Below are 54,030 nucleotides of genomic sequence, written 5' to 3'. Positions count from 1 at the left end.
CTTGGGCCGCGGCAACGCCGTCGCGTTCATCGACGTTGCCAGCCACAAGGTTACGCGGATCGTTCCCGTCGGCCTCCGCGTCTGGCACCTCGCGATCAGCCCCGACGGCAGGCGCGCCTTCGCCGCCAATGGCCTCAGCGACACCGTGTCGGTGATCGACATCGCGACCGCCAAGGTGACCGCGACGATCCCCGCCGGCCGCGCACCCTGGGGAGTCGCGATCGCACCCTGACGTCAATCGCACGCCGGACCCAAAGTCTAATTTTCGCGACCGCCTGTATCCGCCAGCCTTTGCAACAAGGCGCAGATCACATCGCGTCGCAAAGGGAGGTTTCGATGATCGGACTAGGCAATCTGCTGGCAACGGCGGCAGGCGGGACTTTACTGTGCTGTGCGGCAACGCCCGCTTTCGCACAGGCCGATGACACGACCAGTCAGTTGCTCTTGCGCTTGAAGGAAAAGGGCATCCTCACCAATGACGAATACAACGCGCTCGTTGCCCGCAAGACCGCCGAAGTCGCACCGTCTCAGCCTACCGCCGTCGCCACCAGTGCGCCCCAGGCGCCGCAACAGGCCGCGCAGGCTCAGCTTGACGACAAGCGCTCCGTCCGCATGACCGAAGCCGGCGTCGGCATGGAGTTCGGCGGCGTGACCGTGAAATTCTCCGGATCGGTCAACGGCTTCTACGTCCACGACAATGGCGACCGCGCGATTGCCAGCAATACCGTCGTCGGCGGCCTCGCCGCCGTTGGCAAAAGCAGCTCGTCGATCCGCAACGGCCTGTTGCCCGGCATCTTCGGCATCGACGTATCGACCAACCAGGGCGGTTGGGACGTCGCCGCGCATATTGGCCTGTATCCCGGCATCAACAGCGTCTCCAACGTGGGCGGGGCCAATTCAGCCGGTACGCCGCAAGCGCTCGCCACATCGGGCATCGACGCCCGCCAGACCTACCTTACCTTCGGAAAGCCCAATTTCGGCACGATCAAGGTCGGTCGCGACATCGGCCTGTTCGGCTCGGACGCGATCCTCAACGATATTACACTGCTCGGCGTCGGCTCGACCGGCGGCAACGTCGCGCCGTCGAACACCTCGCTCGGGCGGATCGGCATCGGCTATATCTACACCGACTTCCAGCCCCAGATCACCTATTCCAGCCCCAAATTCGGTGGGCTCCAGGTAAGCGCCGGCATCTTCCAGCCGCTCCAGACGATCGGCAATTCGGAGGTCAATGGTTCGCCCGGCTTCCAAGCTAAAGTCACCTATGACTTCAAGTCGGATCAGCTCGGTGGACACTTTTGGGCTGGCGGCATCACCCAGAAGCATGACGGGGTCGATGGATCTCCCAGCTACACCGGCAGCGGCTTCGATGTCGGCGCGAAGCTGACCTATGCCGGCTTTGGTTTGCTTGGTTACTATTACAATGGCTCGGGCATCGGTACGACCGGCTTGTTCATCCTCTCCACAGACGCCGCCGGGCGCAAGCGCGACAGTAGCGGCTATTATGCCCAGGGCACGTACACGATCGGCAAGCTCACGCTCGGCGGAAGCTACGGCGCGAGCTTCCTCGATCTTGCCCGCAACGAGGTCAACCCGACGCTGCTTGACAAGAACAGCAGTTGGGTCGGTCAGGCGCGCTACGGCCTGACCAGCTGGGTCACGCTGATCGGCGAATACACGCGGACCAAGGCCGAGGCCCATAACGGCAACGATGCCAAGTCCGATACTTTGGCAGCGGGTGCGATCCTGTTCTTCTGATCCGACGCCCGGCCGCGGGACATCATCGCCCCGCGGCCTCTTCTTTCCGGGACACCTATGACCGAACAGACCATCTTCCCCGTAACCAGTGGCTGGGCCGACCACGCCCGCATCGACGGGGACGGCTACGACACGCTGTATGAAGCGGCGTCGAGCAATCCGGGCGCGTTCTGGCTGGAACAGGCGAAGCGGCTGGACTGGACGAAGGTACCCGAGATCGCAGGCGACTGGTCGTTCGCGAAAGATGATTTCCACATCAAATGGTTCGAGGACGGCGAACTGAACGTCGCCGCGAACTGTCTAGACCGGCATCTCGATACACGCGGCGATCAGGTCGCGATCATCTGGGAGCCGGACTGCCCCACCGATGCGCCTCGTCACATCACCTACCGCGAACTCCATGCCGGAGTGTGCCGCTTCGCCAACGTGCTGACCGCGCAGGGCGTTGCGAAGGGCGATCGCGTCACGATCTACCTGCCGATGATCCCCGAAGCGGCATTCGCGGTACTCGCCTGCGCGCGGCTCGGTGCGGTGCATTCGGTGGTGTTCGGCGGCTTCTCCCCCGAGGCGATTGCCGGGCGGATCGAGGATTGTGGATCGACGATCGTCGTCACCGCCGACGAAGGCTGTCGTGGCGGCAAGCGCATTCCATTGAAGGCCAATGTCGATGCCGCCGCCGAAAAGGCTCCAGGCCTCAAGCGCGTCATCGTCGTCAAGGCGACCGGCGGCGACGTGACGATGCACACCCGCGACGTCTGGTATCACGAAGCAGCCGAGGGAGTCGGCACCGACTGCCCCGCGGTGCCGGTCGCCGCCGAAGATCCGCTGTTCGTGCTCTACACCAGCGGATCGACCGGCAAGCCCAAGGGCGTGCTGCACACTAGTGGCGGCTATCTGCTCTGGGCGGCCTACACCCATGAGATGGCGTTCGATTACCAGCCCGGCGACATCTACTGGTGTGCCGCCGATATCGGTTGGGTCACCGGCCACACGTACATCCTCTACGGCCCGCTAGCCAATGGTGCGACGACCTTGATGTACGAGGGGCTTCCGAACTGGCCGAACGCCAGCCGGATCTGGGAGATCGTCGATCGCCACAAGGTCCACACACTGTTTACCGCACCGACCGTGCTGCGCGCGCTGATGAAAGAAGGCGACGATTTCGTCACGCGCACCGATCGCTCGTCGCTCAAGCTGCTCGGCAGTGTCGGCGAACCGATCAATCCCGAGGCATGGCGCTGGTATCACGATGTCGTCGGCGGCGGACGAGCGCCGATCATCGACGCGTGGTGGCAGACCGAGACCGGCGGTATCATGATCTGCCCACTGCCCGGCGCGACCGCATTGAAGCCGGGTTCGGCAACCAAGCCCCTGCCCGGCGTGACGCTGGAACTGGTCGACGAGAAGGGCAACGTGCTGGTCGGTCCGGCGGAAGGCAACCTCGTCATCACGCAGAGCTGGCCAGGCCAGATGCGGACCGTCTGGGGCGATCACGAACGCTTCTTTCAGACCTATTTCTCGACCTACCAGGGCAAGTATTTCACCGGCGATGGATGTCGCCGCGATGAGGACGGTTATTACTGGATCACCGGCCGCGTCGACGACGTGATCAACGTTAGCGGGCACCGGATGGGCACGGCCGAAGTCGAAAGCGCGCTGGTGCTGCACAAACACGTCGCCGAGGCGGCAGTGGTCGGCATGCCGCACGACGTGAAGGGCCAGGGCATCTACGCCTATGTCACACTCAACGACGGCATCGACCATAGCCACGACCTGCGCGACGAGCTGTGCCGCTGGGTACGCACCGAGATCGGCCCGATCGCAACCCCCGACAAACTCCAATTCGCTCCGGCTTTGCCCAAGACGCGCTCGGGAAAGATCATGCGCCGCATCCTGCGCAAGATCGCGGAAGGCGACACCTCGAGCCTCGGCGACACCAGCACGCTGGGCGATCCAAGCGTCGTCGATCACCTGATCGCCAACCGGGTCGGATGATCAAGCAGCTAGTCCGGCGCGATTTGGCCAAGTCGTACTTAAGGCCAATTCCCTCGCATCGACCGATCGCTAGGGTCCAGCAGGCGCATATCCGCGCACAGGAGACAGTGAATGGCCTGGAAGAAGCCCCGGATCGTCGAGATCGCCCTCGGTGCCGAAATCAACTGCTATGCGTGCGCCGAACTCGTCTGATAGCAGATGGACGTCATCGTCCTGGGGGCGGCGGCCGGCGGCGGCTTCCCCCAATGGAACTGCCATTCGCCCGCCTCCCGCCGCGCCCGCGCCGGTGACACTGCAGCACGTCCGCGGACGCAAGCCAGCATCGTGGTCAGCGGCGATGGTCAGCGCTGGCACCTTTTCAACGCCTCGCCCGACCTACGTCGCCAGCTTGAACTCACGTCGGCGCTGCATCCCACCCATGGCCGACGCTCGACCCCGATTGCTAGCGTCGTGCTCACCGGCGGCGACGTCGACGTGATTGCCGGACTGTTGACCTTGCGCGAACGCGAGCCCTTCGCACTGCATGCGACCACAGCCGTGCACGCCATCCTCACCGCCAATCCGATCTTCGACGTGCTGGCGGATGGCATCGTCGACCGTCACACGGTCATGCTCGGCCAGCCCATAGCGCTGGACGACACGCTAACCGCGACGCTCTTCGCGGTGCCGGGCAAGGTCCCGCTTTACATGGAGGATGGCGACCGCATGCAGCCGATCCTGGTCGACGACACCACGGTCGGCGCAGAGATTTCCGACGGCACGCACCGCGTCCTCTTCATTCCCGGCTGCGCGGCGATGACGGACGACCTGCGTGCGCGGATCGACGGCGCCGACCTGCTCTTCTTCGATGCGACTTTGTGGGACGACGACGAGATGATCCATGCCGGGCTCGGCGCCAAGACGGGCCGCCGTATGGGCCATATGAGCATGGCCGGTGCAGGAGGCTCGATAGCATCGCTTGCCGACCTGACGATCGGACGACGCATCGCGCTCCACATCAACAATTCCAACCCCGTGCTGCTAGACGACAGCCCCGAGCGCACCGAGGCCGAAGCCGCGAAGTGGATCATCGCCGAGGACGGTTTGCGGTTCACATTATGACCGAATTGATGGACGACGATGGCTTGGAAACAGCGCTTCGCGCGATCGGCGCCGAGCGTTATCATATCCTCCATCCGTTCCACCGCCTCCTCCACGACGGTAAGCTCACCCGCGGCCAGGTTCAGGCCTGGGCACTGAACCGTTATTACTACCAGAATCAGATCCCGGTGAAGGACGCGCATCTGCTCGCGCGCCTGCCGACTTCGGAGCTGCGCCGCGAGTGGCGCCGAAGGATCGAGGATCACGACGGCGATGGCAGCAAGCCCGGCGGTATCGAACGCTGGATCAAGCTGGCCGAGGGCGTCGGCCTGGACCGTGCGCTGGTCAAGAGTACCGACGCGATCCTGCCGACCACCCGTTTCGCGGTCGACGCCTACGTCCATTTCGTCCGCGACCGCACGTTGCTGGAGGCGGTGGCATCGTCGCTGACCGAACTCTTCTCGCCGACCATCATCGCCGAGCGCGTGTCCGGCATGCTCGCGCATTACGACTTCATAACGCCCGATACGCTGTCCTACTTCACCCCGCGCCTCACCCAGGCGCCGCAGGACAGCGACTTCGCGCTCGCCTATGTGAAGGCGCATGCCGATACGGCGGAGAAGCAGCAGGCGGTGCTGTCGGCGTTGCGCTTCAAGTGCGACGTGCTCTGGTCGCAGCTCGATGGGCTGTACCTCGCCTATGTCGCGCCCGGACTGATCCCGCCCGGCGCGTTCGTGCCGCAGGACGTACGATGACTGCAGTGCCTCGTTTCAAGCGCGGCGTGAAGTTCCGCTTCGACACCGTCCGCAACGTCTGGATCATCCTCGCGCCCGAAAAGCTGTTCATGCCCGACGACATTGCGGTGGAAATCCTGAGGCTCGTCGACGGAGCGCGCACGACCGACCATATCGTCGACGACCTTGCCCGCCGGTTCGATGCCCCGCGCGAGACGATCGCGGACGACGTCGTGGCGGCCCTCGACGACCTTTCCCTCCGCGGAGCGATACAGCTATGACCCCACCCCCGATGGGACTCATCATTGAACTCACCCACCGCTGCCCCCTCCAATGCGCCTATTGCTCGAATCCGCTGAAGCTCGATCCGCCGTCCAGCGAACTGGCGACCGACGAATGGCTCCGCGTGCTCGACGAGGCGGCCGCGCTCGGCGTGCTGCAGGTTCATTTCTCGGGTGGCGAACCGATGGCGCGGCGCGATCTGGAACAGCTCGTAGCCCATGCGAACGCCGCTGGGCTTTATACCAACATCATCACCTCCGGGGTGCTGCTCGACGCCGAGCGGATGCGCGCGCTGATCACGGCGGGGGTGGATCATGTACAGCTGAGCTTCCAGGACAGCGAGGCTCTGCGCGCGGACGTCGCGGGCGGTTATCGTGGCGGCCATGCGAAGAAACTGCTCGCCGCTGCGCTGATCCGCAACTCTGGCCTGCCTCTGACGAGCAACTTCGTCGTTCACCGCCAGAATATCGATCGGGTCGAGGAGATGATCGCGCTTGGCGAAGCGCTCGGTTCCGAACGCATGGAGATCGCTCACGTCCAGTATTACGGGTGGGCGCTGCGCAATCGCAACGCGCTGCTGCCGACGATCGACCAGCTTGAGAGCACCACCGCGATCGTCGAGGCTGCGCGCGCTCGACTGCACGGCCGGATCGCGATCGATTACGTCGTCCCCGATTATTATGCGGCGCGGCCCAAGGCCTGTATGGGCGGCTGGGGCCAGCGTTTCATCAACATCTCGCCCTCCGGCAAGGCACTGCCCTGCCATGCCGCCGAGACGATCCCCGACATGGAATTCCCCTCGGTCCGCGAATGGTCGCTCTTCGATCTTTGGCATGACGCCGAAGCATTTGCGCGGTTCCGCGGCACCGACTGGATGCCGGCACCATGCCAAGGCTGCGACCGCCGCGAGATCGATTGGGGCGGATGTCGCTGCCAGGCGCTAGCACTTGCCGGCAACGCCGCCGCGACCGATCCCGCCTGCACGCGCGCGCCGATGCACCACGTGATGGCAACCGCGATCTCAGAGGCTGGCGAAACCGACTTCACCATTCCTCGCCGACTGGCCCGCGCGCCCGCCTAATCGGCGGCGTAGCGGTCCGTCGCGCGGATCAATTGGTTGAGGATACCCGGCTCGTTCCAGGCATGACCGGCGCCCTCCACCAGATGAAAGTCCGCTTCGGGCCAGGCGTGATGCAGATCGTACGCGGTGCGTGCCGGGCAGACCATGTCGTAACGGCCCTGGACGATCGTGCCGGGAATGCCCGCGAGCATGCCCGCATTGCGGATCAACTGTCCCTCGTCGAGCCAGCCGTTATTGACGAAATAATGGTTCTCGATCCGTGCGAACGCCAGCGCGAAATGCGCGTCCTCGAACCCCGCGCTGGTCGCCGGATCGGGCAGCAAGGTGATTGTCTCGCCCTCCCACAACGCCCAGGCCTTGGCCGCCTCGATCTGTGCCGCGGGATCGTAGCCGGTCAGACGCTTGCGGTACGCGCCGCGCATGTCGTCACGCTCAGTAATCGGGATCGGCGCCTCGAATGCTGCCCATTTGTCGGGGAACACCTCCGACGCGCCAAACTGATAATACCAGTCGAGCTCCGACGTCCGCAAGGTGAAGATGCCGCGCAGGACCAGCTCGCTGACTCGTTCGGGATGCGTCTGTGCATAAGCTAGCGCCAGCGTCGATCCCCAGGATCCACCGAACACTAGCCAGCGTTCGACACCGATCATCGTGCGCAGTTGCTCCATGTCAGCGACCAGATCCCAGGTGGTGTTCGCGTCGAGCCCGGCATGCGGCGTCGACCGCCCACATCCTCGCTGATCGAACAGCAGCACATCGTATCTCGCAGGATCGAACAGCTGGCGATGTTTTGCCGAGATGCCCCCGCCTGGCCCGCCATGGAGGAACACTGCGGGCTTGCCCCCAGGCGTGCCGCAGCGCTCGAAATACACCGAATGCCCGTCACCGACGTCGAGCATGCCGGAATGATAGGGCTCGATCGTTTCGTATAGCGTGTGCAAATCCAAGTCCTCTTACAGTTCACCGACGCTATCAGCCTGGGTCTAGGTTTGCCTGCTCGGTATTTTAAGGCGTACTCATGGTTATCACTACCCACGGGGATTTAACGCCCTTGTCCCGCTGCATCAACGATAGTCAGGTTACGGCACATCGTCACCCGTAACAGGCCGAGCTGCTAAACGGGCGACCAGCGGCTTACCCCGTGACAGATCAAGTGAACTAACGAATGCTTGATGCAACTGCACGCCGAAAGCGGCCCGTCCGGTCTACCAGAACCCGGCCAATTAGGCCCCTGCCCTATCAAATGAACGAACGGCTGCTTACAGCGACCGCTGCCCGAAAGCGGCCGGGCCGCTTTCCACCAGTTTTACCGCAAATGCGGGCAGTCCGCATGCACCGCGATGGCGCCGTTCGCTCTTTGAAGCTGTGCGTTCCTGCAGCTTTGGGATCTGCTGCCAGAACGCGGTGCGGTTCTCCGTCAAAGAAGCTTCTTCCGCCTGCAGATAGCAGGCATTTTTGGCCGATTTATCTCAGCCAACCGGCCGTAAATGCCCCTGCCGCCCCCGCGACGTTTATGATAAAAGGCGGCATGCTCAAGACAAGAATGAAGCGGGTCGCCGATCGCGGCGATCACGCCGTGCGGCGCCTTGCCGAGATCGAAGCCTCGTTCGCGGACCTTTCCAACGAGGATCTGCTCGATTTGGCTGACATCTTTAAAGCCGAGCCCCGCTCACCAATCGGGGATATGGCATTCGTTGAAATGGCGCGGCGGAATATCAGTCTTTAGAGACCGGTCAGGAATGAATTAGCAGGATCATGGGACTACCAAGGAGCATCGGCTGCCCCAAGGATCGCCCACAATTTTGCATGATCATCAACGGAGCGACGACATAGCGATGATAGCGATTGGTACCCGGATCAACGAGATAGGCACGTTGGTCCGCGATGGCGGAGCCTTCTATCTTCGCCGCGATGTCGGTGGCCGCTACGAGCTGGAATTGCATCGTACCCCCGTAGATCTGGTAGAAAAGCGCGTCCGGCTCATCGGCACACTGGTTGGCCGAAATCTGGTGAACGCTGACGGCGTTGCGCCAGCTTAGTTGGCTGGACATTCCCGTTCAGTCGTCAGCCACTGGCCGCGATTCTGATTCAACCTGACTCATTGGCGTTGCGCACAAACCACGAACGGACATCATCCATGCCATGGAACAGCGGATCATTCATGCCTGCGGTCATGAGCAGGCTCATCATCTTACCGGCTTTGAAAGCCAGCAGGAACGTAAGGCCAAGTGGCTGAAGACGACTACCTGTCGAGACTGCTTCGTTGCGGAAAAGCAGGCTGAGGAGGTCGCTGCGGCAGCGTTGAGCAGCGCCGCTGTCTCACACCTTGTTCTTCCGCCGCTAGCGGGGACCGATCGGCAAATCGGATGGGCGTCGACGATCAGGACCAAGCGGCTCGCAGCGCTAACCAACTTAAACAGCGACGCCGACTGTAGCGCATGCCTTCGGGTCACTGACGCCAAATGGTGGATCGATCACCGCGATCTGACGGACGTCGATCTGATGGCGGCAGTTACGAAGGCATCGGACATCCAGGACGTCAGGGCAGTGACGGCGTCGATAACCGACATGCCTCGGACGGCATGATCACCTAGCTGACGCCGTCGCACGACCAGCCTTGCAGAAACGGTGTCATTGATAGCACGAACTATAACGGGATACCGCGCGCTCCCCCCCCTGCCCGAGATCCAAGCCGGTGCGAAACGTCCGTCTGCAGTACAGTGCTTTTAGGGTATACCCTGTGCGTTGCTACTCTGGCCGGTCCGATTTGCGCCAAAAAGGAACATCAAAAATTTGGCTCGGATTGGCCCTTTGGTCCGCCTGGAGTCCTAACAAAGGAAGACCAAACGGCACCCTACCAAACGGCACTGCAGAAGCTCCATTGAGGGTTGAAGCTATGTCTTATGTGCGCTCGCACGGCCGTGTCGGCGCGTTGCAGCTCACAGCTGGCGACTGTCCCACAAACGATGGTATTTCGGGACAAAAAATAAGCAATACCGTACGGTGATGTACGCTTATTGACTGCCCAGCTACTGAACGCTAGGCAACCATCGTCGAGAATAGAGCAGCAGGGTGGTGGTTCCTGCACCTGCGCAGCGGGTTCTTCTCAGCCCCGACGTCGACGTCTGCGGACGCACGAAGTGGGGGATGAAGTGGGAAATGTTGCTGTTGCGTCAGCGTGGCTCCTCGGAGCCATCTTCATCGTTTTCGCTATCAGCCACGTAGCGTCCGTCAGAAGCGTCGGGCTTCTCTACGGCTTCGCCCCGAATTGGTTGGTACGGTGGATTAGTGGATTGATATGCGCCTGCGCGGGCGTCACGCTACTTATGCCCGGCACTCGGCTAATCGGTGCCACGATCGGCGTCGTGATTATGGGCACCGCGCTGACTACCTCACTTCTGGATCAGAGGTTTACATCAGCGTGCTGCTGTATGCTCATCTCAGTCTGGCTAACGGTCGCTGTTGCTTACGGCGGCTAACCTGAACAGGCGCTCCTCGGGGAAGGCTTAAACTCAATCCGCCTAAGCGATCGCGCCTGATCGTTTCGGATGGTGGCACTCGGCAAGTCGCCATGTTTCTCAGGCAGATCCTCCCAAGCCAGCGCTGCGCAGATTGGCTTCGCCAAGCGGCGCCTCAACCACCGGACCCGCCACCGGCAGCCCCGCTGGTACCGCCCTGTCCACTGGATCCGCTCTGGGCGCCGGTGTCACCCTGCCCGCCGGGGGCAGTTTGAAGGCCCGCCGGTGGGACCGAACCACCCGTGCTGGCGCCGCCACCAGCACCACCTTGAGATGCTAACCCGGCGCCTTGCGCCTGCATCTGAGCACCCTGCGACATGGACTGCTGATCACCACTGGCTGCGCCGTTGGCCGAAGGCGTGCCTCCACCCATCGATGCATTCATGCCGCCACCCGCAGGACCAGCTCCGGCCGCGTAGCGGGTCGTCAGATCCGCATGGGTTGGGATCGTCTGCCCCTTGGGCTCATCGTCGAGCGGATCCGAGCATCCCGCAAGCAAGGCCAGGAGCCCCGCGACAGGCAGCAGGCGTCTGATCATATCCCATTCTCCTTAGTAGTTACGGAAGCAGGGTTCCAACCGCCGCCCAGCGCTTTTTGCAGCCCGATCCAGTCGACCGTCACCTGTGCACGAGCGTTGGCGGCGAGCGACTGAGCGTCAGCATGGTCCCGCTGCGCCGTGAGCAGATCGAGCAGGCCGACCAGGCCAGCGCGATATTGTTCGTCGAGGACTGCACGCGCTTGGTTTCGACGCTCGACGGTAAGATCAGCCAGCCTCAGTCGTTCACGGTTTCGCGCGATCGCAGCGAGTCCATCTTCGACTTCACGAAACGCGGTGAAGATCGTCTGTCGATAACGCGCGGCTGCCTCATCGACCCGCCCTCGTTCCAGCTCCACCTGCGCCCTGCGCCGACCACCGTCGAAGATCGGTGCGGTAAGGTTAGCTGCGAGCCGGTAGAACTTGCTTGCCCAGTCGAATAGCCCGCCGACCGTATCAGCCTGAGTTCCTGCCGAGGCATTAAGCGACAGCCTGGGATAAAGATCTCGTACCGCACCAGCCTCGCTGTTTGTCGCGGCTGCCAGCTGACGTTCCGCAATGCGTATGTCCGGACGCCGCAACAACAATTCCGACGGCAAGCCTGCTGCGATCGGACGCGCGACGGCAGGGATGCTGCGTACTGGGGCGAGCGTTAGCCGCAATGCCGAGGGTTGACGAGCGGCCATAACGGCCAGGCGCTGCGCCGCCTGCAGCTCGAGGAGCTCCAGCTGCGGCACGGCGGTTTCGACCGCCAGCACCTGCGCGTCGGTTCGGGCGGTATCTGCTTCGGTGACTAGTCCGGCTCTCTCCTGCTCACGAGCGAGCGCCTGTGTTCGCCGGGCAATTGCAAGAGTGGCGCGAGAAACTGCGAGGCGGGCCTGCACCTCACGTACGACCAGATAATCGCGTGCCACTTCTGCGGCGATGCTCGTGCGCGTGTCCTCGATGCGCAGAGCTGCGGCGGATACCTGCGCATCCGCCGCTCGACGCTTGGACCGGTTCGCGCCAAATAGGTCTACTTCCCAGGCGGCATCGAAGCTGCCTTGGAAGAAGTTGATTGCGGCACCGCCAGCGCCAAGTTGGCTCGGGTCGAGGCTTCCGCCTTGCCCGCCTCCTTGCTGCCCGCCGCCCGGTTGGCCACCTCCTTGCTGGCCCCCACCCTGCTGCCCACCGCCACTCTGCTGGCCGCCTTGCCCAAGGCCGAAGTCGATGTTCTCGCTGAACGTCTGCCGCTGCGCGATGCCGGCCGCGTTGAGGGTCGGGAGGCCATCCGCGTTCACGATCCTGCGCTGTGCGCGAGCCTGACGGAGCCTTGCACGAGCGACGTCTATGTCCGGGTTGCGGGCCAGCGTATCAGCAATCAAGGCATCGAGTGTCGGATCCCTGAGTTGCGTCCACCACGTCTCGAGCGCCGGCGTTGTCGCAACAGCGGTCGGTGCATTGGCGAACGGCTTCGCCAGTGCTGGCTCGATAGCGGGTCGGTCATAGCGTGGTCCGGTCGCGCAGCCGGACATCCCGGCGAGCATCAGCATTGTCAGTGAACGCCTCATCCCTGATCCTCCGGTCCTGGCTTGCCCTTCAGGAAGAACAGCAGCGGCAAGCAGCAAAAGGCGATCACCGCCAGCGTGAAGAAGACCGCTTGGAAGGCCAGGATCGATGCCTGGCTTTGCAGCGCCTGATCGAAGGCCTCCAGCGATCCGTACTGACGAAGCGCTTGTTGATACTCGTCGCTCCACGGTGATGCGTAGGGCACCAGACCCTCACGGAACGACTGCCGTCCTCGCTCCAGCATCGTCACCGCCAAAGCAGTGCCAACTGAACCGCCAAGGTTCACGGCCATGGCGTTGAATGCGCCTACCTGCTCACGCAGATGGCCGGGCACGCCAATGAACGAGTGGCTCTGGAGAGGCGAATAGATCACGGCGATGCCGATAGACTGGGCAACGCTGAACATCGCGACCTGACCGAAGCTCAGGTCCGGGTAGATCCGGGCACTGAGAAACATACCGACGACCACGGTCGCGAACCCTATACCGACGAGGTGCCGCGTCGCGACCTTGCCCGTTAGCCCGCCGACGAACATCAACAACGCCAGCACCGACGCACCGCCGGCAGCATTGGCGAAGCCAGCCCAAGTGGCAGTGTAGCCGAACTCCTGCTGCAGCATGAGCGGGAAGATGGTCGGCGCTCCGAACAGCACCGCGCCGGTCACGAACAGGAGGATCATCGCGATGGCGGGATTGCGGTTGTTGAACAGTCGGAAGTCGAGCACCGGATCACGGGCAAGCAGCTCCCACAACGGCAGGCTTGCCAGCATGACGCTGCCGATGATCGTGGCCCAAAGTATTGAGGAGGATGCAAACCAGTCATTGGTCTGGCCGCGATCGAGCACATAGGACACCAGCGCCAATCCGCCCGCCGCGAGCACGAACCCGAACCAGTCCAGACGCATGCCCTTGGCTCGGCGCTTCCTGGTCACTTCGCGAACCGCAGGCGGGTCTTGAAGCAGCAATGTGCAGGCGATGACCGCCGCGATCCCCGCGGGCACGTTGGCGAAGAATATCCAGTTCCAGCTGTAATTTTCTGTGACCCACCCGCCATAGACCGGTCCGATCGTCGGCCCGACAACCACGGCCATCCCGTATATGGCGAAGCCGAGGCCGCGTTTCTCAGGTGGCAAGGAGTCGGCGATCAGCGAGCTTTCGCTGGCCGCGTTGCCAGCGGCCGCAGCCCCCTGAAGGATGCGGAAAAAGATCAGGCTCTCGATGTTCCACGCCAGGCCGCACAGCGCCGACGCCAGCGTGAACATGGCGATGCAGAAGATGTAGAAGCGCTTGCGTCCGAACCAGACCGCCGCCCATCCTGACAGCGGCAGGATCGCCGCCTGCGCGACCAGATAGGCGGTGAGGATCGTGTCGGCCTGCTCAGGCGCCGATGCGAGATCGCCCGCGATGGTGCGCAGGCCTACCGATATGCCGGTGGTGTTCGCCACCTCGAACAGCGTGCCGAAACTGACGAGGCCGGCGACGACGAGCGGAGGAACGCCAGGCTTGTTCGCCGCCCGAGGCAATCCTTGCGTCACGGCATGACCCGGACGCTTGCCGTCACCGAAAGGCCGGGAACCACGTCGGCCTTGGCCGGGAACTCGCGGAACGCGTTCTCGCGAAAGCGGACCTTCACCGGTACACGCTGAACGGTCTTGACCCAGTTACCGGTCGCGTTCTGGGGCGGAAGCGCCGAGAATTGCGCGCCGGAGCCTGCCTGGAAGCTGTCGATGTACCCTGCCAGCTTGAAGTCGCTCCATGCTGCAATCGTGATCTCAACCGCCTGTCCGCGCCGCATAAGTCGAAGCTGGTCTTCCTTGAAGTTGGCCTCCACCCAGCGCGCAGGCCCGACGATCGCGGCCAGCGGCTGTCCGGGTGCGAGATAGTCGCCGGGTTCGATATCGAACTGCGTCACACGCCCCGATATCGGCGCGACGACCATCGCGTCGCCACGCCGCAGACGTGCATTTGCAAGCGCCGCCTCGGCCTGCTTCACGCGAGCACGGGCCGCTGCGATGTCGGCAATCGCCTGTCCTATACGTGCTTCCTGTGCCCGCGTCGTCTCGTCAGCGGCTCGCGCCGTCTCCACCGCGGATTGAGCAGAAGCACGAGCACGGTCGCGCTGGGCCTCCGCCACTGCCCCTGCCGAGAGAGAGGCGTACCGGCGATAATCGCGGTCTGCCGCGATGGCTTCGGCGTCGCGGGCGCGAGCGGTGGCAGCAGCCTGACGCACCTGGGCACGTGCCGTGACCAATGCCGCCTGCGACTGTTGCACCTGTGCCTGCGCGGTTGCGACTTCCGCCTCGGCCTGTCGGAGGGCGACTTCGTAGGAACCAACGCTGATGGCTGCGAGCGGCTGACCAGCCCGTACAATCTGATTGTCGACGACGAACACCTGCGTGACGTTTCCCGATACGCCTGGAGAGAGCCTTGCGACCGGTCCCCGGATGTAAGCGTTCTCGGTCGATTGCCATTTCCGAGCCTGCGACCACCAGACGATAGCGCCGATCACCAAGGCTATGACCACGACCACCGCGATGATCGCGATCACGCGGTGCTTCGGGGTCTCCAGCCAACCGGAGACTTTTTCCTTAGCGGTACGATCGTCCTCCGGCTCACCGTCGTCAGTATCGGGACCATCGTCGTCAGTAGAGCCATGATCTTTCTGGCTGTCCTGATCCTCCCGATCACCGTCCTCGGCGTCGGAGTGATTGGCATCATTTCTACGGCGATCGTCTGCCATATCTGGTTCCCCTGAATGGCAGTGCCCCGCCGATAGTGCTTGTCCCGCAAGCGTTTTGCGAAACCTATACAAGGGTGTACGCTTACTGAAAGGGTTATTCTGAGGCTCGTGGAGATATGCCGCGAAGGAGCAATCCGAGCCGGCGATCGAGAGCCTCTTCCTTGCTTCCTACCGGATCAAGCCTCCAGTCCGCTGAGATCATCCGGCAGAGTATCATGATGTCTTCACCTGTAATATCCGAAGCAATGACGCCGTTTGCCTGAGCGCGCCCAAGAGCAGGGGCAATCGCAGCTATGATCTTGGCTTCGCTGGCTCGATTGGTACGGCAGTCATCCATGTCCGGCAGGACAGTCAGAAATTTGTCGTAGACCATCATCATTTCGGCAAAAAGCCGAAGGAAGGTCAAAGGATCGGCCGCAGGAACCTCCAGCGCCGCGATCATGTCTTCAAGCTCGTGCTCAAGGACCGCCTCGTAGAGGGCCGCACGATCTGGAAAATTTCGGTAGAACGTGCCGCGAGTGATGCCGGCTAGTTCGCATATAACTTCGACCGAGACGTCTCCGCCTTGGTCCTGCATCAAACGCTTCGCCGCAAGCACGAGCTTTTCGCGATTTGCCTCAGCGTCCCGCCGCATCCTAGGTCTTCCAGCTTCCATGCTATGCCGTAGCAGATGGCACCGAAGGATGTCGAACCAGTTGCGATTGCCCCGATCACTCAATCGACCAAGTTGAATGCCTCCTACCTCCGCCGGGGAATCCGTCATTGACGTAAGCTGTTCGCTCTGGCGGTGGATCAATCGCCGCGCCATAAGTCACCACCAAGCGCCTTCGCGGGCCGCTTTCGTCGCAAAGTCTGCAAAATCACGGGGAGGCCGCCCCAGTATCAGCCCGACGTCGAGGCTGGTAGCTTCCAGCGTTCCAACTGAAATCACTTGGTACAAATTGCCGAGAAGGTTTGCCCAATCTACATCGACGCCCTCCGCAATTTGCTCTGCGACGAATTGCTCAGGGGTTACGGGGGCATATGTTATGTGTCTCCCTGTGGCTCGCGAGAGATCGGCCGCGATGTCCCCAAAGCTCATGAGGCGGGGGCCGGTCAATTCGTGATCTTGAGCCGCAAAACTATCATTCAGCAGCGCTTCGACCGCTACGGCGGCAATATCATCTGCGTCGATAAACGCCTCCATTCCGTTGCCGGCGGGAAGGCGTAGCGAACCAGACATCACGGCCGGATGTAGAAAGTCCTCGCTGAAATTCTGATAGAACCAGCGCAAGCGTAAGCTTGTCAGCACCAGACCAGCGCTCTTGATGGCGCTCTCGGTCGCCTTCACCTGCCTGTGGAAGTCGCTCATGTCGTCAGGTGTGGAAACCATCACGACCCGCCTTCCACCGGCCAACGCCATCAGCTTGGCAAATCGGCCTGCTTTAGCCGTCGCCTCGTTGCTACCCAAGTCAGGGATGACGAGATAGGCGACCTCGACATCACGGACGGTGTCAGGCCACGTTGCCTCGTCGTCCCAATCAAACGAGACATCTCCTTCACGGCACGCGGCGCGATACGGCAGACCGCGGCTACGGAGAATCCTCACGACACGGCGCCCGGTTTTGCCGGTAGCGCCGGTGACGAGGATAGGCTTTGTGCTCATGTCTAGACCTTCTTTCCACGACCGACTGTCCGTCGGCGCCCCGCTTTCAAATGCTATGGACATCGATATTGTTGTTGTGAGGGAGATCGATGTAGGGGAAGCGGCTTGATCGGGCACTAATACGCATCTGATCGGTACCGGGGTCTCCCCAAAGAACTTCCATGACGCTCCCTTGCGCTGCTACATCAGCATCAACAATCGCAAGCGAGATCATCTTGCCATAATAGTGACTCATCATTCGTCCACTCGACATGCCGACGATGCGATCACCGACTAGAACATCATCGCAGAATGTCCGCGACATGTAGCCTTGCCAGACCTGATTGGTAACGGGGTCCATCGACTGCACTCGCGACTTCGGTGAAAACTGTGCTGCCTGCACCGCTAGTACGTCCGTATCGTCCCATTCAAGTGTTACAATGCGGCGGTGGTTGGAGGCTGCCACAGCCTCAAGAGCGGAGCGGCCCGTGAAATCATGATCAAACTTCACCATTTGACCCAAGCCTAGCTCATACGGATTGGCATATCGTTTTGTGATGTCATCGCCGGCACTGCCCGGAAGCACCTCGAGAATCGAAGAATACTGATCACCGATGTAATCCATGAAGGCCTGATCTTCGGTCCAGGCGTGCAGGAAATGGATAAACGATTGTGCGAAACCACCTTCGGTGTGGTTCATTCCATAGGCTTGAAGCCCAAGTCGTTTGATGCCGTACGGCTCGCCTGCCTTCAGTATGGCCTCGTACACTGCCTCGGCATCATCAATCTCGCCATGAACCTCGTAAGCCAAGGTTCGCGCGACGCCGACGCAGTAGATACGCACCTTTATGTCGCGCTTTAGCCATGCTTCCTGAGGAACCGCGCTTGGCCGATGCCAGAAGAATTCGATGTCGCGTAGGCTTTCACCCGTCAGCGCCTCCATCACCGCGAGAGAATGGGGACCGGCGATCTGGAAGAGGAAAGTCTTGCCGTCGCGATTGTCGACTTTAATGTCATATCTGCCGCTTTGGGCAAGATAGTCGACATAGGGGCCATGGCCCATGTTGACGTACTCTTCCTCCCCAGTTCGCCAGATCAGTCCATCGGCCATCGTGTTACCGCAGTCGTTACACATCACCCCATGCTTGGATGCTCCGACGGAGAACTTCTCGAAGCTGTTGATGCACGTCTCCTTGAACATGCGTAGCGCGTCGGGGCCCGTGATGACGTTGCGAAGGTTGGGGTTAAGTCCCGCGTGAAAGTAGACGCCTTCCTTCCAGGATAGAGTTTCAGCCTTCCAATCGGAAAACTCCCATGGCGTCAGGTGGCCCCAAGCCGTGTTATACATCTGCACTCCCTCATCGTAGGGTAGATAGGGGCTGTGATGCAGGGGCTTGGGAACAGGCATCGGGGTCTCGCGTTAAACATACCGGACGGTCGGTTGCAAGACAAACAAGGCGGGGCGTGTTCGGTTCCTGCCCGTCCATCCTGTAATCTGGCAGCCAGGATGCCGTGCCGGTTGCGGCATCGGCGCTACTGATTGGATAGTAGATGAGCGGAATTGCAGCAGCGTACGTGGCTCTTGCCGGAGCCATCGTCTTCGAAGTTACCGGGACTAACTTCCTGGCGCGTTCCGAGCATGTGACGAAGCTCGGACCGACAACGGTCGCAGCTATCTTTTACGCGCTCTCGTTCTATCTGCTGGCGCAGGCCCTCCGCCAGGTCCCGCTCGGCGTTGCGTACGGCCTATGGGGAGGCCTCGGGATCATTCTGACCGCGGCTATGAGCGTCATCGTCTTCAAACAGCGGTTGAATATGCCTGCTGTCATCGGCATTGGTTTCATCCTAGTCGGTGTCGTGATCGTCAACGGTTTCTCAAAGAGCATGACACATTGACCAGTGCATTCGAGCGGAAGAAGGACCCAGAGGGCGTAAGGCGCGCCCTACTCGACAGCACTGCCAGACTTGCGGCCGCGCATGGGCTTGCAGCGGTTACCCTTAGCGCCGTCGCGGGCAGTGCGGGTGTGACGAAGGGTGGGCTATTTCACCATTTTCCCAACAAGCAGGCCCTCATCCATGCGATGTTCCAGGAGCTCCTCGATCACTTCGACCAGGCAATTTCTGCCGCTATGGTCGACGACCCCGTAGAGCATGGCCGTTTCACCAGGGCCTATGTTCGGGCTGTTTTTCATGACCAGGCATTGGGAAAGGACAATCCCTCAGCGGGGATGTCGATGACAATCCTTGCCGATCCGGAGTTGCAAACCCACTGGAGCAAGTGGCTGGCGGAAAGAATCCAAATTCATGAAGCGACGGACAGCAATGCAATGTGTGAGGTGGTCCGGTTGGCGGCCGACGGAGTCTGGCTAGCCTCGTTTTCAACCGAGCCACGAACGCCGTTCCACACTGATCGTGCCCTGTCTCAAATGATTGCGCTCACCTATCCTCCCGGCGCCAACTGATTCACGAATAGCGATTGCGACCGACATTGAGGTACGTTTAATGCGCGGCGATCAACCCGAGCAGGTCCATCATAGCTTATACTTTGCCTTGCGCCCTGTAAGTGGAGGCTAGATCTTCATTTCGGCTTTTCGATTGGGAACGACGACAAAGACGGCCGATGTCTCTTCGGAATGCAGTTCCGAGAATGACGGCAGGGTTGGTGATCGAAGCCATTTGGTGCGATCTCGCGAATTATTTCCGTCGCGCCACGCCGATCAATGCGGTTGAAGGGATCGGAAGCTGTGGCCGATCGCCAGCCATCTGACGTAGCTCGGCGACGATCATACCCTTCTGCGTAGCGTTGAGGCTCTTCCAGTCGGGCGATGGGCCGAACAGCGCGTCGAGGTCGTTCAACGCTGCCATGTCGAGGTCGAAGTCGCGGGTCACAAGCTCAGTTTGCGGATGACGATAGCCTGCTTCGAGCAGCTCGCCGGACAGACCTTCTGCCGTGCTGAGGATCGCCATGGCATCCGGCATGGCGGATAGATCGCGCTCAGGAAACAGTTTCTGGATCAGCTTACCCAACAGCATGAAGGCGCCGGCACCGCGATCTTGCCAGACCGCGACGACGCCGTATCCGTTGGGGCGGGTAACGCGTGCCATCTCGGCGCGTCCCTTCCGCCAATCCGGGAACATGAACACGCCGAAGATTGAGAACACCGCGTCGAAACCGGCGTCGGGCAGCCCGAGCGCCTGACCATCCATCACCCGCGCTTCGACGTTTGGCACCGCCTTCGCCGCGATGCGCGCGACCATGCCTGGAGAGAAGTCGGTTGCGAGAACCCGGGCTCCCGTCCGCGCAGCCGCCAAGGCGAGCGCGCCGGTACCAGCGGCAATGTCGAGCACACGGGACGCATGCGTCAATGGTACATGAGCCAGTGCGGCCTCGACATAGCGCGCCGTGTAAGGATGCGCCGTTTTCTCGTAGCGCTCAGCCGCGCTGTCCCAGTGGTCGACCTCGTTACGCATCACTAAAGCCCCCGAATCACGCAACTCTTCAGGTATCGAGATGGCCAAGGCTTGCCAAGTCGATGCCAGCCACGATGATGGCCTCATGCGGAACGACGGTCGCCTCTCTCGTATGTTGCACGTGCTGATCCATATGGCGCGGCACAATGGTCCGATGACATCAGAGACAATCGCTCGGATGCTCGGGACCAATCCTGTCCTGATCCGTCGCACGATGTCGGGCCTGCGTGATGCGGGTTATGTCAAATCAGAAAAGGGACACGGCGGTGGTTGGGCCATCGCGGCCGATCTGAATGCAGTGACCCTCTTGGACGTGCATCGTGCCGTTGGCGGCCCTCGCCTGTTTGCAATCGGAATCGAGCATCCCGAGCCTGGGTGCCAAGTCGCCAGCGTCGTCAACGAAGCCTTGGGCGATGCGCTTGAGGAAGCCGAACGGCTCCTGATCGCACGGTTGGGGTCGATCAGCCTTGCCGCACTCGTTGAGACCTTCAATGATCGTGGTGGTAGCGTTGGCAACTGGCTGAACCAACGTCCTTCTCAATAACGATCCACTTCTGGGAACGAGCGGGCCGTCCCGAATGGCGTCAAATGGGGACTTTCCTGCCGGGCAGCTATCGGACACGTCGACGCGGATAGCTGCCACTAGTTCTCCCGCCGGCTGTCCCGAAAACGATGGTGAAACGGGAAGGCGATTGTCATCTACACTGCCCCATCGGAACCAACGGAATTACCTTCCGGCTGCGTCTACATGGTTCAGCGGCAATGCCGTCTCCTCCTTTAACGTCTCCATCGAGAAATAGGCGCTGACCTCAGTTATCGGCACGTCCGCGATAAGGCGCTTGTAGATCTGGTCATAGGCTTCGACGTCCGGCACGACGATCCGCATGATATAGTCGAGATTGCCTGCCAGCCGATGCGCTTCGACGATCTCGGGTATGGCGGCAACAGCGTTCCTGAAGCGCTGTGTCCATTCTTCGTTGTGAACGGCGCGAACGGTGAGGAATATCGTGGTCGGCACACGCAGCAGGCGGCGGTCGAGCAACGCCACAACCCGCAAAATGAAACCCGATTGGCGCAGTTGCGTGATCCGGCGCGAGGTTGCCGATGGCGACAGCGCAATACGGTCGGCGATGGCCTGCACAGGCAGTTCCGCATCCGTCTGGAGAAGCGAGAGGCAGGCGATGTCGCGGGAGTCGATCGACATGGGCTTCTTTCCGATGATGTTGTGCTGATCCGAGGGGCACGCTTACCGTGTGCGTCATATCTGCAAAAGGCAGGTCAGACGTGCAGAGTAATCTCTATATGCGCTGACCTTTGCACGCCTCTCCACCGCATCTTCGTCTAGATGACCATGAGCACTCAATTCGGAAATTCCACTCTCATGCACCGCCCTCTCCCCATATCCGCAACCCTCGATAGCCTCCACAATGCGCCTGCGATGGGCGCGCGAGCATGGCGGGACTGCGCTGTGCGCCGGATCGAGGCGGATGCCACGCGCTCGGCCGACACCCATCTCATCCGGCTCGATCTCCCACGCTTTCCCGGCATCATGCTCTACCTGAAGGACGAGAGTTCCCATCCGACCGGAAGCCTCAAGCACCGACTGGCGCGGTCGCTCTTCCTCTACGCACTGTGCAACGCGTGGATCGGCCCCGACACCTGCATTATCGAGGCGTCGTCCGGATCGACCGCGGTCAGCGAGGCATATTTCGCGCGGATGCTGGGATTACGGTTCATCGCGGTCGTGCCGGCCAGCACCGCCGCGCCGAAGCTCGATGCGATCCGCTTTCACGGCGGCGAGACGCACATGGTGGATGACCCGCGCGACGTCTGGAATGCCTCGCACCGCTTGGCTGCGGAGATCGGCGGGCACTTCATGGATCAGTTTACCTATGCCGAACGCGCAACCGACTGGCGCGGCAACAACAACATCGCCGAGAGCATCTTCGCCCAGATGGCGGCTGAGGAGCATCCAGTGCCGAGCTGGATCGTATGCGGCGCAGGCACCGGGGGCACCTCCGCGACGATCGGACGCTTCATCCGCTATCGCCGCCACGCCTCGCTGCTCTGCGTCGCCGATCCGGTACATTCGGTTTTTCACCGCCACCATGCAAACCCTGGCGTCACGACGCTGCCGGAAGGATGCTGTTCGCTCGTCGAAGGGATCGGCCGCCCGCGCGTCGAGGCAAGCTTCGTGCCCGGCGTCATCGATCGCATGACCGCGGTCGACGACGGCGCCAGCATCGGCGCGATGCGGGCGTTGTCGGCCCGGCTTGGCCGGCGTGTCGGCGGCTCGACCGGCACGAACCTCTGGGCGTGCGCAGCGCTGATCGAGGAGATGGCCATCGCCGGAGAGGTGGGCAGCGTCGTCACGCTGCTATGCGACAGCGGTGACCGCTATGGCTGTACGTATTACGACGACAACTGGCTGGATGCTCACAAGGTTGCCTGGCGTGCTTCGGCGGACCGAATGACCACGTCCCTTGCCTGACGCGCGTTCCCAAGCAGAAGCTGTGATGGAAACCGGTCGGCAGTGCCGGTCCCTGAACGGGTGCGTTGGATCAGGGCTTTCCCGATTGGGAAGGTTGAACGGGATCGCCCGGACAACATCCGCCCTCTTGCGGCGTCGCGCGGGGCCGCTTTCCCGAAATCTGTTCCAGATTGAGTTTTCCCGAAATGGTCTGTTGAACATGAAGAAACGGGACTGCTGCGGATTCTCGGAAGGGCGGGTTTTGGGATGGCGCGCCGATCTGCCCAACGGCCGGGATTGGGTCGGAAGTCGCCCGGCAGCTTTCGCCGAAATGCCGCCAAACAGCGGACAGGCGGTTTTCCACCAGAATGCAGACCTTCCGCTCCCAGAGGATCGACAGGTGGTTGCCCCCTCCCCTTCCCGCCAAGTTCTAGCGGATCGTCACGACCTTGACCTCGACCGCATCCGCGACCTTCTTCCAGTTCTGGTCGCTGGTCCAAGCAGGCAACCCATCCCGTCGGGCAAGCGCCAGGCAAAAGCGATCTCCAAGGCTAAGGCCCGCCTCGGCCGTCGCGGCGCGCAGCCGCCCGGCGATTTGCGCCAAGGCCTTGTCGGCCGGCACTACCGTCAGTGGCAGCGGATCAAGCATGGCATCAACTTCTCGCTCGGGCATTCCGGTATGGATGAAGTGGGTCACCACCTCGGCGTAGTTCACGCTGCTCACTCGTGCACCGGCAATACCGGCTGCAACCTTGGCGGATCCCTTTTCACCCTTGATCATCGCGATGAGAGCCGAAGCGTCGAGAACCACGCTCATTCGCCGCTGTCCTCACGACGCCGTTGTAGGAAGGCGTCCACCGAGGCGTCGGGATTACCGCCGGTATATTGCGCGGCCAGCGCCTGCGCCCTTGCCACCGCCTGGCTGGCGGTTCGCAGAACAACGCCATCTTCGGTTTCGTCGAGATATACCGCACCGCCACCCGTCAGGCCCAAGCGCTTGCGAACGTCAGCAGGCAGGCTCATGCGCCCATTTGGCGTTATGTTGATCTGTAGCGTCATAGTGGCCTCTGCACCTTTGATCAGCATCGTTATCAACTTTTAGACCTTTACCTGCCTAGCAGCAACCGTCCTCACGGTATGCCAGAGGGCCTGCTCTGTACCACACCGTTAGGATTATGGTTCGCCGACGTGAAGCTGCCCAGCGTGTACAATCCCCGGTGCTTTTAACGTATACCCTGAAAGCACCTTAGAATACTGGTCTTTTTACAGTCCGCGACTAACTTCAAAAAACCGGCCCCGATTTCTAGGAAAATCCTTTTTGTTCCTAGGCCTTTCAAAGACCAACGAGCACCAACCCATCGGAGACCGATATCCCACAACGTCACAGGTCAACGGGGCGGTATCACTGTGATTACTCCTAATCGAAAGCCACGAACAATTAGCGATAAATGGAAGCACCTATCTAAGGGAAGCACCGGTGCGGCACGTACTGCGAATAAGGGGGGCCTTACGCGGAGAACGACGATGCACCACCACATGAGCGCCGAAATGCAGGCCTGCATGGATGCCTGCCACCACTGCCACATTACCTGTCTGTCGATGACGACGCAGCATTGCCTTCAGGTAGGCGGCCCGCACGCCGCGCCCGACCACATCAAGATCATGCTGGATTGCGCGCAGGTTTGCGCCACCTCGCTCGACTTCATGGCGCGCGGCTCCGACCAGCATAAGCTCGTGTGCGGCATCTGCGCTCAGATCTGCCGGGCTTGCGCGGCGAGCTGCAAAGGGCTGGACGGGATGGAAGAGTGCGTCGCCGCCTGCGAGCGGTGCGCCGAGGAATGCGAGAAGATGGCCGCCTGAGCGGCGAGGCGGGCGGCGCTTGGCCGCCCGCCCTTCACATCGCCGAAGCGGGCGGTTCGAGCGTCCCCAGCCATGCGACGAGCGCCAGGATCGCCACTGCGCAGCTCGCCTCGACCGCGAGGCTGCGCCGCAGGGCGCGAAGCGCGCCGTGATGATCGGCCGCGGCGATCGAGCGCTCGAACGCCGGCGTAAGTCTGAAGCGGTTGAGCGACGCGAGCGCGAGCATTGTGCCGAACAGCGCTAGCTTGGCGATCAGAAGCTGGCCGTAGCGCGTAGTCGGAAGGTCCGGCAGATTGGCGAGGCCGACCAGCAGCCACGCGTTGACGACACCCGTGACGACGATCGTGCCGACCAGGATCGTGCCGACCATGCCGAACCCGTGCAGTGCGCGGTGCGTCAGAGTCAGATGGGCGGCGTCGACGCGGCCGACCGGCCGGGCGACCAGAAGCACGAGCCCGAGTAGGGCTCCGGCCCAGGCTCCGCCCGCAAGCAGGTGAAGAATGTCGGCGCCCAGATGCACCCAGCCAACAGCGCCCTCGTCCATCGCGCCGTGTCCTGTCCAAGCAAGCGTGGCGAGCGCCACGGCCGCAGCGAACGTCACCAAGCCGAGCAAAGCCGCGCGATCGGTTGCCACGAGGGCCGCGACCGACGCCACCACGAGCGCAGCTATGCGCGCTTCCCACGCGGTGCCCGTTGCGGACCCGGAGAGGAGCATCCCGATCGCCTCCTGATCGACCGGCCAGGGCGGTGCCCCGGCCATCGCCGCCGCGAGCAGTGCGAGGGCGATCCCGGAGAACAGGAGGCCGAGCAGGCCGCTTCCGACGAGCCAGGGGCGCAAGGCGAGCGCATTGGCGCGCTCGCCGGCTTTGAGGCCGTAGAGACTAAAGGCCGACAAGCCGAACAACCCGCTCAGCGTTGCATAAAGCGCGACGCGAACCGCGATCAGCGGCCAGTCGGTCTCCACCCTTACTTGACCGCGAAGGCGAAGTTTCCGGCTACCCGGTGGGTGTCAACCGAGACCACATGCCAAGCGACGCTGTAGCGCCCCGCGGCGAGCGGCGCCTTGGGCGTGACGACGAGCGTGCGGCCATCATCGGCGACCCCGGCCGCAGCCGCGACCTTCATGGGCGCGTGCGCGGTGCCGCCATGCGCGGTCATCATCAGGTCCGCGCCCGAGAACTTCGGCATCAGCTTCTCGCTGAACCGCAGCGCGAGGCGCGCGGGCTTGGCGACAGTCGCGTTCGGCGCCGGTGAGGCGGACAGCAGCTTAGGATGAGCCTGGGCGGCGCTGGCGAGCCCGAGGATGGCAAGGGCGGCAGGGATTAGGGCGCGACGCATGCGGTTACTCCGTGATGTTCTGTCCATTCTACGCGGCACGGTCGCGCACCCCTCACGCGACCGATGAGGGATGATGGGCAGCGCTGCGTAACCAGTGTTAGAGGGGCGGAGTGGAAAACATGGATGATCTGGACAGAGCGTTGGTGAGGTTGGCGGGAGCACCTGTTCCGGCTGCGCTGGACGACGTCGAAGCACGTGTTCTCGCGCGCATCGGCACACGGCCGGTCGTGCGACAGGCCGGGCTCGGCATCGGTGCGGTGACGGTCGCGGCATTGGCGATCGGCATGATCGGCGCCGAGCTGCCCGCGACCGCGAGCCCCGCGGTGTCGCTCGCACCGCTCGGCGGGGCCTCGCCGCTCGCACCCTCGACTTTGCTGATCGGCGAGCCGTGACCTCGACCAAGCGCGTCCTGCTGTGTGTCGTACTCGCCTTTCTCGCGGCGATCGGGGGCGTGTTCGTTGGACGTGCGCTGTTGCCCCAGCCCAAGCAGCCGGGCGCCGCGCTGCACGAGGTCCTGCACCACAAGCTCGCGCTCGATGCCGATCAGCAGGCAAAGCTGAAGGTTCTGGAGGACCGGTTCGCGGTGCAACGGCGCGCTCTCGAGCTGGAGTTGCGCGCGACCAATGCTCGGCTCGCCGAGGCGATCGAGGCCGAGCACGGCAACGGCCCGCGGGTCACGGCCGCGGTCGATCAGAGCCATGCCGCGATGGGCGAGCTGCAGAAGGCCACGTTGGCGCATATCTTTGCCATGCGGCAGCTTCTGCGCACCGATCAGACCTCTCAATTCGATGCTGCGGTGGTGAAGGCGCTCACCGACGGCCAGGGGTGAGCCTCGATTGGACCACGCTGTCCGATGGCGAGCTGGCGACGCTCAGCATTGCCGGTCGGCAGGCCGCTTTTGCCGAAATCGTGCGACGCTACCAACAGCCGGTGTTCCGGCTCGCGCGGGCATGCGTCGGCGAACCCGACGAAGCGCTTGATCTGGTGCAGGAGACGTTCGTCGCCGCACACCAGGCCCTCCCGCGCTACGACGGGCAGCGCGCCATGAGAGCGTGGCTTTCGACGATCGCGATCAACAAATGTCGTGACTGGGCGCGAAAGCGCACGGTGCGCCGGTTCTTCTCCTTCGCGGCCCCCATCGATCATCGGGCTGAAGCTGTGGTGGACGATCAGGTGGCAATCGACGACGGCGCAGCCGACCGCCAGGAGTTGGACCGGGTAACAGATGCCATTTCCGCTCTGCCCATGAATCTAAAAGAGGCTCTGGTGCTGCGCACCATCGAGGGTTTGAGCCAAGCCGAAACCGCCGACGTGCTGGGGATCAGCCAGAAGGCTGTCGAAACCCGCCTCTACCGTGCCCGCTCGCGCCTCCTCGAAAAGTTGAACACCGAACAAGGGATCGGCGTGCGGGACGCGTAGAAGGAGTGAAACGGGCCGGTAGCGGCCCACCTTCTAGGAGCTTTCATGTCGCGCGTTCTCGACCGCCGCCAAGTGCTGCGCGGTGCCACCCTAGCCGGAAGCGGCCTTGCTCTGTCGGCCTATATGCCGGCGTGGGCGCAGCCGGTGTCCGCGGGCATCGCCAAGCCGTTGCCGACAGTTTCGGGCGACGACATTACGCTAAAGATCGCTCACCAGATGATGATGATCGACGGGCGGCAGAGCCACGCGATCGGCATCAACGGCACCGTGCCTGCTCCGCTCATCCGCTTGCGCGAGGGGCAGAACGTGCGCCTCCACGTCGTTAATGATCTGGATGAGGAAACCTCTATTCATTGGCACGGGCTGCTGGTGCCCTTTCAGATGGACGGCGTGCCCGGCATTGCCTTTCCAGGCATCCCGGCACGATCGACCTTCACCTACGAGTTCCCGATCATCCAGAGCGGCACCTACTGGTATCACAGCCACTCGGGGCTCCAGGAGCAGGAGGGGCACTACGGGCCGATCCTGATCGACCCCAAGGACCCCGACCCGGTGCAGTTCGATCGCGAGCACGTCATCGTGCTGTCCGATCACAGCTTCCAGCACCCGCACTACCTGTTCGACCGCCTCAAGAAGGAGTCGGGCTACTTCAACCGCCAGCGCCAGACCCTAAGCGGGCTGCTGGCGGGCAAGGATCAGCCGCTCAAAGAGCGGCTGATGTGGGGCAAGATGCGGATGGACCCCGCCGATGTCGCCGACGTGACCGCCTCGACCTACACCTATCTGGTCAACGGCCATGGTCCCAAGGACAATTGGACCGCGCTGTTCCGGCCGGGCGAGCGGGTGCGGCTTCGGTTCATCAACGCATCGTCCATGACGACCTTCAACGTCCGCATCCCCGGCCTGCCGATGACGATCGTCGCGGCTGATGGGTTGAACGTGCGCCCCGTTCAGATCGACGAGTTCCAGTTCGGCCCGGCCGAGACCTATGACGCGATCGTCACGCCGCCCGACATGCGCGCCTACACGCTGGTGGGCGAGAGCGTCGATCGCTCCGGCATGGCGCGCGCGACGCTCGCACCCCGCGAGGGCATGGCTGCCGAAGTCCCGCCACTTCGCAAGCGGCCGCTCGCGACCATGAAGGACATGGGCATGGGCGGCCATGACATGAGCACGATGGATCACGGCTCCATGCAGGGCATGGGAAGCGCTGCGACGGGCGCACAGGCTGGATCAATGGCGGGCATGGACCATGGCGGTATGGACCATGGCGCAGGTGCCGGTTCGATGCAGGGCATGGACCATTCCCAGATGAACCATGGTGCCGCCGGCGCTGCTGCCGGCGCCATGGCCGGGATGACCGCGCCGCAGGGTCAGAGCGGCGCCATGCCCGGGATGGATCATGGGTCGGGTGCGATGCCGGGCATGACAGATGGGCAGCCGATGGCCGGAATGGACATGGGCAGCATGAACATGCGCGATTTCTCGAAGGCCCCGGGTGTGAAGAAGGGTCCGGGTGTCCAGACCATTTCGGCCATGCCAGTCGATCGCACGGGCGAGCCCGGTCAGGGCCTCGAGAATGTCGGGCACCGCGTGCTGACCTATCGCGATCTGGTGGCACTCGATCGCAATCCCGACACGCGGGCACCCGAGCGCGAGATCAAGCTCCACCTTACCGGTAATATGGAGCGGTACATGTGGGGTTTCGATGGCGAGAAGCTGTCGGAGAGCCCCGATCCGATCACCCTGCTGCACGGCGAACGGGTGCGTGTCACCCTCATCAACGACACGATGATGGGCCATCCCATTCACATCCACGGTCACTTCTTCGACCTGGTGACGGGGAAAGGTGCCTATGCGCCCCGGAAGCATACCGTGCTCGTCCAGCCAGGCGGCACGGTGAGCTGGGACGTGACAGGCGAGGAAGGCGATTGGGCGTTCCACTGCCACATGCTCTACCACATGCACGCAGGGATGATGCGCGTCGTCCAGGTCCGCAAGGCCGGGGAGGCATCAGCGTGAACCGGTCACTCCTTCTCGCCGGCCTTGCCTCGGCAGTCGTCGCCGGCCCTGTGTTCGGGCAGAGCATGGATCATTCCATGCACAACATGCCGGGAATGACCATGCCGGCGAAGCCCGCGGCCAAGGCGACCCCCAAGCCCGCGCGGAAAGCGGCAGCCAAGCCCGCGGCCAAGCAGAAGGCCCAGGTTCGGAGGGCCCCGCGTCGCGCTCAGGCCGCGCCGGCTCGGGTGGCCGATCCGCACGCCGGTCACGACATGAGCGGGATGCAGGGAATGGACATGGGCGCTCAGCAGCAGCCCGCGCCCGCGCAAGATCCGCACGCCGGGCACGACATGTCCGCCATGCCCGGCATGGGTTCCCCGGCAGCAGCCGGGCAGGACCCGCACGCCGGGCACGACATGAGCGCGATGCCCGGCATGGCGATGGATGGTAGCCAGACAGGCGCCAAGATCGGGACCGACCTCCCCCCCGGCAACAAGCCCGCTCCCGCTCCGCCCGGCGATCATCTCGCCGATCGTTTCTGGGGGGCGGATGCCATGGCCAGCTCCCGCGAGAACGACCTGCGGCGCGAGCATGGCGGGATGACCTACTATCAGGTGCTCTTCAATCTTGCGGAGTATCAGGCCCGCAAAGGAAGCGACGGCTACCGCTGGGATGGCGAGGCTTGGGTCGGAGGCGACATCAATCGCCTTTGGCTGAAGTCAGAAGGCGAAGGTGGTTTCGGCAAGGCGCTGGAGAGCGCCGAGGTGCAGGCGCTCTACAGCCATGCCCTCGATCCCTATTGGAATCTCCAGGCCGGCGTCCGCTACGACTTCAAGCCGAACCCGTCGCGCACCTATGCGACGATCGGGATCGAGGGCTTGGCCCCCTACCAGTTCGAGGTCGAGGGCGCGCTGTTCCTCTCCGACAAGGGGGACGTGCTCGCCCGCGCCGAGGGCTATTACGACCAGCGCATCACCAACTACTTCGTTCTCCAGCCCAGGGTAGAGGCCAACTTCGCCGCCCAGGACGTGCGGGAGACCGGGATCGGCTCCGGGCTGACGGACCTGGAGGCCGGTTTGCGGCTTCGCTACGAGGGCCGCCGTGAGTTCGCGCCCTATATCGGCGTGTCGTGGGAACGGCAGTTCGGCGACACCGCCCGCTTCTCGCGGGCGCGGGGCGACGACACAGGGGGCTTCAGCTTCGTCGCCGGCGTGAGGACCTGGTTCTGAGCCCGCGGCTCCGCCTCCACCTTGGAGCGAGCAAGATCCACCGCTGGCTTGCTCTCCTGATCGGCGCGCAGGCGATCGTCTGGTTCACCAGCGGCCTTGTGATGAGCCTGCTCCCCATTGACACCGTGCACGGCGATCACCGGATCGAACGGAACGCCGAGCCGGCGCTGTCGAGCACCCAAGGCTTCGCATCGTTGCCTGCCTTGCTGGCGTCGGCCGGAGCGCCGGTCCGCCAGCTTCAGCACCGAATGCTGCTCGGGCGAGCGATCGTTGAGGCACAGCTTGTGGATGGTCGCATCCGTCTGCTGGACGCTCGCACGGCTGCGCCGATCCCACCATTGGATGCCAGGGTGGCCGGGACGATCGCTCAGAAGGCGTATCGGGGGGCTGGTGTGCCCGCACCCACCATCGAGCGGATTGAACGAGCCAGTACCGAGTATCGCGGGGCGCTGCCGGCATGGAGTGCAACGTTCGCCGACGATGACGCCACCCGAATCTATGTAGCGGCCGAGACGGGACGGCTCACGTCGGTCCGAACAGGAACGTGGCGGCTGTACGACTTCTTCTGGGGTCTCCACATCATGGATTGGACGGAGCACGAGCGGTTCAACACGCCGTGGCTCAACGCTTTCGCCGCAGGCGGTCTCGTCTTCGCAGTGTCGGGTGCGATCCTTCTCTTCATGCGCTGGCCGAGACGGCCGCGCCGCAAAGCCGGGGGGCGTATTTCCAGACAGGGAGTCGCATGATGGACGAGCACCAAGGCAAGATGAACATGGGCATGGGCTACGGTCGTTTTGCGGCAATGGTGGCGACTTCGACCGTTGTCATGTTCGGGCTGATGTACGTGAACGTCTATGCCCTCGGGCATATAGAGTTCAGCCAGACGCGGTTCTGGATGGCCTTCGTGATGGGCGCCACGATGGCGATCATCATGCTCCTTTTCATGTGGTCGATGTACAAGAACAAGCGGACGAATGCCGCGATTATCGGCGGTAGCATCGTAGTGTTCGCGCTCGCGCTGTGGCTCGTCCGCAGCCAGGAGACGGTGGATGACGTGAGCTGGATGAAAGCCATGATCCCGCACCACTCGATCGCGATCCTGACGAGCGAGCGCGCGCACATCAAAGACCCCGAGGTGCGCAAGCTGGCGGACGGAATCATCGATGCTCAGGTTCGTGAGATCACGCAAATGAAGCGGGCCATTGCCAGGCTTGAGGCAAATCCTACGCCTGCGAATGCGCCCGACCTGCCTTCCTATCGTGACAAGCAGGTTCCCCCTCCCCCACCTGAAACTGATGATAGCGTCGGGGTGAATACCCTTCAGCCGATCCGCTGAATTCGATCATGGGCGTGAGGGATACGGTACGCGCGCCCGTATCCCTCCTGTGGGCGGGGGCGTTTACCCAGGAGAGACACGATGAAGAAGATGACTGTTTTGGCCCTCGCGGCCGCGCTCGGCGCCGCTCCGGCCATCGCCCAGATGCAGGGCATGGATCATTCGGGCATGAACCACGGTCAGATGATGAAGCCGACGCCGGCGAACCCCTATCCGCCCTCTGAAATGCAGATGCATCAGAAGATGATGTCGGCCATGGGCGCTGATGCGACCGAGACCTGGGTCCGCAAAATGGTCGAGCATCATCGCGGTGGCATTGCCATGTCGCAGATAGTGTTGCGCGAAACCAAGGACGCAAAGGTCCGCATGATGGCCACCAAGACGATCGCCGAGCAGAACAAGGAAGTCGGCGAGCTGAACGCCTGGCTGCGGGCGCACGGCAAGGCTGCACAGTGATCGGCCCCCGCCCCACCGCAGGGTTTGCCTGCGGTGGGGCGGCCATCTAGGAATAGACATGACCCGCATTCGCCTTCTCGCCGCTGTTGCAGCGTTCGCCATGCCGGTCGCAGCCGTGGCTGTCGGGCCGGTGCTGATGCACCGCGATCCGGGCTGCCCATGTTGCGAGAAGTGGGCGCAGCAGGTGAAGGCTCAGTTCGGTCGGGCGGTCCGCGTCGTCGACGACGCGAACCGGCCCGCGTTCATGAAGGCCCGGGGCGTGCCCGCGGACTTGGCCTCATGCCACACGGCCATCATCGACGGCATGACTTTCGAGGGTCATGTGCCAATCGCCGACATGAAGCGGGCTCTGGCAACGCACCCAAAGGGTGTGACGGGGCTCGCGGTTGCCGGGATGCCGATGGGCTCGCCGGGCATGGAGATGCCGGGCATGAAGACCCAGCCCTACGACGTCGTTGCGTTCGGACCTGGTGGACGCAAGGTGTTCGCCCACCACTGAAAAGGAGGGAGGCGCAGACGCCTCCCTCCCCTGGCTTACTTTTTGGGCATTCCGGACATGTCGTGACCGGCATGATCGCCGCCCTTCTTCATGTCCTTGCAGCAATCGCCCTTGCCGTCCTTGCAGCAATCGGCACCGTCTTTGCAGCACGCCATGTCGGCGCAGCAGGACCCGGCCGCGAAGGCTGCGGTCGGAAGGGCGAGCGCCAGCGCTGCGCCGATCAGCTTGAACTTGGTCATTAAAAGCTCCGTCGATTGAATGTGTGAAACCTGTTGGATGGTTACACGGCTCGTGGAGGTGGAGTGGCGGGCGGTATCAGCCACCCGTTCATGACAGGGGTCGGCGAAGGCCAAGCGGCGATCGGGAATGAGAATAACGGCTCTGCCCTCGCCAGGGCTTCCCCCGGGACGGCGATGCAGGGCGTCGCGCAGGCCGGCTGAGGTGCCTTCTTGTCCGGTGCCGAAGAGCCTTTTTCCTCGCACCCAGCCATTGCCGAGGCGATCGGAGCTGCTTGAGCACTGGTTTCGCAGATCGGCCCCAACCGGACGAGCAGCATCATCGCAAGCACGGCCAGGACGGCAGTGCGAACGAAGCTGACACGAGGGCGAGATCCGGATTTCACGCCAGCTACCGGCAGCCTTTTGGACCTGAAGTCAACGGCTCAGTGCGGCATCGAGAGCGCTGCCGGAGCGATCACCATCCATAGCGCCATGGCGACCATCATCACGTTCTCAGTCAGCGACAGGAAGCCCAGAGGCACATTGCTGTCCCCACCCACGCAGGCGCACTTGAGTTCGCGTTTGTCGACATAGACCGCCTTGATGACGGATACCGCACCGATCGTCCCGATGACGAGCGCGATCGGCACCGAAAGCCAAGTGAGGACACCAGCGGCCATCAGCACGCCCGCAACACCTTCTGCGTAGGGATAGACGTAGGAATAGGGCACCCAGCGCTTGGCGAGCAGATCGTAGTTGAGGAACATGCTCGAGAAGCTCTCGACGTTCTGAAGCTTCAGCATGGCGAGCACGCACATCGAGAAGGCGATGAACCATTCCCCAGCGCGGACCGTGAACGGCGAGCCGAAGGCAGCGTAGCTGGCCGCGAGCGCCATCAGCGCGGTCATGGCGAACACCGCGACTACGGGCCGGTAAGTGACCGCCTTGGGATCGCGCACCGCCTTGCCGAAGAAGCGGCGCAGATCGTCATAACCCCCTACCCGCTCGCCCCCGATGAAGGTCTGCGGTGTGGTCTTCACGCCGTGCTCCGCCTTGAACGCGTCGGTCTCCTCGCGCGTGCGCAGCCAATGATCCTCGACCTCGTAACCTTGCCGGCGCAGCAGATCCTTGGCCTTCACGCCATAGGGGCAGGTGTGCGTCGGCATCACCATGCGATAGATCGTTGCTTTCTTGGGCGCCGCGGTCGCCATCTCACTTCTCCATCCTGTTCGCGGAACCTATATAGGGTCCGTACTATAGTACGGAGTCAAGGCATGGCGGCACTGACGATTGCGGGTCTCGCGCGTGAAGGGGACGTCGGTGTCGAGACCGTGCGCTACTATCAGCGCCGAGGTTTGCTCGATACGCCGGACCGACCCGGAGGCTCCGGCGCGAGCGGTGGTATTCGGCGCTACGGTGTCGATGACGTGCGCCGCCTCCGGTTTATCCGCTCGGCGCAGGCAGCCGGATTCACGTTGGAGCAGATCGGCGAACTGCTAGCGCTCGACGCAACCGACGATCGCGCCCGCTTACGCGAGCTTGCCAATGAGCGGATTGCGGCGCTGGACACCAAGATTCAGGAGCTTGAGCGGGTGCGCGCCTCCCTTCGCCATCTCGCGAGAGAGTGCGGAAGCGGCTCGGCCGGGCCGTGTCCGATCCTTCAAGCGTTCGATCACGCTTGAGTGTTAGGCGCGCGCCATGTGGAGCAATGAAAACCCTGTGGACCGCGCTCATTGAACCGGCCGTTCTCTGGACGGCAGCTAGCCACCCACGAGCAGTCGGTCGGCCACCAGCGACGTCCTGCCGGTCGGCTCCCGACCCAAAGTCGGTCGTAGCCGAGGCACGTTGCCGATCTCCGAAGCGGGCATTCTGAACCACGGTTCTGACACACGCAAACCCTTGAGAGGCCGTGGTAGGTTCCACAGCGTCACAACCGACCGGTTATGACGACTTTCCCGATTGAAATGGTATTTTGGGATTATGGCTCGGTTAGCCGGTGCCACCTGAAACATCGGGAGCCACCTTGGGATCGGGGTCTTGCGCCTTGCCGGTTGCGGGTGCCGCCTTCTGATGCGGCATGGCGGTGAGATAGGCGACAATTTCGTCGACATCCTTCTCGGCCACCGGCGCCTTGTAGACCTCGCGCATCTTGGTGACGGTCGCCTTCCACTGATCCGCCGATAGCGCAGGCTGGGTCAGCGCCATGCTGGCCGAGTGGCACGAAGTGCAGTTGGCGTTGACGACGTCGGCGTGCAGACCATCGGGATAGGTCGCGTCGTCGACCGGCAGGTCGACGCTGGTCGAGGCGAGCGAAAAGCCGCGGGCTGAGACGCTGGTGGGCGGTGCCGGCTCGGATGTCTCGGAGATCGGGGCAGGCGCCTTGCGGCTGCTCGGCGCCCCGATCGAGACGAGGATAATGCCGGTCAGGCCGATCAGGCCAGCGGCCATGATGCCGGGAGACGGGGTCTTCATGCTACTCGCTCCTCAGGCCGCAATGATGGTGGTGGTTTCGATGTTGCCGCGCATGAACCCGCCGGGGTTCCAGATCGGCTTCATCGGCTGAGCGACACCGTTGGCGTTCCAGCAGCGCACCATGATGGGGTTGGGACCGCGCCTAAGCGGCACGCGACCATCCCAGCGCCGGAAGCTATACTTGCCCTCATCCGATCCGAGCGTCGTCCTGTACCAGGTGCGGCCACCATCGGATGAGACATCGACCTTGGCGACGCCGCAGTCGCCGCCCATCGCGATCCCGCCAACCGGGATGGACGCTTCATAGGCGATCACCTGGCCATCCGGCAGGCTGGTCATCCAGCTACGCGGGATCATGCGGTTAATCGGGACGGTCGGGAAGTCTTTCTGTCCCGGCATCACGTTGGCGCCCGGCGTCGCCGGGATCTTGTAAGCCTTGGCCATCCAATATTGGTCGTCAGGGCCGGGCAGCACCTCGATCGCGTTCAGCATCTTGACCCAATAGGTCGAGTACCAGCCCGGCACGATCAACCGGCAAGGGAAGCCGTTGAGGAGCGGCAGCTGCTCGCCGTTCATGCCGAAGGCGATCATCACCTCGCCGTCGCGGGCATGGTCGAGCCCAAGCGCCTTCTCGAAGTCGGGGGCGCCAGCGACGACCGGCTGATCGAGAGCGCCGAAGCGTACCTGTACCGCGCCTGCTTTGACCCCGGCGAGATCAAGCACGTCGCGCAGGCGCACACCGAGCCATTTGGCATTGCCCATCGCGCCGTTGCCCCATTGCGCGCCGGCAACACGCGGCTGGAACAACCCACGGCTGTTGCCCGAGCACTGATTGACCGCTGCCATCTCGACGCGCGGCAGGCGCAGCAGTTGGGCAAGGCTGATCGACAGCGGTCTGTTGACGTGGCCGAAGACCTTGAGGCGAAAGCTCTCGACGTCGATCGAGGTCGGGATGTCGGCCCAGTGCCAGCGGACGAAGAACTGGTCGTTGGGCGTGAACACCGACTTGTCGAACACGTCCATCGGCGTCTCCAACAGCGGAGGATGGATGCGTTGGAGGATCATGCTGCCCTTGCCAGGAAAGGCGCTGGTCATCGGCCGCTCGGCATTGCCGCCAGGCAGCTTCAGGTCGACGAGCTGCTGCGCCAGCGCAGGTGCTGCGGCAAGGCCGGCGGTGCCGAGCGCCGTACGCCTGAGAAAGCGGCGACGGCTGGTTTCACTCGCCAGCGCGGCGTCAAAATTGTCCATGACAAGGCTCTCCTGTGGCCAGCCACGCTGGCGGATCGAAGGGGCGTTCTGCAAGTGATCGGACCGACTGATCCGATCATCAGGGTGGATCAGTTCGGGGTAGCGATGCAGGGCGAGACGAACAGGTTGCCGCGCCATGCTCCGGCGAGCGTCTTGGCACCGACCAGCAGCCACATCGCCGCGAGCGCGATCGTCAGCACCGTGCCGACGATACCGAAGAAGCCGAGGTTCAGCGTCGTACCGAGGCGGAAGGTGGCGACGGTGTAGACGCCGAGCGGGAAGGTATAGCCCCACCAGCCAAGGTTGAATGGGACGCCGGCGCGCCAGTAGCGGATGGTGATGAGCGTCGCGAGCGCCAGCCACCACAGGCCGAAACCCCACAGGCAGAGCCCGGCGACGACGCCGATCCCTTGCGCGACGGTACCGACACCGACCAGCCCGTGCGCCGCGAGGATCGCCGGCGCATCCGCCCCAAGCACCAGCATACCCAGCGCCCCGGTGCCGATCGGCCCCAGCGCGAGCCAGGAGGATGCCGCCATGCTCTCGTGCGGGAGCTTGTGGAGCGCCATGCGCAGGATCAGAATAGCGAGGATGCCAAACGCGACCGGCACCGAATAGGCCCACAGCACATACGAGGTCGCGAGCGTCACGATCTGCGCGTGGGGATCGGTCAGATGCGGCGCGAGCAGCCCGCCGCTGGCACCCGCCACTTCCGCTGCGACGACCGGCAGCAGCCATACCGCGGTCATGCCGTCCAGGCTGTGCTCGTGGCGGGTAAACATCAGGTAGGGGATCAACACGCCGCAGGCGAGCGACATGGCGACGTCGATCCACCACAGGACGTGTGCGACCGGCATGATGCCGTTACCGAATCGCGCGATCCCGAAGGCGAGACATCCGTTGATGATCGTCGCCAGGCCCATCGGGATGGTCCCGATGAACATCGACACGGTGTTGTGGCCGAAGATGCGCCGTGCCTCATGCCCGAACATCGCCCAGCGCGCGCCATAGAGACCGGCGAACAGGATGAAGAGCGCGATGTTGAAGAACCACAACACCTCGCCAATCGGTTTGAGCGCGGGGCCGATGCCGGGCACCTGCGGCAGCGCGAGAGCGAGGATGCCGGTGCCCATGGTCGCGGCAAACCAGTTGGGTGTGAACTGGCGGATCATCTCGCGCGGGTGATCGAGCCTGCTTAGCGGCTTGAGGCCGGTCAGGGCCGAAGGTGCGTCGGCAGTCATGCGACCTGCTCCTTGATGAGGTCCGTCAGCGCGTCGGCCGCGCGGGTGCGATAGCGTTCCTTGTGGCGCAGCGCGTGGAAGGCGCGATCGGGTAACTCAAGCGCCAGCTCGACCAGATCGCCGGCCTTGAGCGCGCGTGCGACGACCAATCGCGACAACACAGCGACGCCGGCACCGGCCTCGACCGCGGTACGCACCGCCTCGTTGGACGGCAGCGTCATCGCTACCGTCAGCTGGGCCGGATCAAACCCGCGCGTTCGCAGCACGTCCTCGAAGGTCGAGCGCGTGCCCGAACCCTGCTCGCGGACGATCCAGCGTGCAGCGCGAAGCCAGTCCTCGTCGACACGCTCGGCGTCCCTGCGTCCGACCAGCACCATCGGATCGCGTCCGACTTCCCAATGCGCCAGCGCTGGTTCGTCCACTTCGCCTTCAACGAAACCGAGTTCCGCCGCTCCGCTAAGGACCTGCGCTGCCGCGCCTTCGGTGTTGTCGATCGCCAGCTCGACCGCGATCTGCGGGTGGCGGTCGTGGAAGGCGGCAAGCCTTGCGGGCAACCAGTAGCTTGCGATCGTCTGGCTGGCGACGATCCGCAACGAACCACGGGCAAGCCCGGCATAGTCCGCCAGCATCGTCTCGGCATGCGCTGCCCGCCCCAGCACCGCGCGCGCTTCCTCCAGAAAGCCGCGGCCCGCTTCGGTCAGCTGGATGCCACGCCCGACGCGGTGAAACAGAGGAACCCCGTAGCGCGCTTCGAGGGCCGCGACCGCGCCGGAGGCAGCGGACTGCGTGACGTTCAGCACCTCTGCTGCCTTGGTGACGTGTTCGCGCTCGGCGACACCGACGAAGATTCTGAGCTGCTCCAGGGTCATGCAGCTTGTATCGCGCAAACTGATCGATACGACCAACCGTTCGATCTGTTTGTTCCAATCTGGATATCGGAACGATCGGTAATCCTTCGTCTGCGATAGTCTTGAAGGCTTGAAGCGATCCGCGCGCTTGCGGCGTTGGTTCGTCCATGACTGATATGATCGAGCGCAAATCCGATCCCTACAACGCCGAGCCGACGCCCGGCGCGCTGATCGAGCGGTTCCTGACGCCGCAGGCGCTGTTCTACGTGCGCAGCCATGGTGCAGTGCCCGATCTGCCTGCCGATCACCGGATCGCAGTGAGCGGGACGGGCATGGCGAGCCGCTCCTTCTCGGTGGAGGAACTGAAAAGCGCGTTGGCCACGCGGACGGTGACGGCAGTTCTCCAGTGCGCCGGCAACCGGCGCACGGATCTCCAGCAGGTCGCTAAAACGTCCGGCGACCCCTGGGACGTGGGCGCGATCGGCAATGCGGAATGGACCGGCGTACGACTGTCCGACGTACTGGATGCCGTCGGTGCGCCGAATGCGTCCGACCTGTTCGTGGCGTTCACCGGCGCGGACGAGGTGGACGTCGAAGGCGAGGAAGCATTGTTCGGGGTCTCGATCGCCATGGACAAGGCGCGGCAACCCGACGTCCTTATTGCCTGGGCGATGAACGGCGAGCCGCTGACGCCCGAACACGGCGCACCGCTCCGCATGGTGGTGCCGGGCTATGCCGGGGTGCGGAGCGCCAAATGGCTGACACGGATCGAGGTGCGCGAGACGCCATCCGACGCACCGATCCAGGCGCACGACTACAAGCTCTTTCCTGCCGATGTGACGAGCGACACCGTCGACTGGAGCCAGGGTCTGACCATCAATGCCATGCCGCTCAACGCCGCGATCTGCGTGCCCGGCTCTGGCGAAAGCCTGCCGGCCGGGGAGGTGCGGATCGAGGGCTATGCCATCGCCTATGATCGCCGCGTCTCTCGGGTCGAAGTGTCGGTAAACGGTGGTCGCGACTGGCAACAGGCGACGTTCACCGATGATCCGGAAGCGCACTGGGGTTGGCGGCGCTGGACCCTCGACGCCACGCTCGCCAAGGGGCGCCAGCACCTTGTCGTGCGCGCCTTCGACGAGACTGGACAGGGTCAGCCCGAGCGGCCGGATACGGTGTGGAACTTCGCCGGCTATCTGTGCACCGCCTGGCATCATGTGCACGTGCTGGTCGAATGATCGAAGCATCAGCGGCATCGGACCTCGGCTTCTGGATCGATGCGATCGGGCGGCTGGTGGTGGCGACCGCGGCTGGGATGGTGCTCGGCTGGGAACGCTCGCGCGAGAACCGGCAGATCATGGGATTGCGAACGCTGGGTCTGGTCGGTCTGGCGAGCTGCATCGCCGTGCAGGCGATCGTGCACAGTGGCTTGCCGAACGTAAACGCCGATGCCGCAGGACGGGCGATGCAGGGCATTCTGTCCGGCGTCGGCTTCATCGGTGCCGGCGCGGTGCTGCGGGTCGGCCAGGGTCAGGAAGTGCATGGATTGGCGACCGCCGCGTGCATCTGGGTCACGGCCACGATCGGCGCGGCAGCAGGGTTGGCGGTGTGGCCGCTCATCATCGGCGGGTTGAGCCTTGCGATGCTCGTACTGTTCGCGGGCGCTCCGCTCGAACGTCGCATTCGCGAGCGGGCCAGGCTGACTCCGGCAGAGGCCGACCGGAAGGATGCCGAGCGCAAGCCGTGATCCCGCTGGTCCGCCCAGTGCCTGTCGGCGCTAAGAAGCGGCCAGGCGCTATCAGGAGACAAGCCCCGCATCGGCCTGGCGCCGGACCTCATCGGCGATCGGATGCAGCTCGGCAGCGGGTCGCTCGCCCACTACACTATAGCCGATCCCGTCGACAGCCCATGTGACCCGGCCCATGGTCCCGCTGGACGTGCTGGTCATGCTTGCGCTCTTGTCGATTTGCATAGGCCTCGTCAGCACCGCGAGCTTTGACGCTTGCGGTCCATCGTAGAGGAGAAGAGCCGCAGGGCCGTGGGGCGTCGCGACCAATCGCCCCCCGCCATAGCGGTAACCGGCTGTGCTGAGGTCCGGGATGGTCACGCGCTCACCCAATCGGGCGGAGGTCCACCGGATCAGCATGGCGCGCTGGTCGGGGCCGATTTCCGCCGGTCGTATCCGGTCGGCGGCATAGACACGGAAATTGTCACTCGCCTCGTTGGCCAGCGCCGCGATGCCCGCGCGGGGTTCGCCGCTCCAACGCGCACTCGACCAGCCCCCGCCAAACCCGACCGCCAGCAGAAGCGACGCGGCGATGGCGAGTTGCCAACGCGGTTGGCGTTGCCGTCCCCTGATGGCTGCGACGCGCATCGTCGCCGGGATAGGTTCATCCGCGATTGGAGCGAAAAGCGATGCAAGGGCTCGCGCCTGCTCCGCCTGCTCCCGCAAACGGGCATGCACGTCCGGCTGGCCTTCAAGGTAAGCGTCGACCAGACGCTGCCGCTCGGGCGACAGCCTGCCATCGATCCACGCGGCCAGATCGTCCTCTCCGATCGGGCTGGTCATCGAATACTCCTTAATCGTGGCCGTTCACCCTCCCGGAGGAGCGTCGCCAGACGGTCGCGCCCCCGCGATATGCGCGACATCACCGTTCCCAGCGGCACACCGACGACGGCAGCGACTTCCCCATATGACAGACCTTCGACGGAAATGAGGAGCAGCACCGTCCGCTGCTCCTCGGGCAACGCATCAAGTGCGCGCAACAGGTCTCGGTGGTGCAGGCCTGCGTCCTGATCGGCCGGGAGGCCGAGAGCAGCGTCGTCCACGAGGTGGAGCGGAACCGCCGTACCTCGCCGGACATGCTGCCGCTTATGATCGACCAACAGATTATGCAGGATTGCATAGACCCAGGGGCGAACCTCCGTCCCGCGTCGTTGCCGCCAGCGCCCGACCGCGCGCTCAAGGCAATCCTGCACCAGGTCATCCGCCATCGCCTGATCGCGCAACCACGACCGGGCATAACGGCGCAGACCGGGGACCAGGGGCTCGATCGCGGCGGCAAGCGGGTCCATCTCAGTCGCGCTGCACCTGCACGATGCGGCCCGGTGCGCCATTCACCACCTCGGCGACCGCCAGAAAGCGCCGGGGGGCCGCTGCACTGCCCTGAACGATCTGCCGGATCGGACCCGATGCGTTGACGATCGCCGCACCTGCCGGATTGCTCATGAAGTTCGCAAGCGGCTCTACCGCACCGCTGCCGTCCGCGTTGGCGGTGAGCACGAGCATGTAAGGCTTCTTGGGCTGCAGACCGGTAACGGCACTCTGCACGACCTGAATGATGCCCTGGTCGAAGAGGGTAATGCTGCTTGCCGCACCATTGCCGCCAACCGGCCCCATGTTCAGATGCACCGCCTTGCCTGCCGTACCGAGCGGTTGGAGATTGTCGGTGCCGGGGCCTGTCGGAACAGCGTTCGGCACATAGGCGATCGCCTGCGGTGCCTGTCCGACCGGCACGGTGGCAACGACCTTGTTGCCGGCGGTGTCGATCGCGGCAAGTTCATCGGCATTCTCCAGCCCGACATAGATGCGCCGGCCGTCGCCCGATGGCCAGACGCCGTGCGGCATCTTGCCGACCGGGATGGTGGCGACAAGCGCGAAGTCAGACGTGCGGAACACCTTCACCGCGTTTTCCCCGCCCACCGTGACATAGGCGAACTGTCCCCTGACCGTGCGGGCGAAGTTGACGTGATTGGTGATCGGTCCGGTATCCAGCACCTTGAGGATCGCGAAAGGCGGCCTGGCATCGAATGCGACCGTCTTGCCGATGTCCTTCAGCGTGAACCACACCTGCTTGCCGTCCGGCGTCGCGGCGATGTTGGGACAGAACGGACTCGGCTGCGCCACCTGTCCGACCTGCGCGTGGGTCGAGACATCGAACACGGCCAGCACCGGATTGAATGAGGAACAGACATAGCCGTATCGGCCATCGGGAGAGAAGATCGTCATGCCCGGACCACCGGGCGTCTTGATGCGACCGGTCTCCTTGTACGTCGTGGGGTCGAGCACGGCGATGTAATCCTCGCCGCGTACCGTAACCCACACCTCCTTGCCGTCCGGCGTGAAGAACGCCTCATGCGGACTGCGCCCGACATAGGTCGTGTGCTTGACGGTGTTGGTGGCGGTGTCGATCCACGACACGGCGTTGGATCCGATCGACACGACCGCCAGTGTTTTCCCGTCCGGCGAGAAGCCGAGGCCGTGAACCAGCACCTGCCCCTTGTAGAGCGGGGAAAAATTCATCGGCTGCGGATCGCCGAGCTTGATGACGCCGAGCAACCTGTTGTCGGCCGGGTCCGTTACCGACACCGTGTTGGAGAATTGTTCGGATGCATAGACGCGGTCGCGGTGGCTGACAGGCACGTCCTTGGCGTTCCACGGCGCCTGCTGAGCCATGGCAATGCCCGGTGCGGCGCTCATCAGCAAGGCGGCCGAGCGCAGGAAGGTCCGGATCATGTCAGTGCTCCATATGGCTGTGGTGGTCGCCGCCCTGCGTCGGGGCTGGCGTCGAAGGGGGTAGCGGCTGACCGATCGCCAGCTTCATGGCGGCGATCTCCTGCTGCTGATCGATGATGATCTCCTGCGCGATGCGCTTGAGCTGCTCGTTATGGCCGTAGCGCAGCTCTGCCACCGCCATATCAATGGCGCCCTGGTGATGCGGAAGCATCATCGCGACGAAATCGCGGTCGACGTCGCCGGACGGCTTGACCATCATGCCCGCCATCATCCGGTCCATCGCGGCAGATACCATGCTGGCGTAGCCATCGGCGGGGGCGGCCGCGACTGCGCCGGTGAGCATGGCCGAAGCAGTCAGACCCAGCATCCAATTTCGTCTACGCATAAGCCTCCGGCGCATCAGTCTCGAAAGCGTAGACGACGCCCGTCGGGGTTTATTCCATGGGTGAGCCGATTATTGATCCTCAGCAAAACAATGGTCTCGTCGTGACCCTGCCGTTGGTTGACCAGGTCGCCGTCGGACAGCATATGCTCGGGCACGGCGATGGATTTCCGCCGGGCCATTCGGCCGAACCGCCCTCGCAAGGGCCGATGATTCCTACCAGGCGCCGCAAGGCAGCAAGGAGGAATCATGCGCGCGACATTTCGCAATCTCTACGACCAGTTCAACATGGCAGCGTTCATTCGCGATCGCCGCACCCATGCCATGTCGGTGCTGCGGTGGGCTTTGATCCTGGTCCCGATGGCCGCAACGGTGGGAACGCTCTGCGCGGCCTTCCTGTGGAGCCTCGATGCCGTGACCCGGCTTCGCTTTGCCTTTCCCGGGCTGCTCTACCTGCTACCGATCGGCGGGTTCATGGTCGGACTGCTCTACCATCTGACAGGGCGCTCGGTCGAAGGTGGCAACAATCTTATCGTCGAGCAGATCCACGAACCGGGGGGCGGCGTGCCGCTGCGCATGGCCCCGCTCATTTTCTTCGGCACGGTCGTGACACATCTGTTTGGTGGATCGGCGGGGCGCGAAGGCACCGCCGTGCAATTGGGCGGCAGTCTTTCCGGCGGGTTCGGGCGCGCCCTCAAGCTGGATACGCAAGCAACGCGCATCCTGCTGATGACCGGGATCGCGGCAGGGTTCGGCGCAGTGTTCGGGACGCCGATTGCGGGAGCGGTCTTCGCGCTGGAGGTGCTGGCGATTGGCCGGGTCGAGTATCGCGCGCTGGTGCCGTGCCTGGTCGCGGCACTGGTCGGCGACTGGACCTGTCTTGCCTGGGTCATTCACCACGGTATCTACCAGGTCGATGCGACAGTGCCGGTCGACGCTCTAATCGTCATCAAGGCTGGCGTCGCGGGCGTCGTATTCGGGTTGGTCGGACTAGCTTTTGCGGAGGCCAATCATGCGTTTGGCGGATGGCTGAAGCGCATGGTGCCTTATGGCCCACTACGACCCGTCATCGGTGGCGTGGCCGTGATCGCACTGGTCTGGCTGTTCGGAACGCGCGACTATCTCGGCCTTGGCACGCTCGCCGCGACATCGGACGGCCTGACCATCGCCAGCTTCTTTGGTCCCGACACCCATCCATGGAGCTGGGCGCTGAAGCTGCTCTTTACCGTCGTGACCCTGAGCGCTGGCTTCAAGGGCGGAGAGGTGACGCCGCTGTTCTTCATTGGCGCGGCGCTCGGCAATGCGCTCGCGCCCATGTTCGGAGTGCCGACGGGGGTCTTCGCGGCGATCGGCTTCGTTGCGCTGTTCGCGGGTGCTGCCAACACGCCGCTTGCCTGCACGTTCATGGGGATCGAATTGTTCGGGGCGGCCTATGCTGTGCCGATCGCGGTCGCATGCTTCGTCGCCTACCTTTGCTCGGGTCATAACGGCATTTATCTGTCGCAGCGCGTCGCAGTCCCCAAGGTGCCTGCTGCGCACCTCACACCCGGTGCGACCCTGCGTGATGCCCGCACGCACCGTGCTTCCCGCCGACGCTCGCGCGTCTGATCCTGCTTCCTATCGAAAGGCCCGTTATGCCTGATCGTTTCACCGTCCAGCACCGCGAGGTTGGAATGCTGCGCATCTATTTGAAGCCGTCTGACAAGGTCGGCCCACGTCGCTTCTGGGGTGCGAAACCTTTCTATCGCGAGCTGATCCGCACCGCGAAGGCGGACGGCATCATCAACGCCGTCGCGCAGAACATGCATTACGGCTTCAGCAATCGCGGCCCGGCGGCATTCAACCGTTCCGATCCTGAAGCTGACTGGCAGGAAAGTCCCCACTTCCTGCCATCCGGGAACGATCGCCCTGTCCCAAATCACCATCGATTGTGAGACGTTCGCCGGCGCTTAGCATACGCTGGCGAAGCGTTCCTGCGATGACCCTTGGTAGTTCTGACATCGACCGCGATCGATCGGCATTTCCGAGCGGCGGCCCTGGCACCGCTTTCTGCTCCAGCGCCTAAGATCGTCGCCCAAAGCAGGCCTTAGTGCTAGTCATCGCCGAAGCCGCGATTGCGGCTTCGGGGGCAGGAATGAAAACGGGGGCGATGTGCATCTAAAAACGCTCAAGCTGTGGAAATTTCGGGGGTTTGCCAGTTCAAACTACAATCATGAGGTCATTGATGGACCTCACCCTGTAATCGTCGACATGGCGGTCGATACGACTGTCTTCATCGGCCGAAATGGCGCGGGCAAGAGCGCCATGCTTCAAGCACTGTTGCGTCTCTTCGGCGAGACCCGAGACGAGCGCAAGATCCAGCCGGCTGACTTTTTCGTCGAGCCTGGCGAGCGACTTGAAAGCGTTGCCAAACGTGAGCTGTTCCTGGAAGTCGAGATTGCGTTTCCAGAGCTAGACGGGGGCGACGCAGACGCCGAGCGCACGGTACCCTCAGCCTTCCGCCATATGATTGTGACCAGCCCCGGTGCGGCGCCGTTTGCGCGGCTGCGTCTCGAAGCCACGTGGGAGCTCGGCGGGACGCTCGACGGTGTGATCGAGGAGAAGCTCTTCTGGATCCTGACGCCTGACGATGTTCCGACCGGCGAAGGTAGCGCCTTGGTGAAGCGCAAGGTTTCGGCGAGCGAACGCAGCCACATCGTTGTGCGCTACATACCGGCATCGCGCGATGTGACCGCGCTCACCCAGCTTACAGTGAAGAGCCTAGGGCGCAGCCTCATGAACGCTGTGGTTTGGCAGAACAAGGACGAGATCGCCGAACTCGTCGCCAAGGCCGCCGAGAAGCTCGACGCGGAAGGCGCGCTAGCGCGGGTGAACGCTGCTATCAACGCTTGCTGGAGCGAACTCAATACGGCGGAAACCGGCACGACTGCCAAATTGGCGGTGCTCGCGCCTGATCTCCAGCAGATCGTGCGATCTGCCACAATTCAACTCAGCCCGTCGTCGCAAGGCCGGACCATGACGGTCGAGGATCTCAGCGATGGCCAGCGATCACTCTTCCACTTTGCCTTGGTAAAGGCGCTGCTGGACCTCAAGCTTGAGCTCGAGGCGGAGGTCCGCGATGCCAAAACGCCGCCATTCGAAGCGGCTTTTGCTCGCGCTCCCGCGCTGACGGTGTTCGCCTTCGAGGAGCCAGAGAACCATCTGGCGCCGTTTTTCCTGGCGCGCCTGTTGATGCAGCTGAGCGTGCTGACGAAGACTGCCCGTGTGCAAGGCGTGCTCACCAGTCATGCGCCCTCGATCGTGGGACGGATTGAACCCAAGGCGATCCGGCATATTCGCCGGGAAACAAAGACCGGCCTGTCAACGGTCTGCGCCCTTGCTCTTCCGGAGGATGGTACCGAAGCGGCGAAGTTCGTCCGCGAGGCGGTACGAGCGCACCCAGAAATCTACTTCGCGCGCCACGCTATTTTCGGCGAAGGTGCGTCCGAGGAGATCGTGCTGCCCTGGCTCGCCGAGAAGATTGGCGTGCCCATGGATCGCTCATTCGTCGCGATCGTGCCCGTCGGTGGCCGTCATATCCAGCATTTCTGGCGTTTGGTCGAACAGCTTGGCATCCCCCACTCCACCCTCCTCGACCTCGATCTGGGGCGAAGCAGTGGTGATTATGTGCAGTTCAGCTCGGTTGCAAAGGCGCTCACGTCTGGCGGACACCCGCGCAGTGCGGAGCAGCAGAAATGGCTCGATGCCGCCATTGAGCTCAAGCGTCCCCCGGCCTGGGGTGAGGGGAGTGCGACAGATAAATTCCTCCAGGATTGGATGGCTTGGCTCGAGCAGTTCGGCGTTTTCTTCTCCGCGCCACTCGACCTCGACATGCTGATGGTTGAGGCTTTTCCGGACGCCTATAAGACGTTGCCGGATCGTGCGACCGGGCCTCGTGGCGCCGATGACGCGGACGTGATCGCCAAGGCGGCTAAGGAGGTGGTCGGAGCCGACGGCTTTGGCGTTGCACCTTATGAAGCCGACAAGAACTGGCCGCTCTTCTCGTGGTACAAATATCTGTTCCTTGGGAGCCGCGGCAAGCCCGCCGCGCATCTGTTCGCGTTGGCGACCCTCGAAGCCGATGAAGATGCCGATATTCAGCCGGAGATCCCAAAGGTCCTTGCGCGCCTCGTCGCGCATGTGAAAGCCTCTCTTGAAGCACCGATCGCATGATCAAGCCCGATGATTGGAAGCCGATCGAAGTTGCAGCGCTTGAGCCGGCGGCACTCGGTGCCGTGACGGCCACGGGAAGCACGCTGGTGGTTGCGGGGCCTGGGACCGGCAAGACTGAGCTTCTCGGCCAGCGTGCCGCTTTCCTGCTCCAGACGGGGCGTTGTGCCTACCCGCGGCGCATCCTGGCAATCAGCTTCAAGCGCGATGCCGCCAGCAACCTGCGGGAACGGGTCGAGAAGCGCTGCGGCCGGGCGCTCGCCCGCCAGCTCGATTCCTATACCTTCGACGCGTTCGCCAAACAGCTTCTCGACCGCTTCTGGCGCGCGCTTCCCAACCACCTGGCGCTCTCCGGTATGTACAAGATCGGCCGCGCGCAGCCGCCGCGGCAGGGCTACGGACAGTTTCAGTTGTCGGTCGTCGACGCCTTGAAGACTGCCTCCGGGTCTGTCGGCTGGGCAGCCCAGATGTTGGGGGGGCAGCCTCAGGAGCACGCCGTCCATGCGGTTGGCTTCGACGAGTATAGCCGGGGCGTGCAGGCGCTTTGTCTCGAGCCGCTTACAGCCTCATCAACGGCAGCTTTTCTCCAACTCGTGGCACTGCGCGAGGGCCTGATCGCAAGCCCGCCTTCGCTGACGTTCCCACAGATCGGCATCCTTGCAGCGGCTGCGATCACGGCCAATCCCATGATCCGCACCGCGCTGCGCGCGACCTACAGCCATGTCTTTCTCGACGAGTTCCAGGATACCACATCGGTTCAATATGCCTTGGTGGCGGCGATGTTTGAGGGTTCCGAGACGGTCTTGACCGCCGTTGGCGACACAAAGCAGCGTATCATGGGCTGGGCGGGCGCCCGTCAGGACGTGTTCGAGGCTTTTGAGCAGGACTTCCTTAGCGTCGCGTCCGCTCACGGGCGGCTCAGTCTCACCAAAAACTATCGAAGCAACGAGCGAATCGTCGCGATCCTGAACATCCTCAAAGCTCGCCTGGCGCCGGAGGAACCGGACTTCGTGGCGGTGCGCAAGGCACCCGACCTTCCCGACGAGGAAATCTGTTCGGTGCTCGTCGCCGACCACGAAAACGCTGAGGCCGAGGCCGTGGCGAAGCTCGTGGCCGAGGCGATCGCCGACGGGACCGATCCACGAGTGATCGGGTTGCTCGTGCGTCAACGCGCACCCGAGTGGGAGGAGCGCCTGCGCGACGCCTTTGACCGCGAGAGCGTCACCCTTCGCAACGAGGATCGGGACGTCGGCGGCGCCACGATACAGGAGCTGATGACCGAAGCGTATTCTCGCTTCCTGCTTGATCTCCTGGAGTTCTGCTCGCGCAAATATGGTGGCACGCTCTGGAGTGCGGCGATGGACCATTTCGCCGCAGCCGAGGGGATAGAGATCGACGACGACGAGACCGCTGAGCGCGCCTTGGCCACCCGAGTTGATAAGTTCCATACCGAGAACCGGATCGATCCTCGTGTCAAGCCGGAGCCCGACGAGGTACGCGCACGTATTGGAGCGATCGAAGAGTGTGTCGGGCTGGACCGGCTGCGGAGCCTGGCGCCTCAATATGCCACCGGCGACTTTTTCGAAAGCATCAGGAAGGCGAGCGCGGACTTCTTGATCGAATGCGCCGAGGCCACAACGTCGTGGTCCGATGCGATCGATCGATTTCGTGGCATCGGGCAGGTTCCCCTCTTGACCATCACCAAGAGCAAGGGCCTCGAATATGACCTTGTGGTGCTGCTTGGGCTGAATGACGACCAGTGGTGGAGCTTCGACAGGAACACCGATGAGGGTCACTCCGTGTTCTTCGTCGCCGCATCGCGGGCACGGGAACGACTTCTGATGACCCGCACAAGCAGGGACCGGAACCGAAAGATCGAGGAAATCTTCGATCTGTTACGCGCGGCAAACGTTCCCGAGCGCCGCGTGTGAGTGCGAAGCTTGGAACCTCAGCGACGAAGCGAGGGTGCATCAGTCGCCCGTGACGTTTGCGCTGATGAGCACCTGCTCCGGGGCAGGAAGATGCCGATACAGCGTAGGAACGGAGACACCGATCGCCGGCGCTATTTCGCGCATCGGCATGCCCGACGCCAAAAGCTTGCGCGCCGCCTCGAGCCGCTTGGGTGTCATCACCGTCTTGCGGCCGCCCACCCTTCCCTCGCGACGTGCCACCATCAGCGCGGCTGTTGTACGCTCACGGTTCAGGTCCCGCTCCATTTCCGCCATCGCCGCCATGATATGGAAAACGAGCTTGCCGGCCGTACCGGCGGTGTCGATCCCATCGGTGAGCGACCGGAAGCCGATGCTGCGCTCGGCCAATTCAGCGGCTAGGTCCACGAGTCCCTTCATCGTTCGGCCCAGACGATCGAGCTTCCAAACGATTAGTACATCCCCCGCTCGGGCGTGCGACAAGGCGTCAGCCAAGCCGATCCGGTTTGCCTTGGCACCGCTGGCCTTGTCGCTGAACGTCCGATCGCAGCCCGCCTCGCGCAAGGCGTCGAGCTGGGGCGTCAAATCCTGTTCGGGTGTCGAGACCCGTGCATAGCCAATCAGCATTAAGCGTTCTCAAAACTCATCTCGTGTACTTAGCACGAGCACCAGCAATCGAGAATGTGTTTTGATACGCCGGTGACCCCTGCTAGACCTTCTCACATGGCGGCGCTTCAAAATCGATCGTTTGTGAGGCCGGCCGCGAAGACCCGATAGGTGTCATCGATGTGCCATGGGCATGATACAGCATCATCGTTGAAGCTCCCGGCCGACAATCTCCATAAGTTGACAGAAGCTCGATCGCGTCCGTTCACAGCCTTTACCGCTTAGGCCCATTGTGCCATTTCTCTTCACATGCCATAGTTCGACCTGTGATCGATCGGCGAGGAAATGGCAGTGGCTACACAGACCATAGATATCAAAGTGGCGAGCAATGGTCGCATGGTGCTTCCGGCATCAGTTCGAAAGGCTATGGGGTTGCACGGTGATGCCAAGATCATCCTAACGGTCGAGGACGATCAGGTCCGCCTGTCGCCAATCGGCCATGGCGTATCGCGGGCACAAGCGCTGTATCGCGAGCATGCCAAACATGGGCGCACGACCGAAGACTTCTTGGACGACCGGAGGGTCGAAGCCGCCATTGAGCACGGTGAGGTTGCATCGGGTGGAGATGAGCGAGGCGCACAATGACGTCCGCAGTTCTCGATGCATCTGCCGTGCTCGCGTTGGTTCGAGACGAACCCGGCGCCAATAAGGTCGCTACCCACATCGGACGTGCAGCTATATCGGCAGTCAATCTTCAGGAGGTTATCAAAGAGCTGCTTGTCAGCGGCCTTGACGAACCCCTCATCCGCGAACTGCTCGACGAACTACGGCTAGATGTTCGTGCCCATAATGTCGACGCAGCCTACGCCGCTGCCGCTTTGCACGAACAAACGCGCCAATTTGGCCGTGGTCTTGGTGACCGATCCTGCCTTGCACTGGCGCTCCAGCTCGGCGTCCCTGCTCTCACTGCAGATCGCGAGTGGAAGAAGGTGAAGGTCAAGAGCCTGAAGCTCGAGCACATCCGCTAGCCGCAGCCTACTTCTGCCTCGATCAGCGTCGCTAACTTCGTGCTTTCGACGACGGTAGTTCCTTTCGCTGAAACGGACGGTTGGCACTAGGACTGCCTCGCGTTCGGGAAAGCCCCTGCCCCGCACCTGATACAAGTCTGGCGAACCGTCTGGTCGTTCTTAGGCATGCCTTTCGCAGACCTCTCAATAGCTGGTACTTTAATCCCGTCCTGACGGCGTAAAAAGGACTAGACTAATAAGTACCACATATAGCAGACTACGGGATGTTTATCCGAGCCTATCTTCGCGCTTCTACCTCCGAACAGGATGCGTCGCGCGCCAAGAGCGCCCTCGACGTGTTTGCGACCGAGCACGGGCTTCGGATTGCGGCCCGCTATGTCGAAAACGAAAGTGGAGCCAAGCTTCACCGGCCAGAGCTGTTCCGCCTGCTTTCGGATTGCGAGCCGGGAGACGTGCTCTTGGTCGAGCAGGTTGATCGGCTTTCCCGCCTCACCTCCCCAGACTGGATCAAACTGCGGAATCTAATCGACGCCAAGCAGGTCCGGATTGTTGCACTCGACCTGCCAACGTCGTGGATCCTGACGGCACCGACGGATGAGTTCACCGGCCGAATGTTCGCAGCGGTCAACGCCATGATGTTGGACGTACTCGCCGCGGTTGCCCGTAAGGACTATGAGGATCGCCGTCGTCGACAAGCCGAAGGCACCGCAAAAGCCAAGGCAGCGGGCCTTTATAAGGGGCGTCCCGAGAACAAGACCCGCAACGCTGCGATCTCGAGCCTTCTTCGCGATGGCCGAAGCTGGCGCGATATAATGGATGCGACTGGGTGCAGTCGAACGCTGCTCGCCAAGATTGCTCGTGATCGCCGTCGACAGGCAGAGGCTGACGCCGCAATGTCAGACGCGCACCCCTAATGTGTTCAGGCAGACTCTAGACCCTCATAATGAGGTGTCCGATTTCTCTGCTACCGACCCTGTTTGAACGGGTTTTGTGTACCAAAGCCCATGCCCACTCAGGGTATACCCGGACTGACATAGAGGCCATGCTAATTCAGGCGAAATGTCAAAACTCACATTGTGTCACATTCATTAAGATGGCATAATCATCATTCAACGCGTTGAGGAGGAGCGTCCCGATGGCTACCCAGTCTATAGACGTTAAAGTAGCCAGTAACGGTCGAATGATTCTGCCGGCTTCAGTTCGCAAGGCAATGGGGCTTCATGGAGATGCGAAGGTCATCTTGACTGTTGAGGACGACCAGGTTCGTCTGTCACCGATCGGTCATGGGGTCTCTCGCGCTCAGGCGCTTTATCGGGAGCATGCCAAGCAGGCTCGAACAATCGACGACTTCCTATCCGATCGCAAGGCCGAGGCCGTCACCGAGGCAGGCGGGTCCTCGTATTCGGACCGGCACGGCAATTCGGCATGACGACTGTTGTGATGGATGCATCTGCAGTGCTGGCGCTGGTCCGGGATGAACCAGGCGCCGACAAGGTCACACCTCACGTCGGGCGAGCAGCGATCTCTGCCGTCAACCTGCAGGAAGTTATCAAAGAACTGCTGCTTGGTGGTTTGGGCGCAGCCACTGTTCGTGAGATCCTAGACGAGCTTCGTCTCGATGTACGCCCTCACGATGCGGAGGCAGCGTATGCGGCTGCTGAGCTGCACGCTCAGACAAAGGAGTTTGGGCGCGGTCTTGGCGATCGCTCCTGTCTAGCTCTTGCGATCCTACTTGGCGTTCCCGCCCTTACTGCTGATCGCGAGTGGAAGAAGGTAAAAGTTAAAGGTCTCAAGATGGAGCATATCCGGTAGGAGCCGATCCTGCTTGCGCCGTACTCCGACGACGTCGACCGACTAGGTAGGCTGTCGCAAATTTGTTTTGAAACTACATCGCTTTGCGACGGAGTTGTGCGACGACTGACCAGCGAAAAGCTGAACGTTGTCCTAGCTGTCGCAGAACTTAGGCCTTCGCGGGTGCGGCCCAACCGATCCGCGCTAGCGTGCCAAGCAGGGTAGAGCGCGGTACCTTGAAGGTCCGGCAGACGGACGCTTTGCTGGCTCCCCCGTCCAGTGCGACGGTGATCCGTTCGAGTGTTTCCGCGTCGATCATCGGCGGGCGGCCACCTTGACGTCCCCGGCGTTTGGCCGCGGCCAGTCCTGCCATCACCCGTTCGCGCGTCAGCGCCCGCTCATATTGTGCCAGCGCACCGAACAAGGAGAACAGCAACTCGCCATGCGGCGTGGTCGTATCCATCTGCTCGGTTAGGGTCACGACTCATTGATCAGAGCCAGAAGATGACGGTGGCGGCGAGCGCGATAGCGGAAAAGAAGACGGTCGGGCATCGATCGTAGCGGGTAGCG

General features: G+C 62.9%; 61 protein-coding genes, 1 pseudogene and 1 riboswitch (1 of these 63 only partly in view). Of the genes and pseudogenes, 36 read left to right on the top strand and 26 right to left on the bottom strand.

Features of this window, described 5'->3' with window-relative positions; translation table 11 throughout:
* The 8 genes from ASE72_RS18640 to pqqE all read left to right on the top strand — a co-directional run.
* Nucleotides 1–232, top strand: the 3' end of a protein-coding gene (locus ASE72_RS18640; RefSeq protein WP_031439389.1) for a PQQ-dependent catabolism-associated beta-propeller protein. It extends 731 nt beyond the left edge of the window; only the last 232 of its 963 coding nucleotides appear in the window; its start codon lies off the left edge, out of view; the stop codon is at nt 230–232.
* A gap of 104 nt (nt 233–336) precedes the next feature.
* Entirely contained in the window at nt 337–1,758 is a 1,422-nt protein-coding gene (locus ASE72_RS18635; protein WP_056025310.1) for a porin, read from the top strand.
* Between the two features lie 57 nt (nt 1,759–1,815).
* The gene (gene acs / locus ASE72_RS18630) at nt 1,816–3,753 is read left to right on the top strand and encodes an acetate--CoA ligase (RefSeq protein WP_031439391.1); all 1,938 of its coding nucleotides are present in this window, start codon (nt 1,816–1,818) and stop codon (nt 3,751–3,753) included.
* Nucleotides 3,754–3,864: 111 nt separating this feature from the next.
* Entirely contained in the window at nt 3,865–3,945 is an 81-nt protein-coding gene (gene pqqA / locus ASE72_RS18625) for a pyrroloquinoline quinone precursor peptide PqqA (protein WP_042466497.1), read from the top strand.
* A gap of 6 nt (nt 3,946–3,951) precedes the next feature.
* Nucleotides 3,952–4,854, top strand: coding sequence for a pyrroloquinoline quinone biosynthesis protein PqqB (gene pqqB, locus ASE72_RS18620; protein WP_031439392.1), 903 nt, complete (start codon nt 3,952–3,954; stop codon nt 4,852–4,854).
* A complete protein-coding gene (gene pqqC, locus ASE72_RS18615) occupies nt 4,851–5,588 on the top strand; it encodes a pyrroloquinoline-quinone synthase PqqC (RefSeq protein ID WP_031439393.1) in 738 nt (245 codons plus the stop codon). Before pqqB ends, pqqC begins: the two co-directional genes overlap by 4 nt.
* Nucleotides 5,585–5,848, top strand: coding sequence for a pyrroloquinoline quinone biosynthesis peptide chaperone PqqD (pqqD, locus tag ASE72_RS18610; RefSeq protein WP_031439394.1), 264 nt, complete (start codon nt 5,585–5,587; stop codon nt 5,846–5,848). The genes pqqC and pqqD overlap by 4 nt, the downstream gene beginning before the upstream one ends.
* Complete coding sequence (gene pqqE / locus ASE72_RS18605; protein WP_081874103.1) at nt 5,845–6,930, top strand: pyrroloquinoline quinone biosynthesis protein PqqE; 1,086 nt, start codon at nt 5,845–5,847, stop codon at nt 6,928–6,930. The genes pqqD and pqqE overlap by 4 nt, the downstream gene beginning before the upstream one ends.
* Here the strand turns inward: pqqE and pip are convergent.
* Nucleotides 6,927–7,871, bottom strand: coding sequence for a prolyl aminopeptidase (pip, locus tag ASE72_RS18600; protein WP_197975369.1), 945 nt, complete (start codon nt 7,869–7,871; stop codon nt 6,927–6,929). The genes pqqE and pip overlap by 4 nt on opposite strands.
* Nucleotides 7,872–8,458: 587 nt before the next feature.
* Between pip and ASE72_RS18595 the strand changes: the two genes are divergently transcribed.
* Entirely contained in the window at nt 8,459–8,656 is a 198-nt protein-coding gene (locus tag ASE72_RS18595) for a hypothetical protein (RefSeq protein WP_056025306.1), read from the top strand.
* A gap of 7 nt (nt 8,657–8,663) precedes the next feature.
* Here the strand turns inward: ASE72_RS18595 and ASE72_RS21240 are convergent, their stop codons facing one another.
* Entirely contained in the window at nt 8,664–8,981 is a 318-nt protein-coding gene (locus tag ASE72_RS21240; protein ID WP_056025303.1) for a hypothetical protein, read from the bottom strand.
* Nucleotides 8,982–9,072: 91 nt separating this feature from the next.
* On the opposite strand from ASE72_RS21240, the gene ASE72_RS18585 reads away from it, so the two are divergent.
* Nucleotides 9,073–9,516, top strand: coding sequence for a hypothetical protein (locus tag ASE72_RS18585; RefSeq protein ID WP_056025300.1), 444 nt, complete (start codon nt 9,073–9,075; stop codon nt 9,514–9,516).
* Between the two features lie 1,466 nt (nt 9,517–10,982).
* Here the strand turns inward: ASE72_RS18585 and ASE72_RS18575 are convergent.
* From ASE72_RS18575 to ASE72_RS18545, 6 genes are all read right to left on the bottom strand, one after another.
* Nucleotides 10,983–12,515 carry an efflux transporter outer membrane subunit gene (locus ASE72_RS18575; protein ID WP_056025294.1) on the bottom strand — a complete coding sequence of 511 codons (1,533 nt, stop codon included), beginning with the start codon at nt 12,513–12,515 and terminating at the stop codon, nt 10,983–10,985.
* A gap of 14 nt (nt 12,516–12,529) precedes the next feature.
* The gene (locus ASE72_RS18570) at nt 12,530–14,065 is read right to left on the bottom strand and encodes a DHA2 family efflux MFS transporter permease subunit (RefSeq protein ID WP_162235503.1); all 1,536 of its coding nucleotides are present in this window, start codon (nt 14,063–14,065) and stop codon (nt 12,530–12,532) included.
* Nucleotides 14,062–15,270, bottom strand: a complete 1,209-nt coding sequence (locus ASE72_RS19890; protein ID WP_082446286.1) for an HlyD family secretion protein — start codon at nt 15,268–15,270, stop codon at nt 14,062–14,064. The genes ASE72_RS18570 and ASE72_RS19890 overlap by 4 nt, the downstream gene beginning before the upstream one ends.
* 94 nt (nt 15,271–15,364) lie before the next feature.
* On the bottom strand, nt 15,365–15,904 hold the full coding sequence (locus tag ASE72_RS18555; RefSeq protein ID WP_056025283.1) for a TetR/AcrR family transcriptional regulator: 540 nt from the start codon (nt 15,902–15,904) through the stop codon (nt 15,365–15,367).
* A 177-nt stretch (nt 15,905–16,081) separates the two neighbouring features.
* Complete coding sequence (locus ASE72_RS18550) at nt 16,082–16,915, bottom strand: NmrA family NAD(P)-binding protein (RefSeq protein ID WP_056025281.1); 834 nt, start codon at nt 16,913–16,915, stop codon at nt 16,082–16,084.
* A gap of 46 nt (nt 16,916–16,961) precedes the next feature.
* Complete coding sequence (locus ASE72_RS18545) at nt 16,962–18,302, bottom strand: aminomethyltransferase family protein (protein ID WP_056025278.1); 1,341 nt, start codon at nt 18,300–18,302, stop codon at nt 16,962–16,964.
* Nucleotides 18,303–18,445: 143 nt separating this feature from the next.
* Here ASE72_RS18545 and ASE72_RS18540 point away from each other — a divergent pair, with 143 nt between their 5' ends.
* Entirely contained in the window at nt 18,446–18,790 is a 345-nt protein-coding gene (locus ASE72_RS18540; protein ID WP_056025274.1) for a DMT family transporter, read from the top strand.
* Nucleotides 18,787–19,356, top strand: a complete 570-nt coding sequence (locus tag ASE72_RS18535; protein WP_056025271.1) for a TetR/AcrR family transcriptional regulator — start codon at nt 18,787–18,789, stop codon at nt 19,354–19,356. Before ASE72_RS18540 ends, ASE72_RS18535 begins: the two co-directional genes overlap by 4 nt.
* 232 nt (nt 19,357–19,588) lie before the next feature.
* Here ASE72_RS18535 and ASE72_RS18530 read toward each other — a convergent pair whose 3' ends face one another.
* A complete protein-coding gene (locus ASE72_RS18530; protein WP_056025268.1) occupies nt 19,589–20,365 on the bottom strand; it encodes a class I SAM-dependent methyltransferase in 777 nt (258 codons plus the stop codon).
* 85 nt (nt 20,366–20,450) lie between these two features.
* On the opposite strand from ASE72_RS18530, the gene ASE72_RS19885 reads away from it, so the two are divergent.
* Nucleotides 20,451–20,909 (top strand): Rrf2 family transcriptional regulator, encoded by a 459-nt coding sequence (locus tag ASE72_RS19885; RefSeq protein WP_082446294.1) that lies wholly within the window; start codon nt 20,451–20,453, stop codon nt 20,907–20,909.
* Nucleotides 20,910–21,092: 183 nt separating this feature from the next.
* Here the strand turns inward: ASE72_RS19885 and ASE72_RS18520 are convergent, their stop codons facing one another.
* Nucleotides 21,093–21,569, bottom strand: coding sequence for an Lrp/AsnC family transcriptional regulator (locus ASE72_RS18520; RefSeq protein ID WP_056025262.1), 477 nt, complete (start codon nt 21,567–21,569; stop codon nt 21,093–21,095).
* Between the two features lie 234 nt (nt 21,570–21,803).
* Between ASE72_RS18520 and ASE72_RS18515 the strand changes: the two genes are divergently transcribed.
* Nucleotides 21,804–22,856 carry a PLP-dependent cysteine synthase family protein gene (locus tag ASE72_RS18515; RefSeq protein WP_056025260.1) on the top strand — a complete coding sequence of 351 codons (1,053 nt, stop codon included), beginning with the start codon at nt 21,804–21,806 and terminating at the stop codon, nt 22,854–22,856.
* Nucleotides 22,857–23,265: 409 nt separating this feature from the next.
* Here ASE72_RS18515 and ASE72_RS18510 read toward each other — a convergent pair whose 3' ends face one another.
* Together ASE72_RS18510 and ASE72_RS18505 are read right to left on the bottom strand one after the other, a co-directional pair.
* Entirely contained in the window at nt 23,266–23,652 is a 387-nt protein-coding gene (locus ASE72_RS18510; RefSeq protein WP_056025257.1) for a type II toxin-antitoxin system VapC family toxin, read from the bottom strand.
* Complete coding sequence (locus tag ASE72_RS18505; RefSeq protein ID WP_056025358.1) at nt 23,649–23,894, bottom strand: AbrB/MazE/SpoVT family DNA-binding domain-containing protein; 246 nt, start codon at nt 23,892–23,894, stop codon at nt 23,649–23,651. Before ASE72_RS18505 ends, ASE72_RS18510 begins: the two co-directional genes overlap by 4 nt.
* Nucleotides 23,895–24,359: 465 nt before the next feature.
* Between ASE72_RS18505 and ASE72_RS18500 the strand changes: the two genes are divergently transcribed.
* Nucleotides 24,360–24,695 (top strand): four-helix bundle copper-binding protein, encoded by a 336-nt coding sequence (locus ASE72_RS18500; RefSeq protein WP_056025254.1) that lies wholly within the window; start codon nt 24,360–24,362, stop codon nt 24,693–24,695.
* Between the two features lie 34 nt (nt 24,696–24,729).
* On the opposite strand, the gene copD is transcribed toward ASE72_RS18500, so the two are convergent.
* Nucleotides 24,730–25,659: a copper homeostasis membrane protein CopD gene (gene copD, locus ASE72_RS18495; protein WP_056025251.1), complete on the bottom strand. Its 930-nt coding sequence runs from the start codon at nt 25,657–25,659 to the stop codon at nt 24,730–24,732.
* Nucleotides 25,660–25,661: 2 nt separating this feature from the next.
* Nucleotides 25,662–26,033, bottom strand: a complete 372-nt coding sequence (gene copC / locus ASE72_RS18490; RefSeq protein ID WP_056025248.1) for a copper homeostasis periplasmic binding protein CopC — start codon at nt 26,031–26,033, stop codon at nt 25,662–25,664.
* A 143-nt stretch (nt 26,034–26,176) separates the two neighbouring features.
* On the opposite strand from copC, the gene ASE72_RS18485 reads away from it, so the two are divergent.
* From ASE72_RS18485 to ASE72_RS18445, 9 genes are all read left to right on the top strand, one after another.
* Entirely contained in the window at nt 26,177–26,425 is a 249-nt protein-coding gene (locus ASE72_RS18485; RefSeq protein ID WP_235532455.1) for a hypothetical protein, read from the top strand.
* Entirely contained in the window at nt 26,422–26,862 is a 441-nt protein-coding gene (locus tag ASE72_RS18480; RefSeq protein ID WP_056025244.1) for a periplasmic heavy metal sensor, read from the top strand. The genes ASE72_RS18485 and ASE72_RS18480 overlap by 4 nt, the downstream gene beginning before the upstream one ends.
* Nucleotides 26,859–27,452: an RNA polymerase sigma factor gene (locus ASE72_RS18475; protein WP_056025241.1), complete on the top strand. Its 594-nt coding sequence runs from the start codon at nt 26,859–26,861 to the stop codon at nt 27,450–27,452. Before ASE72_RS18480 ends, ASE72_RS18475 begins: the two co-directional genes overlap by 4 nt.
* A 45-nt stretch (nt 27,453–27,497) precedes the next feature.
* Complete coding sequence (locus ASE72_RS18470) at nt 27,498–29,474, top strand: copper resistance system multicopper oxidase (RefSeq protein WP_056025238.1); 1,977 nt, start codon at nt 27,498–27,500, stop codon at nt 29,472–29,474.
* Nucleotides 29,471–30,685 (top strand): copper resistance protein B, encoded by a 1,215-nt coding sequence (locus tag ASE72_RS18465; RefSeq protein ID WP_056025235.1) that lies wholly within the window; start codon nt 29,471–29,473, stop codon nt 30,683–30,685. The genes ASE72_RS18470 and ASE72_RS18465 overlap by 4 nt, the downstream gene beginning before the upstream one ends.
* Entirely contained in the window at nt 30,676–31,431 is a 756-nt protein-coding gene (locus ASE72_RS18460; protein WP_056025355.1) for a PepSY domain-containing protein, read from the top strand. Before ASE72_RS18465 ends, ASE72_RS18460 begins: the two co-directional genes overlap by 10 nt.
* Nucleotides 31,431–32,021: a DUF305 domain-containing protein gene (locus ASE72_RS18455; RefSeq protein WP_199860401.1), complete on the top strand. Its 591-nt coding sequence runs from the start codon at nt 31,431–31,433 to the stop codon at nt 32,019–32,021. Before ASE72_RS18460 ends, ASE72_RS18455 begins: the two co-directional genes overlap by 1 nt.
* A gap of 81 nt (nt 32,022–32,102) precedes the next feature.
* Entirely contained in the window at nt 32,103–32,477 is a 375-nt protein-coding gene (locus tag ASE72_RS18450; RefSeq protein WP_056025231.1) for a DUF305 domain-containing protein, read from the top strand.
* A 58-nt stretch (nt 32,478–32,535) separates the two neighbouring features.
* Nucleotides 32,536–32,976 (top strand): DUF411 domain-containing protein, encoded by a 441-nt coding sequence (locus tag ASE72_RS18445; protein ID WP_056025228.1) that lies wholly within the window; start codon nt 32,536–32,538, stop codon nt 32,974–32,976.
* A gap of 35 nt (nt 32,977–33,011) precedes the next feature.
* Here ASE72_RS18445 and ASE72_RS20960 read toward each other — a convergent pair whose 3' ends face one another.
* Together ASE72_RS20960 and ASE72_RS18435 are read right to left on the bottom strand one after the other, a co-directional pair.
* Entirely contained in the window at nt 33,012–33,329 is a 318-nt protein-coding gene (locus ASE72_RS20960; protein WP_235532454.1) for a hypothetical protein, read from the bottom strand.
* 308 nt (nt 33,330–33,637) lie between these two features.
* Nucleotides 33,638–34,405, bottom strand: coding sequence for a MauE/DoxX family redox-associated membrane protein (locus ASE72_RS18435; protein WP_056025222.1), 768 nt, complete (start codon nt 34,403–34,405; stop codon nt 33,638–33,640).
* A 63-nt stretch (nt 34,406–34,468) separates the two neighbouring features.
* On the opposite strand from ASE72_RS18435, the gene ASE72_RS18430 reads away from it, so the two are divergent.
* Nucleotides 34,469–34,876, top strand: a complete 408-nt coding sequence (locus ASE72_RS18430; RefSeq protein WP_056025219.1) for a MerR family transcriptional regulator — start codon at nt 34,469–34,471, stop codon at nt 34,874–34,876.
* Between the two features lie 307 nt (nt 34,877–35,183).
* Here the strand turns inward: ASE72_RS18430 and ASE72_RS18425 are convergent, their stop codons facing one another.
* From ASE72_RS18425 to ASE72_RS18410, 4 genes are all read right to left on the bottom strand, one after another.
* The gene (locus ASE72_RS18425) at nt 35,184–35,666 is read right to left on the bottom strand and encodes a c-type cytochrome (RefSeq protein WP_056025216.1); all 483 of its coding nucleotides are present in this window, start codon (nt 35,664–35,666) and stop codon (nt 35,184–35,186) included.
* A gap of 12 nt (nt 35,667–35,678) precedes the next feature.
* On the bottom strand, nt 35,679–36,914 hold the full coding sequence (locus ASE72_RS18420; RefSeq protein WP_056025213.1) for a molybdopterin-dependent oxidoreductase: 1,236 nt from the start codon (nt 36,912–36,914) through the stop codon (nt 35,679–35,681).
* Between the two features lie 89 nt (nt 36,915–37,003).
* Nucleotides 37,004–38,155 carry a TDT family transporter gene (locus ASE72_RS18415; protein WP_056025209.1) on the bottom strand — a complete coding sequence of 384 codons (1,152 nt, stop codon included), beginning with the start codon at nt 38,153–38,155 and terminating at the stop codon, nt 37,004–37,006.
* Nucleotides 38,152–39,024 (bottom strand): LysR family transcriptional regulator, encoded by an 873-nt coding sequence (locus ASE72_RS18410; protein WP_056025206.1) that lies wholly within the window; start codon nt 39,022–39,024, stop codon nt 38,152–38,154. Before ASE72_RS18410 ends, ASE72_RS18415 begins: the two co-directional genes overlap by 4 nt.
* Nucleotides 39,025–39,170: 146 nt before the next feature.
* Between ASE72_RS18410 and ASE72_RS18405 the strand changes: the two genes are divergently transcribed.
* A complete protein-coding gene (locus ASE72_RS18405) occupies nt 39,171–40,238 on the top strand; it encodes a sulfite oxidase (RefSeq protein WP_056025203.1) in 1,068 nt (355 codons plus the stop codon).
* On the top strand, nt 40,235–40,747 hold the full coding sequence (locus tag ASE72_RS18400; protein WP_052149081.1) for an MgtC/SapB family protein: 513 nt from the start codon (nt 40,235–40,237) through the stop codon (nt 40,745–40,747). Before ASE72_RS18405 ends, ASE72_RS18400 begins: the two co-directional genes overlap by 4 nt.
* A 51-nt stretch (nt 40,748–40,798) precedes the next feature.
* On the opposite strand, the gene ASE72_RS18395 is transcribed toward ASE72_RS18400, so the two are convergent.
* From ASE72_RS18395 to ASE72_RS18380, 4 genes are read right to left on the bottom strand one after another with little or no spacing between them, the layout of a single operon-like run.
* Nucleotides 40,799–41,569 carry an anti-sigma factor family protein gene (locus tag ASE72_RS18395; RefSeq protein WP_056025200.1) on the bottom strand — a complete coding sequence of 257 codons (771 nt, stop codon included), beginning with the start codon at nt 41,567–41,569 and terminating at the stop codon, nt 40,799–40,801.
* Entirely contained in the window at nt 41,566–42,075 is a 510-nt protein-coding gene (locus tag ASE72_RS18390) for an RNA polymerase sigma factor (RefSeq protein WP_056025197.1), read from the bottom strand. The genes ASE72_RS18395 and ASE72_RS18390 overlap by 4 nt, the downstream gene beginning before the upstream one ends.
* 1 nt (nt 42,076) lies before the next feature.
* Nucleotides 42,077–43,516, bottom strand: coding sequence for a YncE family protein (locus ASE72_RS18385; protein WP_056025194.1), 1,440 nt, complete (start codon nt 43,514–43,516; stop codon nt 42,077–42,079).
* Between the two features lies 1 nt (nt 43,517).
* Nucleotides 43,518–43,883 (bottom strand): DUF305 domain-containing protein, encoded by a 366-nt coding sequence (locus ASE72_RS18380; protein ID WP_229668351.1) that lies wholly within the window; start codon nt 43,881–43,883, stop codon nt 43,518–43,520.
* A 164-nt stretch (nt 43,884–44,047) separates the two neighbouring features.
* Nucleotides 44,048–44,124: riboswitch (Fluoride riboswitch) on the top strand.
* A gap of 23 nt (nt 44,125–44,147) precedes the next feature.
* On the opposite strand from ASE72_RS18380, the gene ASE72_RS18375 reads away from it, so the two are divergent.
* The 4 genes from ASE72_RS18375 to ASE72_RS18360 all read left to right on the top strand — a co-directional run bounded on the left by ASE72_RS18375 (nt 44,148) and on the right by ASE72_RS18360 (nt 50,038).
* Nucleotides 44,148–45,506, top strand: a complete 1,359-nt coding sequence (locus tag ASE72_RS18375; protein ID WP_056025191.1) for a voltage-gated chloride channel family protein — start codon at nt 44,148–44,150, stop codon at nt 45,504–45,506.
* Between the two features lie 26 nt (nt 45,507–45,532).
* A complete protein-coding gene (locus ASE72_RS20955) occupies nt 45,533–45,832 on the top strand; it encodes a DUF190 domain-containing protein (protein WP_235532453.1) in 300 nt (99 codons plus the stop codon).
* A 217-nt stretch (nt 45,833–46,049) separates the two neighbouring features.
* Nucleotides 46,050–48,110, top strand: coding sequence for an ATP-dependent nuclease (locus ASE72_RS18365; protein ID WP_156350672.1), 2,061 nt, complete (start codon nt 46,050–46,052; stop codon nt 48,108–48,110).
* Entirely contained in the window at nt 48,107–50,038 is a 1,932-nt protein-coding gene (locus ASE72_RS18360) for a UvrD-helicase domain-containing protein (RefSeq protein WP_056025186.1), read from the top strand. Before ASE72_RS18365 ends, ASE72_RS18360 begins: the two co-directional genes overlap by 4 nt.
* Nucleotides 50,039–50,077: 39 nt before the next feature.
* Here ASE72_RS18360 and ASE72_RS18355 read toward each other — a convergent pair whose 3' ends face one another.
* Nucleotides 50,078–50,662, bottom strand: a complete 585-nt coding sequence (locus tag ASE72_RS18355; RefSeq protein WP_056025183.1) for a recombinase family protein — start codon at nt 50,660–50,662, stop codon at nt 50,078–50,080.
* Between the two features lie 324 nt (nt 50,663–50,986).
* On the opposite strand from ASE72_RS18355, the gene ASE72_RS19880 reads away from it, so the two are divergent.
* The 5 genes from ASE72_RS19880 to ASE72_RS18330 all read left to right on the top strand — a co-directional run bounded on the left by ASE72_RS19880 (nt 50,987) and on the right by ASE72_RS18330 (nt 53,481).
* Nucleotides 50,987–51,286, top strand: a complete 300-nt coding sequence (locus tag ASE72_RS19880) for an AbrB/MazE/SpoVT family DNA-binding domain-containing protein (RefSeq protein WP_443024790.1) — start codon at nt 50,987–50,989, stop codon at nt 51,284–51,286.
* Nucleotides 51,283–51,669, top strand: a complete 387-nt coding sequence (locus ASE72_RS18345) for a type II toxin-antitoxin system VapC family toxin (protein ID WP_056025177.1) — start codon at nt 51,283–51,285, stop codon at nt 51,667–51,669. Before ASE72_RS19880 ends, ASE72_RS18345 begins: the two co-directional genes overlap by 4 nt.
* Nucleotides 51,670–51,932: 263 nt before the next feature.
* The gene (locus ASE72_RS18340; protein ID WP_056025175.1) at nt 51,933–52,583 is read left to right on the top strand and encodes a recombinase family protein; all 651 of its coding nucleotides are present in this window, start codon (nt 51,933–51,935) and stop codon (nt 52,581–52,583) included.
* A gap of 221 nt (nt 52,584–52,804) precedes the next feature.
* Complete coding sequence (locus tag ASE72_RS18335) at nt 52,805–53,098, top strand: AbrB/MazE/SpoVT family DNA-binding domain-containing protein (RefSeq protein ID WP_056025173.1); 294 nt, start codon at nt 52,805–52,807, stop codon at nt 53,096–53,098.
* Nucleotides 53,095–53,481 carry a type II toxin-antitoxin system VapC family toxin gene (locus ASE72_RS18330; RefSeq protein ID WP_056025170.1) on the top strand — a complete coding sequence of 129 codons (387 nt, stop codon included), beginning with the start codon at nt 53,095–53,097 and terminating at the stop codon, nt 53,479–53,481. The genes ASE72_RS18335 and ASE72_RS18330 overlap by 4 nt, the downstream gene beginning before the upstream one ends.
* 148 nt (nt 53,482–53,629) lie before the next feature.
* Here the strand turns inward: ASE72_RS18330 and ASE72_RS18325 are convergent.
* Nucleotides 53,630–53,938, bottom strand: a pseudogene (locus ASE72_RS18325) (recombinase family protein); the annotation flags it as partial.
* Nucleotides 53,939–54,030 lie beyond the last annotated feature (92 nt).

It is taken from the genome of Sphingomonas sp. Leaf20 (assembly GCF_001421535.1).
Lineage (GTDB): Bacteria > Pseudomonadota > Alphaproteobacteria > Sphingomonadales > Sphingomonadaceae > Sphingomonas.
The sequence above is the reverse complement of the archived record's forward strand: the minus strand, read 5'-3'. Positions and strand labels throughout refer to the sequence as shown.

What these genes read in the sequence shown, in the direction of transcription:
- ASE72_RS18420 (WP_056025213.1), bottom strand. Translation starts at nt 36,914, where the DNA reads ATGGACAATTTTGACGCCGCGCTGGCGAGTGAAACCAGCCGTCGCCGC.
- ASE72_RS18395 (WP_056025200.1), bottom strand. Translation starts at nt 41,569, where the DNA reads ATGACCAGCCCGATCGGAGAGGACGATCTGGCCGCGTGGATCGATGGC.
- pqqC (WP_031439393.1), top strand. Translation starts at nt 4,851, where the DNA reads ATGACCGAATTGATGGACGACGATGGCTTGGAAACAGCGCTTCGCGCG.
- ASE72_RS18400 (WP_052149081.1), top strand. Translation starts at nt 40,235, where the DNA reads ATGATCGAAGCATCAGCGGCATCGGACCTCGGCTTCTGGATCGATGCG.
- ASE72_RS18550 (WP_056025281.1), bottom strand. Translation starts at nt 16,915, where the DNA reads ATGAGCACAAAGCCTATCCTCGTCACCGGCGCTACCGGCAAAACCGGG.
- ASE72_RS18385 (WP_056025194.1), bottom strand. Translation starts at nt 43,516, where the DNA reads ATGATCCGGACCTTCCTGCGCTCGGCCGCCTTGCTGATGAGCGCCGCA.
- ASE72_RS18330 (WP_056025170.1), top strand. Translation starts at nt 53,095, where the DNA reads ATGACGACTGTTGTGATGGATGCATCTGCAGTGCTGGCGCTGGTCCGG.
- ASE72_RS18470 (WP_056025238.1), top strand. Translation starts at nt 27,498, where the DNA reads ATGTCGCGCGTTCTCGACCGCCGCCAAGTGCTGCGCGGTGCCACCCTA.
- ASE72_RS18520 (WP_056025262.1), bottom strand. Translation starts at nt 21,569, where the DNA reads ATGTCGATCGACTCCCGCGACATCGCCTGCCTCTCGCTTCTCCAGACG.
- ASE72_RS20955 (WP_235532453.1), top strand. Translation starts at nt 45,533, where the DNA reads ATGCCTGATCGTTTCACCGTCCAGCACCGCGAGGTTGGAATGCTGCGC.
- ASE72_RS18445 (WP_056025228.1), top strand. Translation starts at nt 32,536, where the DNA reads ATGACCCGCATTCGCCTTCTCGCCGCTGTTGCAGCGTTCGCCATGCCG.
- ASE72_RS18375 (WP_056025191.1), top strand. Translation starts at nt 44,148, where the DNA reads ATGCGCGCGACATTTCGCAATCTCTACGACCAGTTCAACATGGCAGCG.
- ASE72_RS18510 (WP_056025257.1), bottom strand. Translation starts at nt 23,652, where the DNA reads ATGAGCGTGGTTCTCGACGCTTCGGCTCTCATCGCGATGATCAAGGGT.
- ASE72_RS18360 (WP_056025186.1), top strand. Translation starts at nt 48,107, where the DNA reads ATGATCAAGCCCGATGATTGGAAGCCGATCGAAGTTGCAGCGCTTGAG.
- ASE72_RS19890 (WP_082446286.1), bottom strand. Translation starts at nt 15,270, where the DNA reads ATGGCAGACGATCGCCGTAGAAATGATGCCAATCACTCCGACGCCGAG.
- pqqE (WP_081874103.1), top strand. Translation starts at nt 5,845, where the DNA reads ATGACCCCACCCCCGATGGGACTCATCATTGAACTCACCCACCGCTGC.
- ASE72_RS19880 (WP_443024790.1), top strand. Translation starts at nt 50,987, where the DNA reads ATGGCAGTGGCTACACAGACCATAGATATCAAAGTGGCGAGCAATGGT.
- ASE72_RS18430 (WP_056025219.1), top strand. Translation starts at nt 34,469, where the DNA reads ATGGCGGCACTGACGATTGCGGGTCTCGCGCGTGAAGGGGACGTCGGT.
- ASE72_RS21240 (WP_056025303.1), bottom strand. Translation starts at nt 8,981, where the DNA reads ATGTCCAGCCAACTAAGCTGGCGCAACGCCGTCAGCGTTCACCAGATT.
- acs (WP_031439391.1), top strand. Translation starts at nt 1,816, where the DNA reads ATGACCGAACAGACCATCTTCCCCGTAACCAGTGGCTGGGCCGACCAC.
- pqqD (WP_031439394.1), top strand. Translation starts at nt 5,585, where the DNA reads ATGACTGCAGTGCCTCGTTTCAAGCGCGGCGTGAAGTTCCGCTTCGAC.
- ASE72_RS19885 (WP_082446294.1), top strand. Translation starts at nt 20,451, where the DNA reads ATGCGGAACGACGGTCGCCTCTCTCGTATGTTGCACGTGCTGATCCAT.
- ASE72_RS18335 (WP_056025173.1), top strand. Translation starts at nt 52,805, where the DNA reads ATGGCTACCCAGTCTATAGACGTTAAAGTAGCCAGTAACGGTCGAATG.
- ASE72_RS18410 (WP_056025206.1), bottom strand. Translation starts at nt 39,024, where the DNA reads ATGACCCTGGAGCAGCTCAGAATCTTCGTCGGTGTCGCCGAGCGCGAA.
- ASE72_RS18390 (WP_056025197.1), bottom strand. Translation starts at nt 42,075, where the DNA reads ATGGACCCGCTTGCCGCCGCGATCGAGCCCCTGGTCCCCGGTCTGCGC.
- ASE72_RS18585 (WP_056025300.1), top strand. Translation starts at nt 9,073, where the DNA reads ATGGAACAGCGGATCATTCATGCCTGCGGTCATGAGCAGGCTCATCAT.
- pqqA (WP_042466497.1), top strand. Translation starts at nt 3,865, where the DNA reads ATGGCCTGGAAGAAGCCCCGGATCGTCGAGATCGCCCTCGGTGCCGAA.
- pqqB (WP_031439392.1), top strand. Translation starts at nt 3,952, where the DNA reads ATGGACGTCATCGTCCTGGGGGCGGCGGCCGGCGGCGGCTTCCCCCAA.
- ASE72_RS18515 (WP_056025260.1), top strand. Translation starts at nt 21,804, where the DNA reads ATGGGCGCGCGAGCATGGCGGGACTGCGCTGTGCGCCGGATCGAGGCG.
- ASE72_RS18345 (WP_056025177.1), top strand. Translation starts at nt 51,283, where the DNA reads ATGACGTCCGCAGTTCTCGATGCATCTGCCGTGCTCGCGTTGGTTCGA.
- ASE72_RS18455 (WP_199860401.1), top strand. Translation starts at nt 31,431, where the DNA reads ATGGACGAGCACCAAGGCAAGATGAACATGGGCATGGGCTACGGTCGT.
- ASE72_RS18555 (WP_056025283.1), bottom strand. Translation starts at nt 15,904, where the DNA reads ATGCGGCGGGACGCTGAGGCAAATCGCGAAAAGCTCGTGCTTGCGGCG.
- ASE72_RS18635 (WP_056025310.1), top strand. Translation starts at nt 337, where the DNA reads ATGATCGGACTAGGCAATCTGCTGGCAACGGCGGCAGGCGGGACTTTA.
- ASE72_RS18425 (WP_056025216.1), bottom strand. Translation starts at nt 35,666, where the DNA reads ATGAAGACCCCGTCTCCCGGCATCATGGCCGCTGGCCTGATCGGCCTG.
- ASE72_RS18505 (WP_056025358.1), bottom strand. Translation starts at nt 23,894, where the DNA reads ATGACGCTACAGATCAACATAACGCCAAATGGGCGCATGAGCCTGCCT.
- ASE72_RS18540 (WP_056025274.1), top strand. Translation starts at nt 18,446, where the DNA reads ATGAGCGGAATTGCAGCAGCGTACGTGGCTCTTGCCGGAGCCATCGTC.
- ASE72_RS18575 (WP_056025294.1), bottom strand. Translation starts at nt 12,515, where the DNA reads ATGCTGATGCTCGCCGGGATGTCCGGCTGCGCGACCGGACCACGCTAT.
- copC (WP_056025248.1), bottom strand. Translation starts at nt 26,033, where the DNA reads ATGCGTCGCGCCCTAATCCCTGCCGCCCTTGCCATCCTCGGGCTCGCC.
- ASE72_RS18435 (WP_056025222.1), bottom strand. Translation starts at nt 34,405, where the DNA reads ATGGCGACCGCGGCGCCCAAGAAAGCAACGATCTATCGCATGGTGATG.
- ASE72_RS18595 (WP_056025306.1), top strand. Translation starts at nt 8,459, where the DNA reads ATGCTCAAGACAAGAATGAAGCGGGTCGCCGATCGCGGCGATCACGCC.
- ASE72_RS18405 (WP_056025203.1), top strand. Translation starts at nt 39,171, where the DNA reads ATGACTGATATGATCGAGCGCAAATCCGATCCCTACAACGCCGAGCCG.
- ASE72_RS18340 (WP_056025175.1), top strand. Translation starts at nt 51,933, where the DNA reads ATGTTTATCCGAGCCTATCTTCGCGCTTCTACCTCCGAACAGGATGCG.
- ASE72_RS18415 (WP_056025209.1), bottom strand. Translation starts at nt 38,155, where the DNA reads ATGACTGCCGACGCACCTTCGGCCCTGACCGGCCTCAAGCCGCTAAGC.
- ASE72_RS18450 (WP_056025231.1), top strand. Translation starts at nt 32,103, where the DNA reads ATGAAGAAGATGACTGTTTTGGCCCTCGCGGCCGCGCTCGGCGCCGCT.
- ASE72_RS18530 (WP_056025268.1), bottom strand. Translation starts at nt 20,365, where the DNA reads ATGCGTAACGAGGTCGACCACTGGGACAGCGCGGCTGAGCGCTACGAG.
- ASE72_RS18500 (WP_056025254.1), top strand. Translation starts at nt 24,360, where the DNA reads ATGCACCACCACATGAGCGCCGAAATGCAGGCCTGCATGGATGCCTGC.
- ASE72_RS18380 (WP_229668351.1), bottom strand. Translation starts at nt 43,883, where the DNA reads ATGCTGGGTCTGACTGCTTCGGCCATGCTCACCGGCGCAGTCGCGGCC.
- ASE72_RS18355 (WP_056025183.1), bottom strand. Translation starts at nt 50,662, where the DNA reads ATGCTGATTGGCTATGCACGGGTCTCGACACCCGAACAGGATTTGACG.
- ASE72_RS18545 (WP_056025278.1), bottom strand. Translation starts at nt 18,302, where the DNA reads ATGCCTGTTCCCAAGCCCCTGCATCACAGCCCCTATCTACCCTACGAT.